Origin of the sequence: Pseudomonas parafulva (assembly GCF_002021815.1) — a bacterium.
In the GTDB taxonomy this organism is placed as follows: domain Bacteria; phylum Pseudomonadota; class Gammaproteobacteria; order Pseudomonadales; family Pseudomonadaceae; genus Aquipseudomonas; species Aquipseudomonas parafulva_B.
This window is the reverse complement of record NZ_CP019952.1, coordinates 4,164,893-4,222,563: the sequence shown is the minus strand read 5'-3', so window position 1 is coordinate 4,222,563 and position 57,671 is coordinate 4,164,893. Positions and strand designations below refer to the sequence as shown.

Sequence of the window (57,671 nt, the reverse complement as noted above, 5' to 3'; positions counted from 1 at the left end):
GTACGTGCACCTCGTCGCGCAGCACGTTCTCGCTGCCACCACGCTTCTCCTCGAGTTTGAGGATGATGAAGCCGTTGGGGATGCGAATGGGCTGGGTGATCTCACCCACCGGCATGCTGCTCAGCATCTTGGCAAAGTCTGGGGGCAGTTGACCGGCTTTGCGCCAGCCCATCTCGCCGCCCTCGAGCGCGTTCTCGCTGGCCGAGTTGGCGATTGCCATCTGACCGAAGTCCGCGCCTTGCTTGAGCTGCTGGTAGACATCGCCCACTTTGCGCGCAGCCTTCTGGATGTCGCTGGAGTTGGCCGCTTCCGGCGTTGGGATCAGGATGTTGGCCAGACGGTATTCTTCGGACATCTGCATCTTGCCCATGTCCGAATTCAGGAAGTTCTTAACTTCCTGCTCCGACACCTGGATGCGCTCTGCCACCCGGCGTTGGCGCACGCGGCTGATGATCATCTCGCGCTTGACCTGCTCGCGAGCATCGTCGAACGACAGGCCGTCATGGGCCAGCGCCGCGCGGAACTGGTCGATGGACATGCCGTTGCGCTGGGCAATGGTGCCGATCGCCTGGTTCAGCTCCTCATCAGTGATGCGGATGCCCGAGCGCTCGCCGATCTGCAACTGCAGGTTTTCGACGATCAGGCGTTCCAGCACCTGCTGCTGCAGGGCGCCGCTTGGCGGCACGCTGCCGCCGCGCTTGGCGATGGTCTGCTGAACTTCACGCACGCGCTGGTCCAATTGGCTTTGCATGACCACGTCGTTGTCGACGATGGCCACCACCCGGTCAAGCGGTTGCACCGCGGCATGCACCGCGCCACTCAGCAAAGCGACGCCCAGCAGCACTGGGCGCAGTCGATCAATAAGCTTGTTCTTCACGTTCACGGTAACCTTGAATGCCTTGGCCGAGGAAGGATTCGACCTTGTTGCCAACGACGCCGCCGAGGCCCTTGAGAACGACCTGCAGGAATACGCCATGGTCGCCTTTTTCGTTCTGCGGCAGTGCCTGGCTGTAGTCGTCGAAGTCGAGCCAGTAACGGTTGATCAAGCGCAGCTTCCAGCAGCAGTTGTCGTATTCGAAACCGCCCATGGCTTCCAGGGTGCGGTTGCGGTTGTAGTCATGCTGCCAGCGAGCGATGACGCTCCACTGCGGGACGATCGGCCAGATGACCGAGAAGTCGTGCTGCTGGATCTTGTAGTAGTCCTTGATGTAGTTCGGGCTACCTGGGGTGCCGTAGTCGCCACCGTCCACTTTCCAGCGACCCGTGCTGGAATCGAAGGCGACCGTGTCGTTCCGGTAGCGATAGCCCAGGTTGACGATCTTGTTCGGATTGGCCTCAGGCTGGTAGTGGAACATGGCGCTGGCCGAGCGAGTGCTGTGGCTGTCCTGGTCCCAGTTGAAATCCGAATTGAAGCGCCAATCGCGGTTGAAGTAGTAGTTGTACACCAACGCGTAAGGCGAAGTGTCGGACTGGGCATAGCTGCGGTTCTTGTAATCGATACCCGGCAGCTGAACCTTGCGGTCCTTGAAGTAGTACGCTTGGCCGATGCTGAAATTCTGACGCTCGAAGCCGTCGTCTTCGATCCAGCGAGTGGTGACACCCAGCGAGAGCTTGTTCTCGTCGCCAATGCGGTCCGAACCGCTGAAACGGTTGTCGCGGAACAGCGAGTCGTAGCTGAACAGGGTTTCGCTGGTATCGAACAGCGGAATGTCTTTCTGATCCTTGTAGGGGACATAGAGGTAGAACAGGCGCGGCTCGAGTGTTTGCTTGTAGTTCGTACCGAACAGTGAAGTGTTGCGATCGAAATACAGGCCGCTGTCTACGCTGAAGATCGGGACGTCGCGGCTTTGGCTGCTCTTGAAGTCACCTTCGAGCGCAATGCGGCTCGGGTCTTCGATAAGGTTGCGTTTGCCTTCGCTGTCTAGATCCAAGTCGTACTTGGTGTATGCATACTTGAGCTTGGGGGTGAGGTAACCGTAGCTGGCCGTCATCGGCAGGCTGATGGACGGTGCCACGTTCAAGCGCGTGCCGTTGGCGCGCGCTACGCCAAAGATATTCTGATCCAGACGGCGGCCAGGGAACCCTGCAGACAGATCTGGGTTGCCATCCTTGTCGCGGACGAAGTCGCTCTTAAGGTCACGATCGAAACGTACCGCTTCGGTTTCGTAGCCCATGGTCAAGCCGCCCGGTTGGTACGGCAGCACACCGTTGAGGGTGATCTGCGGCAGACGGTCGTAAGGCGTGATCTGCGAGATGGTCGCCGCCTCGTAGGCATGCACGTTCAACCGCGCGGTGTAGCTGTCGCCGCGGTAGGTCAGGGCACCCTGCTGGTCGAGGAAGTCCTTGTTCTCGACGCCAATCTGGTCCGACTCCAGGTCCTGGAAGTAGAACGGGTCGCTGATGTCGGTGTAGTTCACCTCGGTCATCAGGCGCTCGTTCAGGCCACCCTTGTGCTGCCAGTTGACCATGTAGCGCTGGTCTTTGTAGTCGGTCTGGTCCTTGCGCTCGTCGCTCTTGTCGTTGAGGTAGGCGCCGCCGAACTGGCCTTCGCTCGAAGGCGTCAGGTAGCGGAACTCGCCTTCCATCAACAGGCCACGCTTGGTCATGTAGCGCGGGTACAAGGTGGCGTCGTAGTTGGGCGCCAGGTTGAAGTAGTACGGGGTCACCAGCATGAAGCCGGTGTCGCTGCTGGTGCTGAACGACGGCGGCAGGAAGCCGGACTGGCGGCGGTCGTCGATCGGGAAGTAGATGTACGGTGTGTAGAACACCGGGAAATCCTTGACCCGCAGCGTGACGTTTGTGGCGGTGCCGAACCCGGTGGCCGGGTTGAGGGTGATGTTGTTGCCCTTGAGCTGCCAGGCGTTGCTGCCCGGTTCGCAGGTGGTGTACGTACCGTCCTTGAGGCGGATGATGGCGTTCTCACCGCGCTTGGCGTACAGGGCACTGCCGCGAATGTGCGACTTGTGCATCACGTATTCGGCGTTGTCGACCTGGGCTTCGCCGGTGTCGAGCTGGATCTGCGCCTGGTCACCGACGACCAGCGAGCCGTTGTCGCGGATCTTGACGTTGCCCTTGAGCTCGCCACGGTTCTCGGCCTGGTACAGGTTGGCCTCGTCGGCCTGGGCCTGCATGCTGCCCTGGCGCATGACCACGTCACCGGCCAGGGTCGCAATCTGCTGCTCCTGCTGGTACTTGGATACCTTGGCATTGATGTAGGTCGGCGACTCGTCCTTGGGCGTGGTGTCAGCCATGCCGGGGCGTAGCGGCTCGACATAGGCACCGCCGCAGTACGGGCCGGTTTCGGCCAGTTGCGCGGCGGTCAGCTTGTCACGCGGGACCCAGTCCAGGTGGCTGTAGTCCTCGCTGCGCGACTTCAGCCCACGGCCCTTGGCCTCGGTGACCAGCACCGGCCGGTCGGCCTCGGCTTCGCCGGCCGCTTCGGTGCCGGTACCGCCAGCAGCGGCGGCACCCTCGTGCACCGGGCGCGGTGGCAGGTTGGTGACGGCGGTTTTGGGCTTGCAGTCCCAACCACCGGAGGCGGACACTTGGCAGTCGAATTGTTCGGCTGCCAAGACGTGCGACATGGCCAGAGGTTGCAGGGCCAGCAGACTGCCGGTGACGAGCAACGGAAACTTTCTACGAAACGCGGGGGATTTCAATGCCATCTTATTAGTCCGGGCTTCCTGCGTGCCATCTGCCCGCGTGTGGGGCCGCACGCCTCTCGATGGTCTGAAAAAGATGCTGGATAATAAAGCATGACCCGCTTGACGGCTAGGGCCGTCGGAGACCCTTGTAATGCCTGAACACGATGTACGCCTGCAGCAACTGTCCGCGTGGCTCGACCAGCAACTCCAAGACCTTTTCCTGCGCCAGGCCTGGGGCCCGGTGCCGGCCGGCAGCCTGACGCCTGCCAGCAGCGACGCGAGCTTTCGCCGCTATTTTCGCTGGGAGGGCGCAGGGCACAGTTTCGTGATCATGGATGCACCGCCGCCACAGGAAGATTGCCGACCGTTCGTCGCCATCGATCACCTGCTGGCCAGTGGCGGTGTGCATGTGCCCGTGATTCATGCCCAGGACCTTGAACGCGGTTTCCTGTTACTGGGCGATCTGGGCCGCCACACCTACCTGGACGTCATCGACACCGACAACGCCGATGCTCTGTTCGCCGATGCCATTGATGCCTTGCTGGCCCTGCAGGCGCTGCCCATGGACGCACCGTTGCCCCGCTATGACGAGGCACTGCTGCGCCGGGAGGTGGAACTGTTCCCCCAGTGGTACGTGAAGCATGCGCTTGGCCTGGCGTTCGACGAGGCCCAGGCGGCAGCGTGGCAGCGGTCCAGCCAGTTGCTGATCGACAGCGCCCTGGCCCAGCCGCAGGTGCTGGTACACCGCGACTACATGCCGCGCAACCTGATGCAGAGCGCCCCTAACCCCGGCGTGCTGGATTTCCAGGATGCCGTTTACGGCCCGGTCACCTACGACATTACCTGCCTGTTCAAGGATGCGTTCCTCAGTTGGCCGCAAGCGAGGGTCGAAGGTTGGCTGCACGATTACTGGCATAAGGCCAAGGCCGCAGGTGTTCCGGTGCAGGGCACGTTCGAAGCCTTCCAGCGTGCCAGCGACCTGATGGGCGTACAGCGCCATCTCAAGGTGATCGGCATCTTCGCCCGCATCTGCCACCGTGACGGCAAACCCCGTTATCTGGCCGACGTACCGCGCTTCTTCACCTATATAGAAGAAGTGATCGGCCGGCGGCCAGAGCTTGCCGAGCTGGGCGAGCTGATTGCTGGCCTGCAAGCGGGAGCGCGTGCATGAAGGCGATGATTCTGGCAGCAGGCAAAGGCGAGCGTATGCGCCCGCTGACCCTGCATACGCCCAAGCCGCTGATACCGCTGGCGGGGCGCCCGCTGATCGAATACCACCTGATGGCCCTTGCCGCGGCAGGGGTCACCGACGTCGTGATCAACCACGCCTGGCTGGGTGAGCAGATCGAGGACCACTTGGGCGATGGCAGCCGTTACGGCTTGCGTATTGCCTATTCCCCGGAAGGCGAACCGCTGGAGACCGGAGGCGGTATCTTCAAGGCCTTGCCTTTGCTGGGAGATGCGCCGTTCCTGTTGATCAACGGTGACATCTGGACCGATTACGATTTCTCGCGTTTGCAGGCGCCGCTGCAAGGGCAGGCCCACCTGGTGCTGGTGAACAACCCCGAGCATCACGGCCAAGGCGACTTTCGCCTGGTCGGTACCCAAGTGGTCGATGGGGACGGTGCAGCCGGTACGTTGACCTTCAGCGGTATTTCGGTGCTGCATCCGGCGTTGTTCGAAGGCTGCAAACCTGGCGCCTTCAAGTTGGCGCCCTTGCTGCGCCAGGCCATGGCCAGCGGCCAGGTGAGCGGTGAGCATTTTGCCGGGCACTGGGTCGACGTGGGCACCGCCGCGCGCCTGGCCGAGGCCGAGCGTCTGCTGGGCGAGCACCGCTGAGATGTGGTGGCCAGGCACGTTGATCGGGGCTGGGGCAGGGTTTGCCATCGCCAGCATTCCTGGTGCCCTGCTCGGTGCGCTGGCGGGGCAGATGATGGACCGTCACCTGCGCCTGCAAGGCTGGGACGATGTGCGCGAGCGTTTGGGCGGGCGTCCGGCGCCAAGGGACGAAGAGTTGCTGTTCGTGCTGCTGGGGCGGCTGGCCAAGAGCGATGGGCGTGTGGTCGAGCAGCATATCCAGCAGGCTCGGCAGGAAATGGCCCGGCTGAACCTGGATGAAGCGGCCAGGTTGCGGGCGATCGATGCCTTCAATCGGGGCAAGGGTGGCAAGGAGCGGTTGGGCAGCTATCTGCGCCGGATCCGCCAGCAGCCCCATGGGGCGGAAGGCACCTTGCGCGCCAGCTGGCGCATGGTCTGGGCCGACGGCAAGATGGGCAACAAGGAGCGGGAGCTGCTGCTGGACTGGGGGCACAAATTGGGCATGAGCCGGCGCCAGGTGCAGGCCATGTCCCAGGAGTACGAACCTCGTCGAACGGCAGGCATGGCAGGGGTCGGCATGACCTATGCGGCCGCGATGCGCCTGCTTGGCGTGGACACCGACACCGAGGGCGCGCTTGTCAAACAGGCTTATCGGCGACTGGTCAGTCGTCATCACCCGGACAAGCTGGCCGGCACCGGCGCCAGCGAGGCGCAGCTACGCGAAGCCACCGAGCGAACCCGCGAACTGCACCAGGCTTACGCGCTGATCCGTAAGCGCCGCGATTTCTAGCCGGGACCGAGCGCCGGCAGAGATCCTGCCCTGCCCGCACAATCAGGGCTGCATCCAGCCCCGCACGCGACGAAACAACTGTTCCTGGTCGGCGGCCTGATTGCCCGGCATGGCGATCAGGGACAGCTGGCGGTATTGACTGTCTTTCTGCCGCTTGCTGGCCTGCAGGCGCTGCATGGCAGCGTTGCGATCAGCACTGCGGGTCACGTAGTAGATGTCGGCCGTGGGCACTTTCAGGGTGGGCGTCAGGCTCTCCAGGTCATGCTCGACACGCGCCGGTGTCTGGGCGGCAACCATGACCAGTTTCTGCACCTCTGGCGGCTGCTTTTCGCTCAGGTAACGGGCTGCCCAGTAGGCGCCACTGCCATGGCCGATCAGCACGATGCTGCGGGCATTGTGTTGCTGAGCGAACGCGACGGCGGCGTCCAGGCGGGCGAAAATGCGCTCGGCATCGGCGGGGTCGGCCTGCTGGCTGGCAGCTTCGGCATCGGTCCCTTGTGCCGCTTCGGGCTCGGCAGCGGTGGCTTGCGCCACGTTGGCGTTGGCGTCGGCAGGTTCGTCCTTGGCAGGCGCCGTTTGCCCATCAGCCTGAGCAGGCGCCGTGGCAGGCTTGGCCTCCACACGCGCCAATGGGCTGTCGAGCAGCAGGTCAGGCAGGCTTACGCTCAGGCTGTGCCATCCCACATCCGGGAATTTCTGGCGTAGGGGCCCCACGGCGTTGGGCCAGTCGGCCGTTTCGCCGGCCCCTGGCACGATGATCACCGCGCCCTGCGGGTCGCTGTCGTTGGCGGGTTTCCACAACGCCAGGAAGCTGTCGGCACCGGCTTGCAGGGCCTGCTGTTCGGCCTTGGGCACGCGGCGTTCGAGTGCCTGGGCGTCCTCCTGGCTGCGCTCGATCAGGGGAGGGCGCGAGGGCGTAGCTTCTGCTGCAGGCGGTGTCTCGGGCGGGGTAGCCGGTGCGTCGTCAGCCCGCGCTGCCACAGGAAGGAGCGAGACCAGGCAGCACATTGCCAGCGTCGTGCGATAGAGTGTGAACATGTCTCAACCCAAAGCCAGAATGATACCGGCAGCGTAATGGTATTTGCCCGTTACGGCCACGGTCGATGGCCGCCCCTGTGTGGACGAACGTGTAGATGAAGCGAGTGCATCGCCTGTTGATGATCGGCTGCCTGTGGCTGCCGCTGATGGTCATGGCAAGGCCTGAGACGTTGCCTGGCGTCACACTGGAGCCGACGCAGCAACAATGGCTCGAGACCCATCGCAGCTTGCGCGTGGGGTTGGTATTGCAAGCCCCCTATGCCCAGTTCGACCGCCGCCTGCAGCAGCTGTACGGGGCTAACGTGGAGCTGGTGAGCAGCTTGGCCAAAGCGCTGCATCTGGACCTCACGTGGCGCCATTATCCAGACCAGGCCAATCTCGAAAGGGCCTTGCAAGCAGGGGAGATCGACTTCGCGCCAGGTTTGACCCAGACGCCGGCCACCTTGCGCCTATGGTTATTCAGCGACCCCTACATGCGCGTGCCGCAGTTGATCGTGGGCCCCCGCAACGCGGCGCTGGGCGTTGAGCTGGAAAAACTGGACGCCGCCCAGCGCGTGGCCGTGCGCATGCCCGGGGTTCTGGCCAATTACCTGCGCGCCAACTACGGCAACCTGAACCTGCAGGGCGTACCGAACGACCGTGAGGCCCTGCAACTGGTGGTCGGAGGGCAGGCCAGCTACGCCGTCATGGACGAGGCCCAACTCAGTCGTCTGTCCCGTGAAAGCGAGTTCAGCGAACTGGCGGTGGTGGGGGATATCGGCCTGCCGCAGCTGCTGCGCATGGGTTCTCGGCCAGACTGGCCACTGTTGGCCGAGGTGCTGGAGCGTGGTTTGCAGGCACTGCCAGCCAAAGAACTGGAACAGCTGCATCAGCGCTGGTTGCAGCCCAGGTATCCCAGGATCAGCGAGTCGCCGGGGTTCTGGCAAAACCTGGCCTTGTTACTGGGGCTGTTGCTGATCTGCGCGTTGATCACCCTGGTATGGCAGCGCCGCCAGCAGAGCCAGCTGGAGCGCAGCCTGTTGGCCACCCGTGAGCGACTGGTAGAGCGGCATGCGCGCGATGAAGCCTCGCGCCTGAGCCAGTTCGCCATCGACCAGAGCACCGTGGGTATTCTCTGGGTCAACTGGGACAGCCATGTGCGCTATGCCAACCCGGCTGCCGAGCGCATGCTGGGTTATGGCGAAGGCGCCTTGCTGGAAAAGCCGTTGGGGGACTTCGAGCCCTCGTTGAGCATGGAACGCTGGCTGGACCTGTGGAAAGGTGCGCGTTCAGGCGACAGCGGTGTGGGGCAGTTCGAAACCCGATGCCTGCGCGCTGACGGTCGTCTGCTGCCGGTGGAGCTGTCTTTGAGTTTCCTGCGGTTTCGCGATGCGGAATACCTGGTGGTGTACCTGGCCGATGTGACCGAGCGCCATCGCGCCACGGCTGCCTTGCGCGAAAGCGAGGCACGGCTGAAGGGAATCGCTGGCAACGTACCAGGGCTGGTGTTTCGCCTGGAACGAGACCCCGCTGAGGGTGGACTTGAATTTCCTTATGTCAGCGAGGGAAGTGAAGCATTGGTGGGCTATACGCCTGGCGAGATCCAGCACCCACAGATGGGGTTGCGCAACCTGGTACATCCCGACGACCGCGCCGATTATCACCGGGTGCAAGACCTGGCGCTGGCCAATGAGCAGGACTGGGCCTGGCAGGGGCGCATCCTTACGCGTCAGGGCGAGCAGCGCTGGGCCGATATCAAGGCCAGCACCCGGCGCCTGGGCAACGGCCAGCTGGTCTGGGACGGGGTGGTCTGGGACATCACCCAGGGCAAACGCGCCGAGCGGGCCCTGGCCCGTTCCCAAGAGCAGCTGCGCGAACTCTCGGCGCACCTTGAAAGCGTGCGCGAGGAGGAAAAAGCCCGAATCGCCCGCGAGGTGCACGATGAGCTGGGCCAGATGCTGACCGTACTCAAGCTTGAAGTATCCATGTGCGAACTGGCCTTTGCCGAACTGGACCCCGGCCTCAATGAGCGGCTGACCACCATGAAGCGTCTGATCAGCCAGTTGTTTCAGCTGGTACGCGATGTCGCCACGGCGCTGCGCCCGCCCATTCTGGATGCCGGGATTGCCTCGGCCATCGAGTGGCAAGCCCGGCGCTTCGAGGCGCGCACCCAGATTCCTTGCCTGGTACAGGTTCCTGATCATCTGCCGGCGTTGAGCGACGCCCGGGCAACGGGCCTTTTCCGTATCCTTCAGGAAGCACTCACCAATGTGATGCGCCACGCCCAGGCGCACAGCGTGGAAATCGAGCTGGTGCGCGAGGCCGGGCAGTTGCGCATGACGGTCAGTGACGACGGGCAGGGTTTCTGCCCAGACCAGCCGCGCCCCAGCTCGTTTGGCCTGGTCGGGATGCGCGAGCGGGTATTGATGATGGGCGGCAGCATGGTGCTGCACAGTGAGCCCGGCGACGGCACGCGCTTGAGCGTCGCCATTGCCCTGGAGCAGGAGGAGCGAACGTGATTCGAGTGCTGGTGGCCGAGGACCACACCATTGTCCGGGAAGGGATCAAGCAGTTGATCGGGCTGGCCAAGGACATGCAGGTGGTAGGGGAAGCCGCAAACGGCGAGCAGTTGCTCGACAGCCTGCGGCACACCCGGTGCGACGTGGTGCTGCTGGATATTTCGATGCCGGGCGTGAGTGGACTGGAAGCGATCCCGCGCATCCGTGCCCTGCACGATGCGCCTGCGATCCTGATGCTGTCGATGCATGACGAGGCGCAGATGGCAGCCCGCGCCCTGAAGGCCGGGGCGGCCGGATACGCGACCAAGGACAGCGACCCGGCATTATTGCTGGCGGCGATACGCCGGGTAGCCGGTGGTGGGCGTTACATCGATCCGGCGCTGGCAGACCGCATGGTGTTCGAAGTGGGCCTGACCGAATCCAGGCCTTTGCACACCTTGCTGTCGGAACGGGAGTTTTCGGTGTTCGAACGCCTGGCCCAGGGCGCCAACGTCAATGACATCGCCCAGCAACTGGCGTTGTCGAGCAAGACCATCAGCACTCACAAGGCGCGCCTGATGCAGAAGCTGAAAGTGAATTCGCTGGCCGAGCTGGTCAAGTATGCGATGGAGCACAAGCTGATCTGATTGCGACATTCACGGCCGCGCCATCGCTGCAGTGATCCGGTGCGTAGATGAAGGCTGCCAGCCTGTATCTTCCGCCGCCCGCAGCGCCGCTGCCTGCATAGGCGCGGTCTTGCGCTCAAGGGCTGGCGGTCAAGCGCCTGGACCTGTGTGGGCCTGTGTTCTGAAAGCGCCATGCTTGTAGGGCGTTCCCTACAACAAATCTTCCATCCGGACGATGGCATTCTCTCTGGGCGCCCGATTTGCGGGGGGATGCGGCTCTTCTACGCTTTACCCCACGCAGTCATCCAACAATAAGGTGCAGGCATGAGCGAGGCGAAGTCGAACGCTGCCACCGGCGAAACGCTGGTCAGCTTCCGTGGTGTGCAGAAGAGCTACGACGGCGAGTCGCTGATCGTCAAGAACCTCAACCTCGACATCCGCAAGGGCGAGTTCCTCACCCTGCTGGGGCCTTCCGGGTCCGGCAAGACCACCAGCCTGATGATGCTCGCTGGCTTCGAGACCCCCACCGCTGGGGAAATCCAGCTGGCCGGTCGCTCCATCAACAACGTACCCCCGCACAAGCGCGATATCGGCATGGTGTTCCAGAACTACGCCTTGTTCCCGCACATGACCGTGGCCGAGAACCTCGCGTTTCCCCTGACCGTGCGCAACCTGAGCAAGACCGATATCAGCGAGCGGGTCAAACGGGTATTGAACATGGTTCAGCTCGACAGCTTCGCCAAGCGCTACCCGGGCCAATTGTCCGGTGGGCAGCAACAGCGCGTGGCCTTGGCGCGGGCGTTGGTGTTCGAGCCGCAACTGGTGTTGATGGACGAGCCACTGGGCGCGCTGGACAAGCAACTGCGTGAACACATGCAGATGGAGATCAAGCACATCCACCAGCGCCTGGGCGTGACCGTGGTGTACGTGACCCACGATCAGGGCGAAGCGCTGACCATGTCCGATCGGGTGGCGGTGTTCCATCAGGGGGAGATTCAGCAGATCGCCGATCCACGCACCCTGTATGAAGCACCCAGCAATACGTTCGTCGCCAACTTCATCGGTGAGAACAACCGGCTCAACGGCACCTTGCTCACCCATGACGGTAACCGCTGCCAGGTGCAGTTGGCGCGCGGCGAGCGGGTCGAGGCCTTGGCTGTAAACGTGGGCCGGCCAGGCGAAGCGGTGACCCTGTCGATCCGTCCGGAGCGGGTACGGCTCAACGGCCACAGCGAGCACTGCGCCAACCGCTTTTCCGGCCGCGTGGCCGAGTTCATCTACCTGGGCGACCACGTGCGCGTTCGTCTGGAGGTGTGTGGCAAGGCCGACTTCTTCGTCAAGCAGCCCATCGCCGAACTCGACCCGGCCCTGGCCGTGGGCGATGTGGTGCCACTGGGTTGGGAAGTAGAACACGCCCGTGCACTGGATCCGATCACCGAAGCCCATTGATGGTTTGCAGCACCAACCCTGAACTGTGGAGAGAATAATAAATGCGCAAGCAGTTGAAACTGACCGCCCTGGCCCTTGGGCTGTTCGCCGCTGGCCAGAGCATGGCTGCGGACCTGACCGTGGTGTCGTTCGGCGGCGCCAACAAGGCCGCCCAGGTGAAGGCGTTTTACGAGCCGTGGGAAAAGGCCGGCAAGGGCAAGATCGTCGCCGGTGAGTACAACGGTGAAATGGCCAAGGTCAAGGCCATGGTCGACACCAAGAGTGTCTCCTGGAACCTGGTCGAGGTGGAATCACCCGAACTGGCCCGAGGCTGCGACGAGGGCATGTTCGAAGAGCTCGACCCTGCGCTGTTCGGCAACGAGGCCGACTACGTGCCAGGTGCGATCCAGCCTTGTGGTGTCGGCTTCTTCGTCTGGTCGACGGTGCTGGCCTACAACGCCGACAAGCTCAAGACCGCCCCGAGCAGCTGGGCCGATTTCTGGGACACCGAGAAATTCCCAGGCAAGCGCGGCCTGCGCAAAGGCGCCAAGTACACCCTGGAATTCGCCTTGATGGCCGATGGTGTGGCGCCCAAGGACGTGTACAAGGTGCTGGGTACCAAAGAAGGCGTGGACCGCGCCTTCAAGAAGCTCGACCAGCTCAAACCGAGCATCCAGTGGTGGGAAGCCGGCGCCCAGCCGCCGCAGTACCTGGCCTCGGGCGACGTGGTCATGAGTTCGGCGTACAACGGGCGCATCGCTGCCGTGCAGAAGGAGAGCAACCTGAAGGTGGTGTGGAACGGCGGCATCTATGACTTCGACGCCTGGGCGATTCCCAAGGGCGCCAAGAACAGCGACGAGGCGAAGAAATTCATCGCCTTCAGCGTGCAGCCTGAACAGCAGAAGGTGTATTCCGAAAACATCGCCTATGGCCCGGCCAACAGCAAGGCGGTCGACCTGCTGTCCGAAGAGGTCAAGAAAGACATGCCGACCACGCCTGAGAACATCGCCAATCAGGTGCAGATCGACGTGGCCTTCTGGGCGGACAACAGCGAGCAGCTGGAGCAACGTTTCAACGCCTGGGCGGCGAAGAAGTAAACGTCCAGTGCAAGGGGCCGCGCGGCGGCCCCTCTTTCAGTGTGTATCGTGGAGTTCGCCATGGCCATTGCAGTGCCCCTCAACGAAGGCGCCGGTCCTAATCTCAAACAGCGCCTTAAACACGCCGAGCGGGTCAACCGCTGGAAGGCCCAGGCGCTGATCGCGCCCCTGGCGCTGTTTCTGCTGCTGGTGTTCCTGGTGCCGATCGCAGCCTTGTTGTACAAGAGCGTCGGTAACCCGGAAGTGGTCGCCGGCTTGCCGCGCACGGTCGATATCATCACCCAGTGGGATGGCAAGGGCCTGCCGGGCGAGGACGTCTACAAGGCGCTGAGCCAGGACTTGGCCGAATCGCGCAAGAACCAGACCCTGGGTGACCTGTCCAAGCGCTTGAACATGGAGCTGGCCGGCTACCGCAGCCTGTTGGCCAAGACCGCACGGGCGCTGCCCTTCAAGGCCGAGCCTGTCTCCTACAAGGACGGCTTGCAGGCGCTGGACGAGCGCTGGGGCGACCCCGCCTATTGGCAGGCGATTCGCCGCAATACCAGTACCCTTACACCTTTCTACCTGTTGGCGTCGCTGGACCACCGTATCGACGACCTGGGCCAACTGGCCAAGGCCACGCCGGACCAGGCCATCTACCTGGATATTTTCACCCGCACCCTGTGGATGGGCGTGGTGATCACCGCCATTTGCCTGGTGCTGGCCTATCCGCTGGCTTACCTGCTGGCCAACCTGCCGACACGCCAGAGCAACCTGTTGATGATCCTGGTTCTGCTGCCGTTCTGGACCTCGATCCTGGTAAGGGTGGCCGCGTGGATCGTGCTGCTGCAGTCCGGCGGGTTGATCAACAGTGCGCTGATGGCCATGGGCATCATCGATCAGCCGCTGGAGCTGGTCTTCAACCGCACCGGCGTGTACATCTCGATGGTGCACATCCTGCTGCCCTTCATGATCCTGCCGTTGTACAGCGTGATGAAAGGTATTTCCCCGAGCTACATGCGCGCTGCCATTTCCCTGGGCTGCCATCCGTTCGCCAGCTTCTGGCGAGTGTACTTCCCGCAGACCTATGCCGGGGTAGGTGCCGGGTGCTTGCTGGTATTCATTCTGGCCATCGGCTACTACATCACGCCTGCGTTGCTGGGCAGCCCGAACGACCAGATGGTCAGTTATTTCGTGGCGTTCTACACCAACACCAGCATCAACTGGGGCATGGCCACCGCGCTGGGCGGTCTGCTGCTGCTGGCCACCGTGCTGCTGTACCTGATCTATAGCTGGCTGGTCGGCGCCAGCCGCCTGCGCCTGAGCTGAGGAGCCTTGTCATGCTGAGCCCTTACATGTCGCCCATCGAGCGGGTCTGGTTCTACAGCCTGCGTATTCTCTGTGGCCTGATATTGCTGTTTCTGATCCTGCCGGTGCTGGTGATCGTGCCCCTGTCGTTCAACAGCGGCAGCTTCCTGGTCTACCCGCTGCAAGGCTTCTCCTTGCAGTGGTACCAGGACTTCTTCGGCTCGGCCGAATGGATGCGGGCCTTGAAGAACAGCATCATCGTCGCCCCGGCGGCGACCGTGCTGGCCATGGTCTTCGGAACGCTGGCGGCCATCGGGCTGACCCGCGGTGATTTCCCCGGCAAGTCCCTGGTAATGGCTTTGGTGATATCACCGATGGTGGTGCCGGTGGTGATCATCGGCGTGGCCAGCTACCTGTTCTTCGCGCCCCTGGGCCTTGGCAACAGCTTTACCTCGCTGATTCTGGTGCACGCGGTGTTGGGTGTGCCGTTCGTGATCATCACCGTGTCGGCGACGCTGCAAGGCTTCAACTACAACCTGGTGCGCGCGGCTGCCAGCCTGGGTGCTTCGCCGCTGCTGGCGTTCCGCAAGGTGACTTTGCCGTTGATCGCGCCCGGCGTGATTTCCGGGGCGTTGTTTGCCTTCGCCACATCCTTCGACGAGGTGGTGGTGACCTTGTTTCTGGCCGGACCAGAGCAGGCGACCCTGCCACGGCAGATGTTCAGTGGCATTCGCGAGAACCTGAGCCCGACCATTGCGGCTGCGGCGACCCTGCTGATCGGTTTTTCGGTGGTGCTGCTGCTGACCCTGGAATGGCTACGGGGGCGCAGCGAGAAACTGCGCACCCAGCAGCCGGCCTGACAGCGCTGTCTGCGCTGGCTTGTCAGCCCGTGTGGCGACAGACAAGCCAGCGCTTGTTGCAGCCGCTGCTCGACATGCGTTGATACCAATCAGCCTTCACCGCTTTGCCTGAGTTACAATGCGCGCCACCGTGATTCTGCCCAACAGGTGCGCCATGCAGCCCTACGCTATTGCCCCCTCCATTCTTTCCGCCGACTTCGCCCGCCTGGGCCAGGAGGTCGACAATGTCCTGGCCGCAGGCGCCGATATCGTCCACTTCGACGTGATGGACAACCACTACGTCCCCAACCTGACCATCGGCCCCATGGTCTGCAGCGCGCTGCGCAAGTACGGCGTGACCGCGCCGATCGACGTGCACCTGATGGTCAGCCCCGTGGACCGCATCATCGGCGACTTCATCGAGGCCGGCGCTACCTACATCACCTTCCACCCGGAAGCGACCCAGCACATCGACCGTTCGTTGCAACTGATCAAGGACGGCGGCTGCAAGGCCGGCCTGGTGTTCAACCCGGCCACCAGCCTGGACGTCCTGAAATACGTGATGGACAAGGTCGACATGGTGCTGCTGATGAGCGTCAACCCAGGCTTCGGTGGCCAGAAATTCATTCCGGGCACGCTCGACAAGCTGCGTGAGGCGCGCGCGCTGATCGACGCCAGTGGCCGCGACATTCGTCTGGAAATCGACGGTGGTGTGAACGTGAAGAACATCCGTGAGATCGCCGCCGCCGGTGCCGATACCTTCGTGGCCGGGTCGGCGATCTTCAACGCCCCCGACTACCAGCAGGTCATCGCCCAGATGCGCAGCGAACTGGCACAGGCGCGCCCATGAGCGGCTTCGAGCAGCTGTTCCCAGGAGCGCTGCCCAGGCTGGTGATGTTCGACCTGGATGGCACCTTGGTCGACTCCGTCCCGGACCTGGCCGCAGCGGTGGACCGCATGCTGCTCGAACTCGGCCGACCCGCCGCTGGCCTCGATGCCGTGCGCCAGTGGGTGGGCAATGGCGCGCAGGTGCTGGTACGCCGTGCTCTGGCGGGTGATATCGATCACGCCGGGGTGGACGATGCCCTGGCCGAACAGGCCTTGGCGCTGTTCATGGACGCCTACGCCGAAAGTCACGACCTGACAGTCGTGTACCCAGGCGTGCAGGACACCTTGCGCTGGCTGCGCAAGCGCGGTGTGGAAATGGCCTTGATCACCAACAAGCCGGAGCGCTTCGTGGGGCCTTTGCTGGACCAGATGAAGCTGGGCAGCTATTTCCGCTGGATCATCGGCGGAGACACCCTGGCTCAGAAGAAGCCGGACCCAGCGGCGTTGCTGTTCGTGATGCAGATGGCCGGCGTGACCCCGCAGCAAGCGTTGTTCGTCGGCGATTCGCGCAGCGACGTGTTGGCAGCCAAGGCAGCTGGCGTGCAATGCGTCGGGCTGACCTATGGCTACAACCACGGGCGGCCCATCGAAGAGGAATCGCCCAGCCTTGTGATCGATGACCTGCGGGCTTTGTTGCCCGGTTGCGTAGACCCTGCCACTGGGATAACGTTGGCGGACCTTCAAGCCTCAGACCAAAAAGGGTCAAACGTGGCGGTTACCGGCAAATTCTGGATGAAAGTCATCAAGGCCCTGGCCCGATGGCGTTGGCGCGCCTGACGCCTGCCTGCCGGCGTGTGCCGGCCCATCCGTTTGCCCGAACCAATGCTGTTTGCCACGAGGCTACTCATGATCCGCGAAGAATTCCTGCGCCTGGCCGCTGCCGGCTATAACCGCATCCCCCTGGCCTGCGAAACCCTGGCCGACTTCGATACGCCCCTGTCGATCTACCTGAAACTGGCTGACCAGCCCAATTCCTACCTGCTCGAATCGGTGCAGGGCGGCGAGAAATGGGGGCGGTACTCGATGATTGGTCTGCCGTCGCGGACCGTGCTGCGTGTGCATGGCTACCACGTGTCCATCCTGCAGGACGGCGTCGAGGTCGAAAGCCATAACGTCGAGGACCCCCTGGCGTTCGTCGAAACCTTCAAGCAGCGCTACAACGTGGCCGACGTTCCGGGCCTGCCGCGCTTCAACGGTGGACTGGTCGGCTATTTCGGGTATGACTGCGTGCGTTACGTTGAAAAACGTTTGGGCGCGAGCCCCAACCCGGACCCTCTCGGGGTGCCGGACATCCTGCTGATGGTCTCCGATGCCGTGGTGGTGTTCGACAACCTCGCTGGCAAGATGCACGCCATCGTGCTGGTTGACCCTGCCCAGGAACAGGCCTATGAGCAAGGCCAGGCGCGCCTGCAAAGCCTGCTCGAAACGCTGCGCCAACCCATCACGCCACGCCGCGGGCTTGATCTGAGCGGGCCTCAGGCAGCCGAGCCTGCATTCCGGTCGAGCTACACGCGTGACGATTATGAGCATGCCGTCGGCCGTATCAAGGAATACATCCTGGCCGGTGACTGCATGCAGGTGGTGCCGTCGCAGCGCATGTCCATCGACTTCAAGGCAGCACCCATCGACCTCTACCGCGCCTTGCGTTGCTTCAACCCGACGCCGTACATGTATTTCTTCAACTTTGGGGACTTTCATGTCGTCGGCAGCTCGCCCGAAGTGCTGGTGCGGGTCGAGGACAACCTGGTCACGGTGCGACCCATCGCCGGTACACGCCCACGCGGTGCGACGGAGGAGGCCGATCGCGCGCTGGAAGACGACTTGCTGTCGGACGACAAGGAAATTGCAGAGCACCTGATGCTGATCGACCTGGGGCGTAACGACGTCGGCCGCGTATCGTCCACAGGCAGTGTGCGCCTGACCGAGAAGATGGTGATCGAGCGTTATTCCAATGTCATGCACATCGTTTCCAACGTCACCGGCCAGTTGCGCGAAGGGTTGACGGCGATGGATGCACTGCGGGCCATCCTGCCTGCCGGTACGTTGTCCGGGGCGCCCAAGATCCGTGCGATGGAGATCATCGATGAGCTGGAACCGGTCAAGCGCGGGGTTTATGGCGGTGCAGTGGGGTACTTCGCCTGGAACGGCAACATGGATACGGCGATCGCCATCCGTACGGCTGTGATCAAGGATGGAGAGCTGCACGTACAGGCCGGCGGTGGCATTGTTGCCGATTCTGTGCCAGCGCTGGAGTGGGAAGAAACCATCAACAAGCGTCGGGCCATGTTCCGTGCGGTGGCGTTGGCCGAACAGACCACTTCTCGGTAGGTGGCGGTTGCCTGAGCGGTGACGCAGTCCAAGCCCCTGTATGAGCGTAATGCTGTTCACTTAAGATCGTTGGGGCCGTTTCACGGCCCATCGCGGCACGAGGCCGCTCCTACACTGACCTGTAGGAGCGGTCTTGTGCCGCGATGGGCCGCGAAGCGGCCCCGTTGATTTCAGGCTGGCCCTTTGCTAGAAATCCACGCTAACGGCAAGGCTCATACCTTGTTGCTTGAGCTCATCGCTCTTGCGCCAGTTGTAGCCGGCACGCACATTCACCCCTGCCACCACTTCATGGCTGACCCCAAGGCTCGCTCGGGTCAAGTTGCTATGGGGGGTATAGCCGTCGAGCGTGAAATCATTGGCTGGCAAAGCGGTGAAGTTCAGGCGTACGTCCTGCTGGTCATGCTCGAACTCGTGCTCCTGAGCCACCTCGGCAAATACTCGGGTAGCAGGCAATACCTGCACGCTACCCAGCAGGCCCAGGCCCAGCCGTCGTGACGTGCGCTCCTGGTCATCGAACCCCAGCGCCGTCGCGCGACCGCTCCTTTCGTCATAGCCATCGATCTTGACCCTGGCATAGTCAGCGCTCAGGAATGGCGCCAGCTGCCAGCGGGCACTTTCCGGCGCCAGGTTATAGCCCAGTCGGCCAGACACGGCCCATGTTTCGCCCTGGGTATCGCCTTTTTCACTGCGCTCGCTCACCCCCAGCGCGAAGGTGCGTTTCAGATCGTCATAATCCAGGTGCCCGACGGTCAATGCCGCATCTGCCCACCAGCGGTGCTGGCGGTACTGCGCAAAGACACTGGCCAGGTAGCTGTCGAGTGTGTAGTCCGAATCATGGCTGCCCACTTCCAGCTTCTGCCGGTACACGCCGCCAGCCAGCCCCAGCCGCCAGGCATCGTCGACCCGGTAGCTACCGCCGACAGTCAGGTTGTAACCGTGGCCGTCACCGTTGGCGGCGCTGCGTTGCCCGCCGAAGTCCAGGTCTTGCGCACCAGCGGCGATGAAAGGCTGCCACTGACCGACCGCTTGCCAAGGGGCCTGCCATTGGTTGCGCAGTTCATCCTGATGAGCGCTGACGCTGGCGTGGGCCATTTCGGGAAGCAGGGTAAGCTCCCAAGGGGCGGCCAGAACGGAGTAGGCGTAATCGGCGATCAGTTGCTGGCCAGCAATGGTCGGGTGCACGGGGTCGTTGAACAATAGCTTCGTGGGGTCTGGCGTGATGCCGTTGACGCCATACACGGGGTTGCCGACGCAGCTTTCGCTGCTATAGCACGTACCGACCAGGTTCTGGTCGCTGGCCAGTCCGAACTGAGCGGGGTGGGCCAGGGCCTCGCTCAGCAACAGTGGGACATTCAGGGGGATGACCTGAGCGTCGATTTGCCTGAGTTGGCTGACCAGTGCCTGGTTAAAGGCACCGGACAGCAACGACAGGGAATTTTGCTGCGCCGTACCGCTGAAGTTGGGCGTCTGGCCAAGATCAGGCAACAGCCAAACCATGATGTAACGGGCACCACCCTGTTGCAGGGCCTGAGCACTGGCGGCCAGGCGTGCACCGGCAGCCACGGCGTCGGCTGGGCTGTTGACCAAACCCTGCAGGAAGTCGTTGCCGCCGCCTGTCACGTAATAAAGTGCATTGGGATCGGCGCGAAGGCCCGTAGCCAGATAGCCAGGCTTTTCCCGAAGCACCAGGCCCGCGCCTAGGCGCCCCGGTGGGATGACCGTGCTGGAGGTGGTGGTGATGGAGTCCAGGATCTGCTTGGTGGTATAGCCGCCAACCGCCCAGTTGTTGCCATCGGGCAGGCCCAGCGCCGCATTGACCGGCGATGTGGAAGGCCCAAGCGCATTGGCGCCCAGGCCCAGGCGAGCGCCCAGGATCATCGGCGACACAGGTGCATAGCTGCCATCGGCATTGCGGTTGGTGAAGCGAAGGCCTGCGAACTGGCCGGCGTCGCTCAGGCTATCACCGAATACGATCAATGAAGCGTACGGGTCAGCAGATGCAAATGCCTGGCCGCAGGCCAATGCCAGTGAGGCGGCGGTGACGCGCAATAACGGTACGTTGAGCATCGAGAAACATCCTTTTCTTTGTTTTTATCAGGACAACTCCATCGACCTTAGCAAAACGCCGCGCAATGCACCTGATGCCATTCGTTTCCCAGTGTTTACGGGCATATTGCGCCCGCCGCCCCGGTAGGCTACTGTGCCGAGACGTATGAGCGAGACCTACCCTGTGTTGATCGTCAGCAAACTCTTGATGCGCGTTATCAAGGCCCACGCCCGTTGGCGTTGGCGCGCCTGACTTTATCCTCTGCCGGTCCGTCCGGCCCGCCCCTGTTTGCCTTCCTGTCTCAACGTCTTTAGCGGCAAAGTTGCGCCTGCGACAGGTACAGGAAGGTTCGAATCATGAAGTCAGTAGGTTCAAGAGGTTTCATCCGATGTTACTGATGATCGACAATTACGACTCATTCACTTACAACGTCGTCCAGTACCTGGGCGAGTTAGGGGCTGATGTGCGGGTCATTCGCAATGACGAAATGACCATTGCCCAGATCGAAGCCCTGGCGCCGGAGCGCATCGTCGTTTCGCCTGGGCCCTGTACGCCGAGCGAAGCCGGTGTGTCCATCGAAGCCATTCTTCATTTTGCCGGTAAACTGCCGATTCTGGGCGTGTGCCTGGGCCATCAGTCCATCGGCCAAGCGTTCGGTGGCGATGTCGTGCGTGCACGCCAGGTGATGCACGGTAAGACGAGCCCCGTCCACCATCGCGACCTTGGCGTATTCAGCGGCCTGAACAATCCGGTGACCGTGACCCGCTACCATTCGCTGGTGATCAAGCGCCAGACGCTGCCGGAGTGTCTGGAAGTGACGGCCTGGACCGCACACGAAGATGGCTCGGTCGACGAGATCATGGGTGTACGGCACAAGACGTTGAATATCGAGGGCGTGCAATTTCACCCCGAGTCGATACTCACCGAGCAGGGCCATGAACTGTTCGCCAATTTCCTCCAGCAGACTGGCGGCCACCGCTAAGGAACGAATATGGATATCAAGAGCGCGCTGGGTCGCATCGTCGGCCATCTGGACCTTTCCACCGATGAAATGCGCGGCGTGATGCGCCAGATCATGACCGGCCAATGCAGTGAAGCGCAGATTGGCGCATTTCTGATGGGCATGCGCATGAAAAGTGAAAGCATCGACGAAATCGTTGGCGCGGTGTCGGTCATGCGGGAGTTGGCTGATAAGGTCGAGCTGAACACCCTTGATGGGGTGGTCGACATCGTGGGTACCGGGGGCGATGGTGCCAATATCTTCAACGTGTCTACCGCATCCGCTTTTGTACTGGCCGCTGCCGGCTGTACCGTCGCCAAACATGGGAACCGGGCGGTGTCCGGCAAAAGTGGCAGCGCAGACCTGCTCGAAGCGGCTGGCATCTACCTGAACCTGACGCCCGTTCAGGTGGCCCGCTGCATCGACAGCCTGGGTATCGGCTTCATGTTCGCCCAGAGTCACCACAGCGCCATGAAACATGCCGCTGGGCCGCGTCGCGATCTAGGGCTCAGGACCTTGTTCAACATGCTTGGCCCGCTTACGAATCCGGCCGGTGTGAAGCATCAGGTGGTTGGGGTGTTCACCCAGGCGCTCTGCCGTCCTCTGGCCGAGGTGCTGCACCGCCTGGGCAGCAAGCATGTGCTGGTGGTGCATTCCAAGGATGGGCTGGACGAATTCAGCCTGGCAGCGCCCACCTTCGTGGCTGAATTGAAAAATGGCGAGATTGCCGAGTACTGGGTTGAACCGGAAGACTTGGGCATGAAGAGCCAGAGCCTTCATGGCCTGGCGGTCGAGGACCCGCAAGCGTCCCTGGCGCTGATTCGTGATGCGCTGGGTCGACGCAAGACCGAGAACGGCCAGAAGGCCGCCGAGATGATCGTGCTCAATGCCGGTGCAGCCCTATATGCCGCAGATCACGCCATGAGCCTGAAGGCCGGCGTTGAACTTGCCCACGACGTGCTGCACACCGGGTTGGCCTGGGAGAAACTGCAGGAGCTGGGTGCGTTTACGGCCGTATTCAAGGTGGAGAATGAAGCATGAGCGTGCCAACGGTGCTGGAAAAGATCATCGCCCGCAAGTTCGAGGAAGTGGCCGAGCGCAGTGCTCGCGTAAGCCTTGCCGAACTTGAGCAGTTGGCCAAGGCGGCCGACGCGCCCCGTGGTTTCGCCAACGCCATGCTGCGTCAGGCCGAGCGCAAGCAGCCAGCGGTGATCGCTGAAATCAAGAAGGCCTCCCCTAGCAAAGGTGTGATCCGGGAGCATTTCGTCCCTGCAGACATTGCCGTGAGCTACGAGAAAGGCGGCGCAACTTGCCTGTCGGTGTTAACGGATGTCGATTATTTTCAGGGGGCGGACGACTACCTCAAAGAGGCGCGAGCAGCCGTGTCGCTGCCGGTGATCCGCAAGGACTTCATGGTCGACCCTTATCAAATCGTCGAGGCCCGTGCTCTGGGCGCAGATTGCGTGCTGCTGATCGTGTCGGCGCTCGACGATGTGAAAATGGCCGAGCTGGCGGCCACGGCCAAGTCGGTCGGGCTCGATGTGCTGGTGGAGGTGCACGATGGTGCTGAGCTTGAGCGCGCACTCAAGACGCTGGACACGCCATTGGTGGGGGTCAACAACCGTAACCTTCATACCTTCGAAGTGAACCTGGAGGCCACGCTGGACCTGCTGCCACGTATCCCCGCGGATCGGCTCGCCATTACCGAGAGCGGCATCCTCAATCAGGCCGATGTGCAGCTGATGAAGATCAACCGCGTCTATTCATTCCTGGTGGGTGAGGCATTCATGCGGGCTGAGAACCCGGGGCTCGAGCTCCAGCGCTTGTTCTTCCCTGATCAAGTGAAAAAGACCATTCAGCAACTGGACTGAATGAACCAAGCCGGCCATGTTGCCGGCTTTTTCATGGTTGCCATCTGGCTCAGGGGCGCTTTCGCCCTGATGCCTGTCGTGCAGAGGCTGTGACGCTAACGGTAGTGGCCACAGGCTGCGTAACTCAATCGAAGGTGAATCAATGACTGACCAGCCCCTGGCCCTTACCGTCGAGCAAGGGCTGCTTGCCGAACAGGACCTGCTGGCCGCCGTTTGCCGGGGCGAGCGCGATAACGGTGTGTTGTTCTGGCGCCCCACTGACCAGGCGCTAGTGATGCCTCGCAGGATGAGCCGGCTGGAGCACTTTGAAGCGGCGAGTGCGCAATTGGCTGGCGCTGGCTGGCCAGTGCTGCTGCGCGAAACCGGCGGCGAACCTGTACCGCAGTCCCATTCGACGGTAAATATCGCCCTGGTCTATGCGGCCCCGCGCAGTGAGGGCGATCAAGGGCGTATCGAAAAAGCCTACCAGCGCTTGTGCCTGCCCCTGTGCGAGGTGCTGCAGGAGTGGGGAGGTGTCGCCTCGGTGGGCGAGATCGAGGGTGCATTCTGCGATGGCCGGTACAACGTCAACCTCAATGGCCGCAAGTTGGTGGGGACCGCCCAGCGCTGGCGCCAGGCCGCCGCAGGCAAAGGCCCGGTGGTGCTGGTGCATGGGGCATTGCTGCTGGATAACGACCGGGAGGCAATGGTAGCTGCCGTCAACCACTTCAATATGTGCTGCAACCTTGAACAGCGATGCCGCGCCGATGCACACATCGCCTTGCATGAAGTAGCACCGGCGGCACCGTGGTTCGCACGGCTATCCCAAGCGTACGCGCAGGTGCTGGCTGAGGTGCCCCTCAGCTAGCGCGTGCCATGTACCACCATGGTCTTGCCCTTGACCTGGACCAGGCTGCGTTCTTCCAGGTCCTTCAGGACGCGACCGACCATCTCCCGTGAACAACCGACGATTCGCCCGATTTCCTGGCGGGTGATCTTGATCTGCATGCCGTCTGGATGGGTCATGGCGTCGGGCTGCTTGCACAAGTCGAGCAAGCACCGCGCAACTCGGCCGGTGACATCGAAGAAGGCCAGGTCCCCAACCTTGCGGGTAGTGTCGCGCAGGCGCTGGGCCATCTGGCTGCTGACGGCGTAGAGCATGTCCGGCTCGTGTCGTACCAGTTCGCGGAACTTGTCGTAGCTGATTTCCGCCACTTCGCACTCAGTCTTGGCCCGAACCCAGGCGCTACGATGCTGCTGCGCCTCAACCGGTTCGAACAGCCCTAGCTCACCGAAGAAGTCACCGCTGTTGAGGTAGGCGATGATCATTTCATGGCCATTTTCGTCTTCGATGAGGATGGTGACCGACCCCTTGATGATGAACGACAATGTCTGCGCGCGTTCACCTGCACTGATGATGTTGCTCTTGGCGCTGTAGCGCCGGCGTTGGCAGTGCACCAGCAATTTGTCGATGTTCTTGATCTTTGGGGGTAGGGCAGAGGCTGCCATCGCGAAATCCTGTTCTGTGCAGTCCATGGGCGTCCATGGCTGTTGGCTGGAAAAACGCCATTCGATTGGCGCCAGCTTATCAGACACTACAAAATGTTTCGGCATTAAAGCGCCTCCTTACATACTTTTCCCACAGCGGCACAACGACTAAGCTGACACCCTTTTTGCGAATTCGGGAGTTCGGGTGATGAAGGCACGTATCCAGTGGGCCGGTGAGGCAATGTTCCTTGGCGAGTCCGGCAGCGGCCACGTTGTGGTGATGGATGGCCCACCCGAGGCCGGCGGCCGCAACCTGGGCGTCAGGCCGATGGAAATGCTGTTGCTGGGCCTGGGCGGGTGCAGCAGTTTCGATGTGGTCAGCATCCTGAAAAAGTCGCGCCAGGCGGTGGAGAGCTGCGAAGCGTTTCTCGAGGCCGAGCGGGCAGGCGAGGATCCAAAGGTATTTACCAAGATCCACATGAATTTCGTGGTAAAGGGCCGCGGGTTGAAAGAGGCCCAGGTCAAGCGTGCCGTCGAGCTTTCGGCCGAAAAATACTGCTCGGCGTCGATCATGCTTGAGCGTGCCGGGGTTGAAATCACCCATGGCTACGAGATCGTGGAACTGGGTTGAGCAACGGGTGCGAGCTGCGCGGCGCGTGCCGGCGGCGCTTAATGGCGCAGTGCTGGCAGTGTCGCGTATAGCCAGCCTGGTAGTGCGCTTCTGACCGACTGGCTCAACGCCTCCCGGTGTTTTTGGTAAAGCAGGCCCAGCCCTATGACGCCCAGGCCGATCAAGCTGACCAACACCGGGAACAGCAGGGATTGGGCAAATACGTCATACGCCAGGTACCCCAGGTAGGCGGTAACGCCAAGTGCCCCGAACACCATGAAGACGGGCCGGCGCAGCAACACTGCCACCCCCATGAGCACAAGGTTTATCAGGCAGTAGGTGGCTTTCCCCCATTCACTGCCGCTGTCGAGCATCGTCAACCCACCCCAGAAGGCTGCAAGGCCGGCCAGATAGCCCCAGTGGGCATAGTCTTGCCGCGTCCTGCCATCGACTACCAGAAACACCAGCAAGGTCGCCAACCCGAACCACAGAGATACCACTCGGCGTTGTTCCCAACTAAATGGCGCGCCGAATACCCACTCGGTAAGGTCCATCGACATGAACCACAGGGCAACGGCAATGGGCATGACGATAAATGGGTAGGGGACAAGGCGGAGCATCGCCACACCTGCAACAACGGTGGCGGCCTCCATGGCCAGCCAACCGCCCTGTACATGGGTGTAGTACTGGTGGTAATCGGCTCGCACGTCATCGAGCGGCCACCAACCGAGCAACCGCTCCAGCGCGAAGACCGCCAGTGGCACGATACTGACCGCGGCTGCGGCCAGTACGCCGGCCGCAATGGGTTGCTTGCGCTTTTGAAGAATGAGTGCGGCTAGGGTCAGCAACCCGATGTAGGCACTGGCCACGGCCAGCAACGCGGTGTCGCCGATGCGTAGCCATGCCTCGTTGAGCAGCCAGCCCATGGCCCCGATGACCAGCAGCGCGCCTAAATAGAACGCGCTGTGGGCCAGTTGAAGGCTGCCTGTCGCCACTTGACGCTGGCTGAGAAAGGCTTGCAAGGCCTGGTCCTGGCCTGGCTGGAGAATCCCCGCCTCGACCGCTCGCGCCAGGTCCTTGGCATCGAAACGTGTTGCCATGGCGAGCCTTCAGATGCGATAGGTGCTCTTGGTCATGACCTTGGCCAGCAGGCTCATGCCAAAACGCACAGGCGCAGGGAAGCGGTAGCCACCGGCTTGCAGTGCCGTATCGGCGTGCTGTTCTTCGTCGACGCGCATCTGCTCGAGGATGGCTCGGGATTTTTCATCTTCAGTAGGGATCTGTACCAGGTGCTCGTCCAGGTGCTTGCAGACTTGGTGCTCCGTCGCTGCCACGAAGCCCAGGCTCACCTTGTCGCTCACCAGCCCGGCAAAAGCGCCGATGCCGAATGACATACCGTAGAACAGCGGGTTCAGGACGCTGGGGTGGCTGTTGAGTTGACGGATGCGTTGTTCGCACCAGGCCAGATGATCGATTTCCTCTTCCGCAGCGCGCTCCATGGCCTTGCGCACTGACGGCAGTTTGGCCGTCAAGGCCTGGCCTTGATAAAGCGCCTGGGCGCAGACTTCACCGGTGTGGTTTATGCGCATCAGCCCTGCCACGTGACGTGCCTGCCGATCTTCGAGTTCGACGGCGGGCTTGACGATGGCCGGGGACGGACGAGAGGGTTGGCCGCTGAACGGCAGCAAGGTGCGCATGGCGGTGTCGGCCTGCAGCAACAAGCGGTCGAGCGGGGAATAGTGACGTTCGGTAGCCATCGGGCACCTCCGCAAGAATGTGCCCGACAGTCTAACCCAATCGCGCTCGAGTCGCTTGCGGTGGATCAGCCCGGTGGCCAGTTCATCTGGCGTTGGCCGAGCACGTGCATGTGAATGTGGTAGACCGTCTGCCCACCTTGTTCATTGCAGTTCATGACCACGCGAAAGCCTTCCTCGCAGCCCAGTTCCCTGGCCAGACGCTGGGCCGTGAACAGAATGTGCCCAGCCAGGCCCTTGTCTTCTTCGGTCAGGTCGTTGAGGGTGCGGATGTGCTTTTTCGGAATGACCAGAAAATGCACCGGGGCCTGGGGGGCGATGTCGTGAAATGCCAGAACCTGGTCATCTTCGTAGATGATCTTCGCCGGGATCTCCCGGTTAATGATCTTGAGGAATAAATCGTCCACAGCACTTGCTCCATGGTGAGGGTCCGGGCCGAGTGTACTCAGGCCGAAGCCGCTCGCCCAGCGACTATTCCATACCGACTGGACAATAACGCCGGTGAATCACACCTGCCAGCTTGCGCACCAACCCGTTCGGCAGCAGGCGCGGGGCGAACGCCAGCCAGCGATTGCGTCGCCCCGGCAGAATCAAGGCGCGGTTGCGGGCGAGCGCGCGAACGGTGTACAGCGCCACTTCCTCGGGGCTGAGGCAGCGGCTTTTGCCTTCGAGCCGGGCGATGTGGCGCCGTGGAGAACGCACCGGCCCCGGGCACAGCACGCAGACCTTGATGCCTGTGGGTTTGAGCTCTTCGCGCAGGGCCTGGGAAAAATTCATCACGTATGCCTTGCTGGCGGCATAGGTGGCCATCCATGGCCCGGGGGCCACGCCGGCCAGCCCGGCAACGTTGAGGATCTGGCCGCCGCCCTGTACCGCCATCAGATTGCCGATGGCATGACACAAGCGGCTCAGTGCCAGCACGTTGACTTCGAGCAGGTCCTGTTCGTCGGCCCATTCATGGGCCAGGAATGGGCCGTAGGTGCGCTGACCGGCGCAGTTGACCAGCAAATCGATGCGCCGCTCGCCTTCTTCCAGCTCGAGGACGAACCCTGACAGCCTAAGCGGTTGGCTCAGATCGCACGCACGCAACAGCACTTCGACGCCGAAACGCTGGGCAAGCTCGATGGCGACCGGCTCCAGGGTTTCACGGTGGCGTGCGACCAGGATCAGGTTGCGCCCGCGCCGTGCCAGGGCCTCCGCCAGGGCCAGGCCCAAGCCGGTGGAAGCGCCGGTGATCATGGCGTAACGGGTCATGCAGGGCTCCTGGGGCCGAAGAGGGCATCTAGTGTACAGCTTGGCGGTGGCGGATGCTGCGTTTTGCTGGGCCGCCCAAGCCTGGGAGTGCGCCGCTGCGTGGGCTGTCAGTGGCGCTTACGACGATCGGCGAGTAGCTTTGCACCGTCCTGGCAGCCCCAGTGCTGGGCACCATTCTCAGAACGGTTTGACCACCACCAGGATAACGACCGCCAGCAGGATCAGAACAGGTACCTCGTTGAACCAGCGATAGTAGACATGGCTGCGGGTGTTGGTGCCGGCGGCGAAGCGTTTGCGCTGGGCCCCGCACACATGGTGGTAGCCGGTCAGCAGAAGCACCAGTGTCAGCTTGGCGTGCAGCCAGCCCTGGCTCAGCCACCCCGGTGTGAGGTAGAGCATCCAGGCGCCGAACACATACGTGGCGATCATCGCCGGGTTCATGATGCCTCGGTACAGCTTGCGTTCCATGGTCACGAACCGGTCCTGGCTGATGCTGTCCTGGCTCTGGGCATGGTAGACGAACAGCCGTGGCAAGTAGAACAGGCCGGCGAACCAGCATACGACGCTGACGATGTGCAGCGCTTTGATCCATAGGTAGAGCATCGGGGCATTCCTTCAGGTATTCACGGTCGTCAGATAGTAGTGCCCAGGCGCCCTCAGGGACACCTGAAGTGTTGTGACAGACGCATCACGCCCCTATCATCGTGCGTTTTCCAGACGGCTCGTTGATAAGGGGCAAGCGTTATGATCAAGGTCGGTATCGTCGGCGGCACGGGTTACACCGGCGTCGAACTGTTGCGTCTGCTGGCTCAGCACCCACAGGCCGAGGTAGCGGTCATCACCTCGCGCTCGGAAGCCGGTGTGGCGGTGGCCGACATGTATCCGAACCTGCGCGGCCATTACGACGGCCTTGCATTCAGCGTGCCTGACAGCAAGACCCTGGGCGCGTGTGATGTGGTGTTTTTTGCCACCCCCCATGGTGTCGCTCATGCCCTGGCGGGCGAACTCCTGGCGGCGGGCACCAAGGTCATCGACCTGTCGGCCGACTTCCGCCTGCAGGACGCAGTGGAGTGGGCCAAGTGGTACGGCCAGCCTCACGGCGCGCCTGATCTGCTCGACGATGCCGTGTACGGTTTGCCCGAGGTCAACCGCGACAAGATCCGCCAGGCGCGCCTGATCGCGGTTCCGGGCTGCTACCCAACCGCCACTCAACTGGGTTTCCTGCCGTTGCTCGAAGCTGGCTTGGCCGACGCATCGCGCTTGATCGCCGACTGCAAGTCCGGTGTCAGCGGTGCCGGACGGGGTGCGGCTGTCGGGTCGCTGTTCTGTGAGGCCGGTGAGAGCATGAAAGCCTACGCGGTCAAGGGGCATCGTCACCTTCCGGAAATCAGCCAGGGCCTGCGTCTAGCTGCGGGCAAGGACATTGGTCTGACCTTCGTCCCTCACCTGACGCCGATGATCCGCGGCATCCATGCCACCTTGTATGCGACTGTCGCCGACACATCGGTCGACCTCCAGACGCTTTACGAGAAGCGCTACGCCAACGAACCCTTCGTGGACGTGATGCCCGCCGGTAGCCACCCCGAAACCCGCAGCGTGCGCGGCGCCAACGTCTGCCGCATTGCTGTTCATCGTCCACAAGGGAGTGATCTGGTCGTGGTGTTGTCGGTCATCGACAACCTGGTCAAAGGCGCTTCCGGGCAGGCCGTGCAGAACATGAACATCGTGTTCGGGCTTGATGAGCGCATGGGGCTGAGCCATGCCGGCCTGTTACCGTAAGCTGACGAGGGCTTACGGCGAGCTGTGCTGATCGCGACCTGCCCGTCGCCTATTGTTGACCGATTTTCTCGGGAAAGCGGATAATGGCCGTCATCGAGTTTTATGACGGCCGTCGGCCGGGAGAATCAACATGAGCGTCGAAACCTTCACCCCTACGGTTTTGGAATTTACCCACGGTGCTGCGCTGAAGGTGAAGAACCTGGTTTCCGAAGAGGGCAATGACCGCCTGAAGCTGCGTGTATTCGTCACCGGTGGCGGTTGCTCGGGTTTCCAGTATGGCTTCACGTTCGATGAGGAAGTGGCCGACGACGATACCATCGTGGAGCGCGAGGGGGTCTCGCTGGTAGTGGACCCGATGAGCTTCCAGTACCTGGCCGGTGCCGAAGTAGATTACCAGGAGGGCCTGGAAGGCTCGCGCTTCATTATCAAGAACCCCAATGCTGCCACCACCTGTGGCTGTGGCTCTTCGTTCTCGATCTGAAGCCTTGCCTTCGTCAAAACGCCGCGCTTAAGCGCGGCGTTTTTCGTTGGGCAGGTCAATGGCTCAGGCCGGATAGATGGCGCCCAGAACACGCAGGCCTTTGGCGGCCGTAACGCTGGGACGGTTGGCAGGGATGCCCTCAAGGCAGCAATGCGCCAGCCAGGCGAACGCCATGGCCTCAACCCAATCAGGGTCTACCCCCTGTTCGGCTGTGCTGGATACCTTCACGCCAGGCAGGCCTATTGCAAGACGAGCCATCAAGGCGCCATTGTGTGCGCCACCCCCGCATACCAGAAGGGTCCTGGTGCCCTGCTGTGCGGTGTTCAGCGAATCGATGATGCTTTGGGCGCTGACTTCCAGCAGCGTTGCCTGGACGTCCTCGTCGCGGTAGGCAGGCAGCGCAGCGAGATGGCTGTCCAGCCAGCGCAGGTTGAAGACTTCACGGCCTGTACTCTTGGGCCCACTGCCGGCAAAGAATGGGTCGGCCATGAGGGAGGTCAGCAGGGCAGGTTGCACTGCCCCACACGCCGCCCAGGCGCCGTTGGCATCGTATGCCTGGCCGCGTTTGCGTTCGATCCAGGCGTCCATCAGGACATTGCCCGGTCCGCAATCGAAGCCTCGGACCGGCTTGTCTTTGGCAATCAAGCTGAGGTTGCTGAAACCGCCCACGTTCAGAATGGCCAGCGGCTGTTCGAGATGGCCGAACAGCGTTTCGTGGAACGCCGGGACGAGCGGCGCGCCCTGACCGCCGGCCGCTACGTCACGGCGACGAAAGTCGGCCACGACCGTGATACCTGACAGTTCAGCCAGGAGCGCCGGATTGCCGATCTGCACGGTGAAGCCTCGGGCAGGCTCATGGCGAATGGTCTGGCCATGGCTGCCGATAGCGCGAATGTCTTTGGGCTGCAAGGCATGGTGGTCGAGCAAATCCAGTATGCCTCGGGCTGCCAAGGCCGCCCACAGGTTTTCAGCGAGGGCGACCCGCGCTACTTCATCCGGCCCAGAAGTACACAGGTCAAGCAACGCTTGCCGCAGTTCAGTTGGCATGGGCAGATAATGGGTGGCGAGCAGTTCGATGTGCTCGCCTTGCTCGATCAGGGCGATGTCCAGCCCATCCAGGCTGGTCCCTGACATCACACCTAGGTAAAGGCCCATGGGCTCACCGTTTGTTCATGGCAAGTAGCGTGGCTTTTTCCTGGTCCATGCGTGCGATCAGCGGCTGGCTTTGCTGCAGGAAACGCTGGCGCTCGTTCTTGGCGATCGGATCGGACATCGGCACTTTCTGGCTCAGCGGGTCAACATGCACGCCGTTGACCTGGAACTCGTAGTGCAGGTGGGGACCGGTGGAAAGGCCGGTGGTCCCGATATAGCCGATGATCTGGCCCTGCTTGACCGAGCCCCCGGTCTTGATGCCCTTGGCAAAGCCTTGCATGTGACCGTACAAGGTCTTGTACCGATTGCCGTGCTGGATGATCACCGTATTGCCGTAGCCGCCGCGCCGGCCGGCCAGCTCGATACGGCCATCACCCGCGGCCTTGATGGGCGTGCCTCGCGGTGCTGCATAGTCCACCCCCTTGTGGGCGCGGATCTTGTTGAGAATCGGGTGCTTGCGCCCGGCAGAGAAGCGGGAGCTGATGCGCGCGAAATCCACGGGTGTGCGGATGAAGGCTTTGCGCAGGCTGTTGCCATCGGCCGTGTAGTAGCTGGTGTTGCCTTGCTTGTTGGTATAGCGCACTGCCGTGTAGGTCTTGCCGCGGTTGGTGAAGCGCGCCGAGAGGATATTACCGGTGCCGACCACTTTGCCGTCCATTACCTTCTGCTCATAGACCACGTCGAACTCGTCACCTTGGCGAATATCCTGGGCGAAGTCGATGTCGTAGCCCAGCACCTTGGCCATGTCCATGGTCAGGCTGTGGGACAACCCGGCGCGTTGTGCCGATGCCGAGAGCGAGCTCTTGATGACGCCATGGGCGTAGGCGGTGCGCACTACGGGTTTGCTGATTTCACGGTTGAAGGTGTAGCCCTTGGCCGTCTTGGTCAGGCGAATGGTTTCGAGGCTGCCGACCTTACTGTGCAAGCTGGCCAGCTGGCCTTGCTTGTCCAATTCGAACTGCAGGACCTGGCCATGCTTGAGCTGGCTGAACTGCTTGGCTTGCTTGCTGCTGGCAAGAATGTCGTGGACGGCATTGGCCGGCAGGCCGACCTTGGCGAACAGCGTTGACAAGGTATCTCCGCTTGCGACGGTGACTTCCCGGTGGGCAGGGTCTTTCGCGGGCTGTGCGGCGGCTTCGGCCGGCGGAGTTTGCTGTTCGGCTTTCTGGGTGGAGGCAGCCGCCTCATCGATCTGCGCAAACGGCGAGCCTTGCTCACCGGCTGCCTGCACCAGTGGCGCCGCGCGGGATTCGTCTTTCAGCTGCTCGGCTGAGGTTTCCAGCTCGAGGTTGAGGGTGGTTTTCTTGGCTTCCACGTCGCTGGATGGGAACACCAGCAATGCCAGGCTAAGCAGGGCGGCAATGCCGCTGGCGGCCAACAGGTGTGTTTTCGGATAAAGCGGAGGCGCTTTAGGCGGTTCGTTGGTCATGGGTAAGGAGACTTTGAAAAAGGTGAAATGGAATAGATGAATGACATGATGAAGATGAAATAACTGTATAAAATATAACCAAAACCATTTTCACGCAAGGGCGCGTAGACGCTGCGCACACGCCTCCAGGTCACATTCCTTTGCAAAACTTGTATTTGACGGCCGATCTTGTATGGTTGGCTCCCCCTGAATCTGAGCCTTGCGGGTTTGTCTATGAAGTCGGTTGAAGAGCAGCTGGCGCTTATTAAGCGCGGTGCGGAAGAAGTACTGGTGGAGTCCGAGCTGGTTGAAAAACTCAAGCGTGGTCAGCCCTTGCGCATCAAGGCCGGTTTCGACCCTACCGCTCCTGACCTTCATCTCGGTCACACGGTACTGATCAACAAGCTGCGCCAGTTCCAGGAGTTGGGGCATACCGTGGTGTTCCTGATCGGTGACTTCACTGGCATGATCGGCGACCCCAGTGGCAAGAGCGCCACACGCCCGCCATTGACCCGTGAGCAGGTGCTGGACAATGCCGAGACCTATAAGCAGCAGGTCTTCAAGATTCTCGACCCAGCCAGGACCGAGGTCGCGTTCAATTCCACCTGGATGGACACGCTGACACCCGCCGACTTCATCCGTCTGGCATCGCAGTACACGGTTGCCCGTATGCTGGAGCGCGACGATTTCGACAAGCGCTACACCACTAATCAACCCATCGCCATTCATGAATTCCTCTATCCGCTGGTGCAGGGCTATGACTCTGTCGCGCTCAAGGCGGATGTCGAGCTGGGCGGTACCGACCAGAAGTTCAACCTGCTGATGGGGCGTGAACTGCAGCGTGCCTACGGTCAGGAAGCTCAGAGTATCGTGACCATGCCCCTGCTTGAAGGGCTTGATGGCGTCAAGAAGATGTCCAAGTCGCTGGGTAATTATGTCGGCATCCAGGAAGCGCCTGGTGTGATGTACAGCAAGCTGGTGTCGATTCCGGACACCCTGATGTGGCGTTACTTCGAGTTGCTGAGCTTCCGTTCCATGGAGGACATCGATCAGCTTCGCGTGGATGTAGCCAATGGGGCGAACCCGCGGGACATCAAGATCCAGCTGGCGGAGGAGATCGTGGCGCGGTTCCATGGTGAGGAGGCCGCAGCCAACGCTCATCGCGCCGCTGGGAATCGTATGAAGGACGGCGAGTTGCCAGAAGACTTGCCCGAGATCGAAGTGCTTGCCGCCGAGCCGCTGCCCATTGCTGCGGTGCTCAACCGTGCCGGTCTGGTCAAGAACTCGGCGCAGGCGCGGGATCTATTGGGGAGTGGGGCTGTGAAGGTCGATGGCGCCGTAGTTGACCGTGATTTTGTGGTTGCACTGGGCGCGACCCATATCTGCCAGGCAGGTAAGAAGTCGTTCGCACGCGTCACGCTCAAGGCAGAGTAAGGCATTCGCTGCGCCTACTCTCTATAAGCGGGGGGAGGCCGAAGGGCCTCCCCCCGCTTTGCTTTTGATTTACATGAAATTAAAGGTTGACGCGGTTTCGAATCCCCTTATAATGCGCCCCACTTCCAGCGACATCGGAACGCGAAACTCCTTGAGATTCAATGAGTTAGCTAGTTCGGGTGGTGCTGTAAAGGCTACGATCGAACAGATCGACAGCGGTTGAGAAGAAGGTTGACAGCGTGTTGAAACGCTGTAGAATTCGCCTCCCGCTACGAGAGATCGAAGCGAGTCAAGTGTTTGAAGTTGAACGAGTTTCTCGAAATAAACTTCAAAATAAACGCTTGACAGGTAGTGAGGAAAGCGTAGAATGCGCGCCTCGGTTGAGACGAAACACTCTCAGCCAAACGCTCTTTAACAAATCGAATCAAGCAATTCGTGTGGGTGCTTGTGAGTACGGACTGATAGTCAGAAAGATTATCAGCATCACAAGTGGCCATGCGAGAAATCACATAGTCATTTGAGATTGCTGAGCCAAGTTTAGGGTTTCTTAAAAACCCAAGCAGTATTGAACTGAAGAGTTTGATCATGGCTCAGATTGAACGCTGGCGGCAGGCCTAACACATGCAAGTCGAGCGGATGACGGGAGCTTGCTCCTTGATTCAGCGGCGGACGGGTGAGTAATGCCTAGGAATCTGCCTGGTAGTGGGGGACAACGTTTCGAAAGGAACGCTAATACCGCATACGTCCTACGGGAGAAAGCAGGGGACCTTCGGGCCTTGCGCTATCAGATGAGCCTAGGTCGGATTAGCTTGTTGGTGAGGTAATGGCTCACCAAGGCGACGATCCGTAACTGGTCTGAGAGGATGATCAGTCACACTGGAACTGAGACACGGTCCAGACTCCTACGGGAGGCAGCAGTGGGGAATATTGGACAATGGGCGAAAGCCTGATCCAGCCATGCCGCGTGTGTGAAGAAGGTCTTCGGATTGTAAAGCACTTTAAGTTGGGAGGAAGGGTTGTAGATTAATACTCTGCAATTTTGACGTTACCGACAGAATAAGCACCGGCTAACTCTGTGCCAGCAGCCGCGGTAATACAGAGGGTGCAAGCGTTAATCGGAATTACTGGGCGTAAAGCGCGCGTAGGTGGTTTGTTAAGTTGGATGTGAAAGCCCCGGGCTCAACCTGGGAACTGCATCCAAAACTGGCAAGCTAGAGTACGGTAGAGGGTGGTGGAATTTCCTGTGTAGCGGTGAAATGCGTAGATATAGGAAGGAACACCAGTGGCGAAGGCGACCACCTGGACTGATACTGACACTGAGGTGCGAAAGCGTGGGGAGCAAACAGGATTAGATACCCTGGTAGTCCACGCCGTAAACGATGTCAACTAGCCGTTGGAATCCTTGAGATTTTAGTGGCGCAGCTAACGCATTAAGTTGACCGCCTGGGGAGTACGGCCGCAAGGTTAAAACTCAAATGAATTGACGGGGGCCCGCACAAGCGGTGGAGCATGTGGTTTAATTCGAAGCAACGCGAAGAACCTTACCAGGCCTTGACATGCAGAGAACTTTCCAGAGATGGATGGGTGCCTTCGGGAACTCTGACACAGGTGCTGCATGGCTGTCGTCAGCTCGTGTCGTGAGATGTTGGGTTAAGTCCCGTAACGAGCGCAACCCTTGTCCTTAGTTACCAGCACGTTATGGTGGGCACTCTAAGGAGACTGCCGGTGACAAACCGGAGGAAGGTGGGGATGACGTCAAGTCATCATGGCCCTTACGGCCTGGGCTACACACGTGCTACAATGGTCGGTACAGAGGGTTGCCAAGCCGCGAGGTGGAGCTAATCTCACAAAACCGATCGTAGTCCGGATCGCAGTCTGCAACTCGACTGCGTGAAGTCGGAATCGCTAGTAATCGCGAATCAGAATGTCGCGGTGAATACGTTCCCGGGCCTTGTACACACCGCCCGTCACACCATGGGAGTGGGTTGCACCAGAAGTAGCTAGTCTAACCTTCGGGAGGACGGTTACCACGGTGTGATTCATGACTGGGGTGAAGTCGTAACAAGGTAGCCGTAGGGGAACCTGCGGCTGGATCACCTCCTTAATCGACGACATCAGCCTGCTGATGAGCTCCCACACGAATTGCTTGATTCATTGTAAAAGACGATGTTGTAAAGCGACCCTGTTATAGGTCTGTAGCTCAGTTGGTTAGAGCGCACCCCTGATAAGGGTGAGGTCGGCAGTTCAAATCTGCCCAGACCTACCATTACTTGGTTCAGCCGTAGAATACGGGGCCATAGCTCAGCTGGGAGAGCGCCTGCCTTGCACGCAGGAGGTCAGCGGTTCGATCCCGCTTGGCTCCACCAATCCTTCAGGCTTCAGGTTTGCAGCACTGTTCAGAACACAGAAATGAACATTCCAGCGTGAATGTTGATTTCTGACTTTTGTCAGATCGTTCTTTAAAAATTCGGATATGTGATAGAAATAGACTGAAGACCAGTTTCACTGCTGGAATTCAGGCTAAGGTAAAATTTGTGAGTTCTGCTCGTAAGAGCGACGTGCGAATTTTCGGCGAATGTCGTCTTCACAGTATAACCAGATTGCTTGGGGTTATATGGTCAAGTGAAGAAGCGCATACGGTGGATGCCTTGGCAGTCAGAGGCGATGAAAGACGTGGTAGCCTGCGAAAAGCTTTGGGGAGTCGGCAAACAGACTGTGATCCAGAGATCTCTGAATGGGGGAACCCAGCCAGCACAAGCTGGTTATCTTGTACTGAATACATAGGTGCAAGAGGCGAACCAGGGGAACTGAAACATCTAAGTACCCTGAGGAAAAGAAATCAACCGAGATTCCCTTAGTAGTGGCGAGCGAACGGGGACCAGCCCTTAAGTTGATTTGAGATTAGTGGAACGCTCTGGAAAGTGCGGCCATAGTGGGTGATAGCCCCGTACACGAAAATCTCTTGTCAATGAAATCGAGTAGGACGGAGCACGAGAAACTTTGTCTGAATATGGGGGGACCATCCTCCAAGGCTAAATACTACTGACTGACCGATAGTGAACCAGTACCGTGAGGGAAAGGCGAAAAGAACCCCGGAGAGGGGAGTGAAATAGAACCTGAAACCGTATGCGTACAAGCAGTGGGAGCCTACTTTGTTAGGTGACTGCGTACCTTTTGTATAATGGGTCAGCGACTTATATTCAGTGGCGAGCTTAACCGAATAGGGGAGGCGTAGCGAAAGCGAGTCTTAATAGGGCGTTTAGTCGCTGGGTATAGACCCGAAACCGGGCGATCTATCCATGGGCAGGTTGAAGGTTAGGTAACACTGACTGGAGGACCGAACCGACTACCGTTGAAAAGTTAGCGGATGACCTGTGGATCGGAGTGAAAGGCTAATCAAGCTCGGAGATAGCTGGTTCTCCTCGAAAGCTATTTAGGTAGCGCCTCATGTATCACTGTAGGGGGTAGAGCACTGTTTCGGCTAGGGGGTCATCCCGACTTACCAAACCGATGCAAACTCCGAATACCTACAAGTGCCGAGCATGGGAGACACACGGCGGGTGCTAACGTCCGTCGTGAAAAGGGAAACAACCCAGACCGTCAGCTAAGGTCCCAAAGTCATGGTTAAGTGGGAAACGATGTGGGAAGGCTTAGACAGCTAGGAGGTTGGCTTAGAAGCAGCCACCCTTTAAAGAAAGCGTAATAGCTCACTAGTCGAGTCGGCCTGCGCGGAAGATGTAACGGGGCTCAAACCATGCACCGAAGCTACGGGTATCATCTTATGATGATGCGGTAGAGGAGCGTTCTGTAAGCCTGTGAAGGTGAGTTGAGAAGCTTGCTGGAGGTATCAGAAGTGCGAATGCTGACATGAGTAACGACAATGCGAGTGAAAAACTCGCACGCCGAAAGACCAAGGTTTCCTGCGCAACGTTAATCGACGCAGGGTTAGTCGGTCCCTAAGGCGAGGCTGAAAAGCGTAGTCGATGGAAAACAGGTTAATATTCCTGTACTTCCAGTTATTGCGATGGAGGGACGGAGAAGGTTAGGCCAGCCTGGCGTTGGTTGTCCAGGTTTAAGGTGGTAGGCTGAAATCTTAGGCAAATCCGGGATTTCAAGGCCGAGAGCTGATGACGAGTTGCCTTTAGGCGACGAAGTGGTTGATACCATGCTTCCAAGAAAAGCTCCTAAGCTTCAGATAACTGGGAACCGTACCCCAAACCGACACAGGTGGTTAGGTAGAGAATACCAAGGCGCTTGAGAGAACTCGGGTGAAGGAACTAGGCAAAATGGCACCGTAACTTCGGGAGAAGGTGCGCCGGCGAAGGTGAAGGGCTTGCCCCGTAAGCTTTTGCTGGTCGAAGATACCAGGCCGCTGCGACTGTTTATTAAAAACACAGCACTCTGCAAACACGAAAGTGGACGTATAGGGTGTGACGCCTGCCCGGTGCCGGAAGGTTAATTGATGGGGTTAGCGCAAGCGAAGCTCTTGATCGAAGCCCCGGTAAACGGCGGCCGTAACTATAACGGTCCTAAGGTAGCGAAATTCCTTGTCGGGTAAGTTCCGACCTGCACGAATGGCGTAACGATGGCGGCGCTGTCTCCACCCGAGACTCAGTGAAATTGAAATCGCTGTGAAGATGCAGTGTATCCGCGGCTAGACGGAAAGACCCCGTGAACCTTTACTATAGCTTTGCACTGGACTTTGAATTTGCTTGTGTAGGATAGGTGGGAGGCTTTGAAGTGGGGACGCCAGTTCTCATGGAGCCATCCTTGAAATACCACCCTGGCAACTTTGAGGTTCTAACTCAGGTCCGTTATCCGGATCGAGGACAGTGTATGGTGGGTAGTTTGACTGGGGCGGTCTCCTCCCAAAGAGTAACGGAGGAGTACGAAGGTGCGCTCAGACCGGTCGGAAATCGGTCGTAGAGTATAAAGGCAAAAGCGCGCTTGACTGCGAGACACACACGTCGAGCAGGTACGAAAGTAGGTCTTAGTGATCCGGTGGTTCTGTATGGAAGGGCCATCGCTCAACGGATAAAAGGTACTCCGGGGATAACAGGCTGATACCGCCCAAGAGTTCATATCGACGGCGGTGTTTGGCACCTCGATGTCGGCTCATCACATCCTGGGGCTGAAGCCGGTCCCAAGGGTATGGCTGTTCGCCATTTAAAGTGGTACGCGAGCTGGGTTTAGAACGTCGTGAGACAGTTCGGTCCCTATCTGCCGTGGACGTTTGAGATTTGAGAGGGGCTGCTCCTAGTACGAGAGGACCGGAGTGGACGAACCTCTGGTGTTCCGGTTGTCACGCCAGTGGCATTGCCGGGTAGCTATGTTCGGAAGAGATAACCGCTGAAAGCATCTAAGCGGGAAACTTGCCTCAAGATGAGATCTCACTGGGATCTTGAATCCCCTAAAGGGCCGTCGAAGACTACGACGTTGATAGGTTGGGTGTGTAAGCGCTGTGAGGCGTTGAGCTAACCAATACTAATTGCCCGTGAGGCTTGACCATATAACACCCAAGCAATTTGCTTCTGCAGATTGCGGTGGTGAAGATGACATGAACCGAAAGTTCGCAACACATCACAAACATCACATATCCGGATTCGCTGGGCTGTCCAACAGGACATTCTGGCTACAGAATTTCTTGACGACCATAGAGCATTGGAACCACCTGATCCCATCCCGAACTCAGTAGTGAAACGATGCATCGCCGATGGTAGTGTGGGGTTTCCCCATGTGAGAGTAGGTCATCGTCAAGATTCATTTCGCAAAACCCCTATCTGCGTATGCAGGTAGGGGTTTTGTCTTTGGGCGTCAAATAAGCCGGTCGGCATTGCACCTGTGGAAGCCCCGAGGGTTGGCGGCCTGGTATCTGAGCCGGACCGGTGCAACGTACCCCCCCAATCTCAATCGCAGGTCCTTGTCCTATGCAAGGCAATCCCCCATGGCTATCATGCCAGCCTCATTCGAAGTCGAGACGCGCATGCTGAAGTTGTTGAATCTCCTCAAGGATGGCCGATTCCATTCCGGAGAAGCTCTGGGGGCGGCTCTGGGCGTCAGTCGCAGTGCGGTGTGGAAGCAGCTGCAGCACCTGGAAAGCGAGCTAAACCTCAGTATCCATAAGGTACGTGGACGCGGCTATCAGCTAGCCTCACCGTTGGTGCTGCTGGACAATGCTGCGATCGCAGGATACGCGGAGGCGGCAGCCTGGCCCACATTCATCCATGAGTCGATCGACTCGACCAATGCTGAAGGTATGCGCTTGGCGGCGGCAGGACAGCCAGCGCCCTTCGTCGTCTTGGCGGAGCAGCAGACTGCGGGTCGCGGGAGACGCGGCCGGCAATGGATCAGCCCTTTCGCGCAAAACCTTTACTTCAGTCTGGTGCTGCGCATTGATGGCGGCATGCGCCAGCTTGAGGGCCTGAGCCTGGTCGTGGGGTTGGCGGTCATGCGCACATTGCAGGCATTCGGGGTAAGGAATGTAGGCTTGAAGTGGCCTAACGACGTGCTGGTCGATGGTCACAAGGTCACCGGCATCTTGCTCGAGTTGATCGGTGATCCGGCAGACGTATGCCATGTGGTGCTGGGCATTGGCATAAACGTAAATATGCAGGCCAATGCGCAGGTGGATCAACGATGGACATCCATGCGTCGAGAATTGGGGGCGCCTGTAGACCGCAATCATTTAGTGGCGGTGCTGAGCCACCACTTGGAGCATGAGCTGGGGCGTCACCGCCGATATGGGTTCGCGGCTTTCCAGGAAGAATGGGAGCAAGCGCATCTCTGGCAGGGGCGCAATGTCACGCTCATTGCCGGAGCCACCCAGGTACAAGGCGTAGTCGCGGGCGTGGACGGGCAGGGCGGTTTGCGCATGTGTGTAGATGGCGTGGAGAGAGTTTTCAGCGGCGGCGAGCTTAGTTTGAGGTTGAGTGATGATTCTTGAGCTCGATTGCGGTAACAGCTTCATCAAGTGGCGGGTAATTCACGTTCACGACGCAATGATCGTGGGTGGCGGAATCGTGGATTCCGACCAGACACTCATGGACCAGATCAGAGCGCTGGCATGCGTGCAGGTTACGGCTTGCCGTATCGTCAGTGTGCGCAGTGAAGAAGAAACCGACGCTTTGACGTCACTGATTGCTCAAGTGTTTGCCGTCCAGGCACAGGTCGCACGGTCAGCGCCGGAGATGGCGGGCGTGCGCAACGGCTATGAGGACTATCAGCGCCTTGGTATGGATCGTTGGCTGGCGACGCTGGGCGCATTTCACTTGGCCAAGGGCGCTTGCCTCGTCATTGATCTGGGCACTGCGGCCAAAGCGGACTTCGTGGCGGCCAATGGGGAGCATCTCGGCGGCTATATCTGTCCAGGCATGCCTCTGATGCGCAGCCAGCTGCGCACGCACACGCGGCGTATTCGCTATGACGATGCGTCTGCCGAGCGTGCACTGGTCAGCTTGGCTCCGGGTCGCTCAACGGTGGAGGCGGTCGAACGAGGCTGCGTGCTGATGCTGCAAGGCTTCGTGCGCACACAAGTTGAGCAAGCGCGTGAGATGTGGGGCGAGGATTTTGCTGTGTTCCTGACGGGAGGGGATGCCCCGCTGGTCAAGGACTCGTTGCCTGACGCGCGTGTAGTGCCCGACTTGGTCTTTGTAGGCCTGGCCATGGCCTGCCCGTTGAATTGAGGTGCCTATGCGCTGGTTGTTCTTGTTGCTCCTGATCCTCAATGGTGTGTACTACGTCTGGAATCAGCAGGAGGCACCACTTAAGGTCAAGGATGTCACGCCGCTTTCGCTTTATAAAGGCAGTCAGCAGGACATTCGCCTGTTGCGGGAAGCGGGAGTGGCGGCACCTGATCGGCGTCGCGAAGAGTGCCTCATCGTTGGAGGCGCAATGACGACCGAGGTGCTCGAGTCGCTTCGTCAGCGGCTGACAAGTCTGGACATCGCCACGGCTCCAGTCCGTGGGCAGGTCGCAGGTGCCCAGGGGCGTTGGCTCAAAGTAGAGCCTGAAAGTGAACGCTTGTTGGACCCAGCGGCCCTTGACGCGCTTTCCAATGATTTCAAAGACTTAAAACATCAAATTATTTTCTGCCAGGGTATTGCAACTGGTGAATAGCTTGATAGAATGGCGCCCGCTTCGCAGGGAACACCACTCAGGTGGTTGAATTGCAAGCCGTGTCACTGCAGCTAAGTTTCAGATTTGATTGAAAAAATTTGAAAAAGTGCTTGACACTAGGGCGGCAGATCAATAAAATGCCGGCCACATCTGGAGGGATTCCCGAGCGGCCAAAGGGGACGGACTGTAAATCCGTTGCGAGAGCTTCGAAGGTTCGAATCCTTCTCCCTCCACCAGTTTTAGCGAGAGCCGCAAGCCTCGCGGGTATAGTTTAGTGGTAGAACCTCAGCCTTCCAAGCTGATGATGCGGGTTCGATTCCCGCTACCCGCTCCAAGTTTGCTGGTTATTGCATAACGTGTTTTGCTCTTGTAGCTCAGTTGGTAGAGCACACCCTTGGTAAGGGTGAGGTCAGCGGTTCAAGTCCGCTCAAGAGCTCCATATAAACAAGGCAGATATGAAAATATCTGCCTTTGTTTTATCAGCGCAAGACTATTTCTTCTGCGGAGGATTGTATCGATGGCTAAGGAAAAGTTTGATCGTACCCTTCCCCACGTTAACGTCGGCACTATCGGCCACGTTGACCACGGTAAGACCACTCTGACCGCAGCTCTGACTCGCGTCTGCTCCGAAGTATTCGGTTCGGCAGTCGTTGAGTTCGACAAGATCGACTCGGCTCCGGAAGAAAAAGCGCGCGGTATCACCATCAACACCGCTCACGTTGAGTACAACTCGACCATTCGTCACTACGCTCACGTTGACTGCCCAGGTCACGCTGACTACGTGAAGAACATGATCACCGGTGCTGCCCAGATGGACGGCGCGATCCTGGTTTGCTCGGCCGCCGATGGTCCGATGCCACAAACCCGTGAGCACATCCTGCTGTCCCGTCAGGTAGGCGTTCCGTACATCGTGGTCTTCCTGAACAAGGCTGACCTGGTAGACGACGCTGAGCTGCTGGAACTGGTCGAGATGGAAGTTCGCGACCTGCTGTCCACCTACGACTTCCCAGGCGACGACACTCCGATCATCATCGGTTCCGCTCGTATGGCCCTGGAAGGCAAAGACGACAACGAAATGGGTACTACCGCTGTCAAGAAGCTGGTAGAAACTCTGGATGCCTACATCCCTGAGCCAGTTCGTGCCGTTGATCAGCCGTTCCTGATGCCGATCGAAGACGTATTCTCGATCTCGGGTCGTGGTACCGTTGTGACCGGTCGTATCGAGCGTGGTATCGTTCGCGTTCAAGATCCACTGGAAATCGTTGGTCTGCGTGACACCACCACCACCACCTGCACCGGTGTTGAGATGTTCCGCAAGCTGCTGGACGAAGGCCGTGCTGGCGAGAACTGCGGCGTTCTGCTGCGTGGTACCAAGCGTGACGACGTTGAGCGTGGCCAGGTTCTGGTCAAGCCAGGTTCGGTCAAGCCGCACACCAAGTTCACCGCAGAAGTCTACGTTCTGTCGAAAGAAGAAGGCGGTCGTCACACTCCGTTCTTCAAAGGCTACCGTCCTCAGTTCTACTTCCGTACCACTGACGTGACCGGTAACTGCGAACTGCCGGAAGGCGTTGAAATGGTAATGCCAGGTGACAACATTCAGATGACTGTTACCCTGATCAAGACCATCGCAATGGAAGACGGTCTGCGCTTCGCTATCCGTGAAGGCGGTCGTACCGTCGGCGCCGGCGTCGTAGCCAAAATTATTGAATAAGTAGTTGATTTACTTGATTGGGCCGGTATAATAGCCGGCCTGATACAGCGTTACAGGTCAGTAGCTCAATTGGCAGAGCGACGGTCTCCAAAACCGTAGGTTGGGGGTTCGATTCCCTCCTGACCTGCCATTTCACCTCGGTGTGATGGCTTTCTTCTTACAGGATCCTCCTCGATGACCCCCAAAACTGAAGCCCAAGAATCGCGTTTTGATCTGTTCAAGTGGCTGGCTGTAGTGGCTTTGGTGGTTGTTGGTGTAGTGGGTAATCAGTATTACTCTGCTGCTCCAATTCTGTACCGCGTACTCGCACTTCTTGCTCTGGCTGCTGTTGCTGGCTTTGTTGCCTTGCAGACCGCGAAGGGTAAGTCGTTCTTTACGCTGGCCAAGGAAGCGCGTACCGAGATTCGTAAAGTCGTATGGCCGACCCGCCAAGAAACCACCCAGACCACGCTGATTGTTGTGGCTGTCGTGCTGGTTATGGCTCTGCTGCTGTGGGGGCTCGATTCCCTGCTCGGCTGGGCGGTCTCCTTGATCGTAGGCTAAAGGTGCCCCGTGGCTAAGCGTTGGTATGTTGTGCATGCTTACTCGGGTTACGAGAAGCATGTGATGCGCTCCTTGATCGAGCGCGTCAAGCTGGCTGGCATGGAAGACGGTTTCGGCGAGATCCTGGTTCCGACCGAAGAAGTCGTTGAAATGCGTAACGGCCAGAAGCGCAAGAGTGAACGCAAGTTCTTCCCGGGCTACGTGTTGGTCCAGATGGAAATGAACGAAGGGACTTGGCACTTGGTCAAGGATACCCCGCGCGTGATGGGCTTTATCGGTGGTACAGCGGACAAGCCCGCACCCATCACTGATAAAGAAGCTGAGGCAATCCTGCGTCGCGTCGCCGACGGCAGTGACAAGCCGAAGCCCAAGACTCTGTTCGAGCCTGGTGAAGTGGTTCGAGTCATTGATGGTCCGTTCGCAGACTTCAATGGTAGTGTCGAAGAGGTTAACTACGAAAAGAGCCGCCTGCAGGTTGCAGTGCTTATTTTCGGTCGCTCTACGCCCGTGGAGCTCGAGTTCAGCCAGGTCGAAAAGGTCTAGGCGGACGAAGCATCCCATACCCCGCAGCCCTGTGTGCTGCGGGGTTTTGTCGTCACTGGGATAAAACGCAAGTCATCCGGGGAGCCAATAGGCGTTCGTACCCGATATTGGAGTAGCTCATGGCTAAGAAGATTCAGGCTTACATCAAGCTGCAAGTTAAGGCCGGCCAGGCCAACCCAAGCCCACCCGTTGGTCCAGCACTGGGCCAACATGGTGTGAACATCATGGAATTCTGCAAGGCCTTCAACGCCCGTACCCAGGGTCAAGAAGCCGGCCTGCCGACTCCAGTGATCATCACTGTATACAGCGACCGTAGCTTCACCTTCGAGACCAAGAGCACTCCTGCCTCGGTTCTGCTGAAGAAAGCTGCTGGCCTGACCAGTGGTTCGGCTCGCCCGAACACCGTTAAAGTCGGTACCGTTACCCGCGCTCAGCTGGAAGAAATCGCCAAGGCTAAACAAGCCGACCTGACTTCTGCTGACCTGGACGCAGCTGTACGCACCATCGCTGGCTCTGCCCGCAGCATGGGCTTGAACGTGGAGGGTGTGTAATGGCTAAGCTGACCAAGCGCCAAAAGGCAATCGCCGAAAAAATCGAAGCAGGCAAGGCCTATAACTTCGAAGAAGCGGCAACTCTGCTGGCTTCGCTGCCGGCTGCCAAGTTCGTCGAATCGTACGACATCGCGGTAAACCTCGGTGTTGACCCACGTAAATCCGACCAGGTTGTTCGTAGCGCTACCGTGCTGCCACACGGCACTGGCAAGACTGTACGTGTTGCTGTCTTCACCCAGGGTCCAGCTGCTGAAGCCGCTCTGGCTGCCGGCGCTGACCGCGTAGGTATGGACGATCTGGCTGCTGAAATGAAAGGCGGCGACCTGAACTATGACGTTGTCATCGCATCGCCTGATGCCATGCGTGTCGTAGGTCAGCTGGGTCAGGTTCTGGGCCCACGTGGCCTGATGCCTAACCCGAAGGTTGGTACCGTAACCCCAGACGTAGCCACTGCCGTGAAAAACGCCAAGGCTGGTCAGGTTCGCTACCGTACCGACAAGAACGGTATCATTCACACTTCCGTAGGCAAAATCGGCTTCGAAGCCGGCAAGCTGAAGGAAAACGTTGAAGCGCTGATCGCTGACCTCAAGCGTATCAAGCCAGCTTCTTCGAAAGGTATCTACGTCAAGCGCGTTACCCTGAGCACCACCATGGGCCCAGGTCTGGTCATCGACCAGAGCTCGCTGGACGTGTAAGAACATGGTGGTGTGACCTGTCACGCCACCAGCAAAAATTGGGGTCCCTGCCTGGCGGGGGCTATCCAAGACCGTAGGCGGCGCAAGCCTTAAAACACCAGCCCACGCAGATGGTGCTCCCGATTCGTTACCGAATCAGACACCAAAACGACATCCGGCTTCGGCCAGATGAAACGGTAAAAACCAGGAGTAAACCCGTGGCAATTAAACTCGAAGACAAGAAGGCCATCGTCGCTGAAGTCAACGAGGCTGCCAAAGTCGCTCTGTCCGCTGTCGTGGCCGATGCCCGTGGTGTGACTGTAAGCGCAATGACCGGACTCCGTAAAGAGGCCCGCGAAGCTGGCGTATACGTGCGTGTCGTACGTAACACCCTGCTCAAGCGCGCTGTTGAAGGCACCGAATTTTCGATCCTCAACGATGCGTTCAAAGGCCCGACCCTGATTGCTTTCTCCAACGAACACCCGGGCGCTGCTGCCCGTCTGTTCAAAGAGTTCGCCAAGGGTCAGGACAAGTTCGAGATCAAGGCAGCTGCGTTTGACGGCAATTTCATTGCAGCGAACCAGATCGACGTGTTGGCTACCCTGCCGACCCGCGACGAAGCTATTGCGAAACTGATGAGCGTGATCCAAGGCGCTACCAGCAAGCTGGCTCGTACTCTGGCAGCCATTCGCGACCAGAAAGAAGCTACCGCTGCCTAAGGCAAGCGAAACTCTTTCAAAATCATTCGTTTAATTTGATGGCTGCGTAGGCTGTCACCCCAATACAGGATTTAAGTCATGTCCCTGACTAACGAGCAAATCATCGAAGCAATCGGCCAGAAAACCGTTCTGGAAGTTGTTGAGCTGATCAAAGCTATGGAAGAAACCTTCGGCGTTACCGCTGCTGTTGCCGCTGCTGGCCCAGCTGCTGCTGCTGCCGTTGTTGAAGAGCAGACCGAGTTCAACGTTGTTCTGGTTGAAGCTGGCGACAAGAAAGTGAACGTGATCAAGGCCGTTCGCGAACTGACCGGTCTGGGCCTGAAAGAAGCCAAAGAGAAAGTCGATGGCGCTCCTCAGGTTGTAGCTGAAGGCGTTTCGAAAGAAGCCGCTGAAGACGCTAAGAAGAAGCTGGAAGAAGCAGGCGCTAAAGTCGAGCTGAAGTAATCTCGACCTTGCGACGCCAGTCCGAGCGTTGAGCAAAGGGCTGATGGCTGGTGGCTTATGCCACCGGCCTTTTTCCGTTATTGGCGGTCGGTCAGGCCGGCCCCGATAACAAGCTGCAAGACACCCATGTGGGTGGCGCAAACCAAGGGTTTGCACGATTTTCTGGCTGCTCCCGCCGGGAGAAGCCAAACAAGCAGGTGACCAAGCTGGGGAACGCTGATGGCTTACTCATACACTGAGAAAAAACGTATCCGCAAGGACTTTAGCAAGTTGCCGGACGTGATGGATGTGCCTTACCTCCTGGCCATCCAGCTGGATTCGTATCGCGAATTCCTGCAAGCGGGAGCATCCAAGGATCAGTTCCGCGACGTCGGTCTGCATGCGGCCTTCAAATCGGTATTCCCGATCATCAGCTACTCCGGCAATGCTGCCTTGGAGTACGTAGGCTATCGCCTGGGCGAACCCGCCTTCGATGTGAAGGAATGTGTCCTGCGTGGCGTGACCTTCGCGGTCCCACTGCGGGTCAAGGTGCGCCTGATCATCTTCGACAAGGAATCGTCGAACAAAGCGATCAAGGACATCAAAGAGCAAGAAGTCTACATGGGTGAAATCCCCCTGATGACTGAGAACGGTACCTTCGTAATCAACGGTACCGAGCGTGTGATCGTTTCCCAGCTGCACCGCTCGCCGGGTGTATTCTTCGACCACGACCGTGGCAAGACTCACAGCTCGGGCAAGCTGCTGTACTCCGCTCGCATCATTCCATACCGCGGCTCTTGGTTGGACTTCGAGTTCGATCCTAAGGACTGCGTATTCGTGCGTATCGACCGTCGCCGCAAACTGCCGGCTTCGGTCCTGCTGCGCGCGCTGGGCTACAGCACTGAAGAAGTGCTGAACACCTTCTACACCACCAACGTGTTCCATGTTTCCGGCGAGAACCTCAGCCTTGAACTGGTGCCACAGCGTCTGCGTGGTGAAGTCGCGGTCATGGACATCCATGACGAGAATGGCAAGGTCATCGTCGAGCAAGGCCGCCGCATCACTGCGCGCCATATCAATCAGCTCGAAAAAGCCGGTGTCAAACAGCTCGACGTGCCAATGGAATACGTCCTGGGCCGTACGACTGCCAAGGCCATCGTGCACCCTGCAACCGGCGAGATCATTGCCGAGTGCAACACCGAGCTGACGACCGAACTGCTGGTCAAAGTCGCCAAGGCACAGGTTGTCCGTATCGAGACCCTGTACACCAACGACATCGATTGCGGTCCGTTCATCTCCGATACCTTGAAGATAGACACCACCAGCAACCAATTGGAAGCTCTGGTCGAAATCTATCGCATGATGCGTCCAGGTGAGCCGCCGACCAAGGATGCTGCCGAAACCCTGTTCAACAACCTGTTCTTCAGCGCCGAGCGTTACGACCTGTCCGCCGTCGGCCGCATGAAGTTCAACCGTCGTATCGGTCGCACCGAAATCGAAGGTTCGGGCGTGCTGAGCAAGGAAGATATCGTCGAGGTTCTGAAGACTCTCGTCGATATCCGTAACGGCAAAGGCATCGTCGACGACATCGACCACCTGGGTAACCGTCGCGTACGTTGCGTTGGTGAAATGGCCGAGAACCAGTTCCGTGTAGGCCTGGTGCGTGTCGAGCGCGCGGTCAAGGAACGTCTGTCGATGGCTGAAAGCGAAGGCCTGATGCCTCAGGACCTGATCAACGCCAAGCCGGTAGCGGCGGCGGTGAAAGAGTTCTTCGGTTCCAGCCAGCTTTCGCAGTTCATGGACCAGAACAACCCGCTCTCCGAGATCACCCACAAGCGCCGTGTTTCCGCACTCGGCCCTGGCGGTCTGACCCGTGAGCGTGCTGGCTTCGAGGTGCGTGACGTACACCCGACCCACTACGGCCGCGTGTGCCCGATCGAAACCCCTGAAGGTCCGAACATCGGTCTGATCAACTCCCTGGCTGCGTATGCTCGCACCAACCAGTACGGCTTCCTGGAAAGCCCGTACCGTGTGGTGAAGGAAGGCGTTGTCAGCGACGACATCGTATTCCTGTCTGCCATCGAAGAGGCCGATCACGTGATCGCCCAGGCTTCGGCCGCGATGAACGACAAGAAGCAGCTGATCGATGAGCTGGTCGCTGTGCGCCACCTGAACGAATTCACCGTCAAGGCGCCGGAAGACGTCACCCTGATGGACGTTTCGCCCAAGCAGGTAGTTTCGGTCGCTGCGTCGCTGATCCCATTCCTGGAGCACGACGACGCCAACCGTGCACTGATGGGCTCGAACATGCAGCGTCAGGCTGTACCAACCCTGCGTGCCGACAAGCCGCTGGTAGGTACCGGCATGGAGCGCAACGTTGCCCGTGACTCCGGTGTCTGCGTGGTTGCTCGCCGCGGTGGCGTGATCGACTCGGTCGACGCCAGCCGTATCGTGGTCCGTGTAGCGGATGACGAAGTGGAAACCGGCGAGGCAGGTGTAGATATCTACAACCTGACCAAGTACACCCGTTCGAACCAGAACACCTGCATCAACCAGCGTCCGCTGGTGAGCAAGGGTGACATGGTACAGCGCGGCGATATCATGGCCGATGGCCCGTCCACCGACATGGGTGAGCTGGCGCTGGGTCAGAACATGCGCATCGCGTTCATGGCATGGAACGGCTTCAACTTCGAAGACTCCATCTGCCTCTCCGAGCGCGTCGTTCAGGAGGATCGCTTCACCACGATCCACATCCAGGAACTGACCTGTGTGGCCCGTGACACCAAGCTTGGCCCAGAAGAGATCACTGCAGACATCCCGAACGTGGGTGAGGCTGCGCTGAACAAGCTGGACGAAGCCGGTATCGTTTACGTCGGTGCTGAAGTTGGCGCTGGCGATATTCTGGTCGGCAAGGTAACGCCAAAAGGCGAAACCCAGCTCACCCCTGAAGAAAAACTGCTGCGCGCGATCTTTGGCGAAAAAGCCAGCGACGTTAAGGACACTTCCCTGCGCGTACCGACCGGTACCAAGGGTACTGTCATCGACGTTCAGGTCTTCACCCGTGATGGCGTCGAGCGTGACAGCCGTGCGCTGGCCATCGAGAAGATGCAGCTCGACGAGATCCGCAAGGACCTCAACGAGGAATTCCGCATCGTCGAAGGCGCAACCTTCGAGCGTCTGCGCTCTGCGTTGGATGGTCAGGTGGTCGACGGTGGTGCAGGCCTGAAGAAAGGCACTGTCATCACTGATGAAGTCCTCGCCGGTCTGGAGCACGGTCAGTGGTTCAAGCTGCGCATGGCCGAAGATGCACTGAACGAGCAGCTGGAAAAGGCTCAGCAGTACATCGTCGACCGTCGCCGACTGCTGGACGACAAGTTCGAAGACAAGAAGCGCAAGCTGCAACAGGGCGATGACCTGGCACCAGGCGTTCTGAAGATCGTCAAGGTCTACCTGGCAATCCGCCGTCGCATCCAGCCGGGTGACAAGATGGCCGGTCGTCACGGTAACAAAGGTGTTGTCTCGGTGATCATGCCGGTCGAAGACATGCCGCATGACGCCAACGGCACGCCGGTCGATGTCGTACTGAACCCGCTGGGTGTACCTTCGCGTATGAACGTGGGTCAGATTCTGGAAACCCACCTGGGCCTCGCGGCCAAGGGTCTGGGTGAAAAGATCGATCGCATGATCGAGGAGCAGCGCAAAGCCGCAGAGCTGCGCGTGTTCCTGACCGAGGTCTACAACGAGATCGGTGGTCGTCAGGAAAGCCTCGACGAGTTCAGCGATGAAGAAATTCTCGCCCTGGCTCATAACCTGAAGAAAGGCGTGCCAATGGCAACGCCCGTGTTCGACGGTGCGAAAGAGAGCGAGATCAAGGCCATGCTGAAGCTGGCCGACCTGCCTGAGAGCGGCCAGATGGTGCTGTTCGATGGCCGTACCGGCAACAAGTTCGAGCGTCCTGTGACCGTTGGTTACATGTACATGCTGAAGCTGAACCACTTGGTGGACGACAAGATGCACGCGCGTTCCACTGGTTCTTACAGCCTGGTTACCCAGCAGCCGCTGGGTGGTAAGGCACAGTTCGGTGGTCAGCGTTTCGGGGAGATGGAAGTGTGGGCGCTGGAAGCATACGGCGCGGCATACACCCTGCAAGAAATGCTCACAGTGAAGTCGGACGACGTGAACGGCCGTACCAAGATGTACAAGAACATCGTGGATGGCGATCACCGTATGGAGCCGGGCATGCCCGAGTCCTTCAACGTGTTGATCAAAGAGATCCGTTCGCTCGGTATCGATATCGATCTGGAAACCGAATAACACGTGACGTGAAGGGGAGTGGGGCAGGCAGTGCCCGCTCCCTGCTCCGCCAGGAGGAAAGGCCTTGAAAGACCTACTGAATTTGCTGAAAAACCAGGGTCAAGTCGAAGAGTTCGACGCCATCCGCATCGGTCTGGCGTCACCAGAGATGATCCGTTCGTGGTCGTTCGGTGAAGTTAAGAAGCCGGAAACCATCAACTACCGTACGTTCAAACCAGAACGTGACGGCCTGTTCTGCGCCAAGATCTTTGGCCCAGTCAAGGACTACGAGTGCCTGTGCGGTAAGTACAAGCGGCTCAAGCATCGCGGCGTTATCTGCGAGAAGTGCGGCGTTGAAGTTGCCCTCGCCAAGGTCCGTCGTGAGCGCATGGCTCACATCGAGCTGGCTTCGCCGGTCGCACACATCTGGTTCCTGAAGTCGCTGCCGTCCCGTATCGGCTTGCTGATGGACATGACCCTGCGTGATATCGAGCGCGTGCTCTACTTCGAGAGCTATGTCGTAATCGACCCAGGCATGACTACGCTTGAAAAAGGCCAGTTGCTCAACGACGAGCAGTACTTCGAAGCGCTGGAAGAGTTCGGTGACGATTTCGACGCCCGCATGGGTGCCGAGGCTGTCCGCGAGCTGCTGCACGCTATCGACCTGGAGCACGAGATCGGCCGCCTGCGTGAAGAGATTCCGCAGACCAACTCGGAAACCAAGATCAAGAAGCTGTCCAAGCGCCTGAAGCTCATGGAAGCCTTCCAGGGCTCCGGCAACCTGCCTGAGTGGATGGTCCTGACCGTCCTGCCAGTGCTGCCGCCGGACCTGCGCCCGCTGGTACCGTTGGATGGCGGCCGCTTCGCGACCTCCGACCTGAACGACCTGTACCGTCGGGTGATCAACCGTAACAACCGTCTCAAGCGCCTGCTGGATCTGTCGGCGCCGGACATCATCGTGCGCAACGAAAAGCGCATGCTGCAGGAAGCGGTCGACGCCCTGCTGGACAACGGCCGTCGTGGTCGCGCCATCACTGGTTCGAACAAGCGTCCGCTGAAGTCCCTGGCCGACATGATCAAAGGTAAGCAAGGTCGCTTCCGTCAGAACTTGCTCGGTAAGCGTGTGGACTACTCCGGCCGTTCGGTAATTACCGTAGGCCCGACCCTGCGTCTGCACCAGTGCGGTCTGCCGAAGAAGATGGCCCTCGAGCTGTTCAAGCCGTTCATTTTCGGCAAGCTGGAAATGCGTGGTCTGGCGACCACCATCAAGGCTGCCAAAAAGATGGTCGAGCGCGAACTGCCAGAGGTGTGGGACGTTCTCGCCGAAGTGATTCGCGAACACCCCGTGCTGCTCAACCGTGCACCGACCCTGCACCGTCTGGGTATCCAGGCCTTTGAGCCGGTACTGATCGAAGGTAAGGCCATCCAGCTGCACCCGCTGGTCTGCGCCGCGTACAACGCCGACTTCGACGGTGACCAGATGGCCGTTCACGTGCCGCTGACGCTGGAAGCCCAGCTCGAAGCGCGTGCACTGATGATGTCGACCAACAACATCCTGTCGCCAGCCAACGGTGAGCCAATCATCGTTCCGTCGCAGGACGTCGTGTTGGGTCTGTATTACATGACCCGTGAGGCCATCAACGCCAAGGGCGAGGGTCGTGTGTTTGCCGACCTGCAGGAAGTCGACCGCGTATTCCGCGCCGGCGAAGCTGCCCTGCACGCGAAAATCAAGGTTCGTATCAACGAGACCGTGAAAGAACGTGATGGCAGCGTCACCAAGAACACCCGTATCGTCGACACCACTGTTGGCCGTGCGCTGCTGTTCCAGGTTGTACCTGCTGGCCTGCCTTACGATGTCGTCAACCAGCCAATGAAGAAAAAGGCGATCTCCAAGCTGATCAACCAGTGCTACCGCGTGGTTGGTCTGAAAGAGACCGTCATCTTCGCTGACCAGCTGATGTATACCGGTTTCGCCTACTCGACCATTTCCGGTGTTTCCATCGGTGTGAACGACTTCGTCATCCCGGATGAGAAGGCCCGCATCATCGGTACTGCTACCGATGAAGTGAAGGAAATCGAAAGTCAGTACGCCTCCGGCCTGGTAACCCAGGGCGAGAAGTACAACAAGGTCATCGACTTGTGGTCCAAGGCGAACGACGAAGTGTCCAAGGCGATGATGGCCAACCTCTCGAAAGAGAAGGTCATTGATCGCGAGGGCAATGAAGTCGACCAGGAATCGTTCAACTCGATGTACATGATGGCTGACTCGGGTGCGCGTGGTTCTGCAGCCCAGATCCGTCAGCTGGCCGGTATGCGTGGCCTGATGGCCAAGCCGGATGGCTCCATCATCGAGACGCCTATCACCGCGAACTTCCGTGAAGGTCTGAGCGTACTTCAGTACTTCATCTCGACTCACGGTGCTCGTAAGGGTCTGGCGGATACCGCACTGAAGACTGCTAACTCCGGTTACCTGACGCGTCGTCTGGTAGACGTGGCGCAGGACCTGGTGGTGACCGAGATCGACTGCGGTACCGACCAAGGTCTGGTCATGACCCCGCACATCGAAGGCGGCGACGTTGTCGAGCCGCTGGGTGAGCGTGTTCTGGGCCGTGTAATCGCCCGTGACGTGTTCAAGCCAGGCACCGAGGACGTCATCGTTCCTGCCGGTACGCTGGTAGACGAGAAGTGGGTCGAGTTCATCGAGCTGAACAGCATCGACGAAGTGGTCGTGCGTTCGCCGATCAGCTGCGAAACCCGCTTCGGTATCTGCGCCAAGTGTTACGGCCGTGACCTGGCGCGCGGTCATCAGGTGAACATCGGTGAAGCGGTCGGCGTCATTGCCGCCCAGTCCATCGGTGAGCCTGGTACCCAGCTGACCATGCGTACGTTCCACATCGGTGGTGCTGCAAGCCGGACCTCGGCTGCTGACAGCGTTCAGGTGAAGAATGGCGGTATGGTACGTCTGCATAACCTGAAGCAGGTTGAGCGCGCAGACGGTAACCTGGTTGCCGTATCGCGTTCGGGCGAGTTGGCCATTGCCGACGAATTCGGTCGTGAGCGTGAGCGTTACAAGCTGCCGTACGGCGCTGTGATTTCGGTCAAGGAAGGTGACAAGGTCGAAGCTGGCGCCATCGTCGCCAAGTGGGACCCGCACACCCACCCGATCGTGACCGAGCTCAAAGGTACCGTGACCTTCGTGGGCATGGAAGAAAACATCACCATCAAGCGTCAGACCGATGAGCTCACCGGCCTGACCAACATTGAAGTGCTGGACGTCAAGGATCGCCCTGCCGCAGGCAAGGAAATCCGTCCGGCCATCAAGATGGTGGATGCCTCTGGCAAGGACCTGTACCTGCCGGGTACCGATGTACCTGCCCAGTACTTCCTGCCGGCCAATGCCCTGGTTGGCGTAGCCGACGGTGCCCAGATCGGTGTCGGTGACGTTATTGCGCGTATCCCGCAAGAAACGTCCAAGACCCGTGACATCACCGGTGGTCTGCCACGTGTTGCCGACTTGTTCGAAGCGCGTCGTCCGAAGGAAGCGTCGATTCTGGCTGAAGTCAGCGGTACCATTGCCTTCGGTAAAGAGACCAAGGGCAAGCGTCGCCTGGTGATCACGCCGACCGACGGTAGCGATCCGTACGAAGAGCTGATTCCGAAGTGGCGTCACCTGAACGTCTTCGAGGGTGAGCAGGTAAACCGCGGCGAAGTTATCTCCGACGGCCCGAGCGATCCGCACGACATCCTGCGTCTATTGGGTGTCAGCGCACTCGCCAAGTACATCGTCAACGAGATTCAGGACGTTTACCGTCTGCAAGGCGTTAAGATCAACGACAAGCACATCGAGACCATCCTGCGCCAGATGCTGCGCAAGGTCGAGATTTCCGAGTCGGGCGATTCCAGCTTCATCAAGGGCGACCAGATGGAACTGACTCAGGTACTGGTAGAGAACGAGCGTCTCGCCGGCGAGGACAAGTTCATCTCCAAGTTCACCCGTGTGCTGCTGGGTATCACCAAGGCGTCGCTGTCGACCGAGTCGTTTATTTCCGCGGCTTCCTTCCAGGAAACTACACGCGTATTGACCGAAGCGGCCGTAACTGGCAAGCGCGACTACCTGCGTGGTCTGAAAGAAAACGTGGTCGTGGGTCGTTTGATCCCGGCCGGTACCGGTCTGGCTTACCACAGCGAGCGCAAGCGTCGCCGTGATGCAGACAAGCCGCTGCGTGTGAGCGCCAGTGAGGTGGAAGCCGCACTGACCGAAGCACTGAACTCCAGCGGTAACTGAGTACAGGGCAGGGCCCCGGTTGACCCCGAACGGTCGTCGGCGACATGAAATGTTGCCGATGATCGGGCGGGGAGGGCCGGGGCCTTGTCTTGACTGGGTGCAAGATCCTCTTTAGACTTTTGTACCCTTAAATTTGGTGAGGCTCCGTCTCGCCAATTTTTGGCTTTCTTGCAAGACAATAGAGTCGCAAGACAATCAGTGGAGCTAGTAGATGGCAACTATCAACCAGCTGGTACGTCAGCCGCGTAAGCGTTCGGTCGAGAAGTCCGACGTTCCTGCGCTGCAGAACTGCCCGCAACGTCGTGGCGTGTGCACCCGCGTGTACACCACTACGCCGAAAAAACCTAACTCGGCACTGCGTAAAGTATGCCGTGTGCGTCTGACCAACGGTTTCGAGGTTTCCTCGTACATCGGTGGTGAAGGCCACAACCTGCAAGAGCACAGCGTCGTCCTGATCCGTGGCGGCCGTGTAAAAGACTTGCCAGGTGTTCGTTACCACACCGTTCGCGGCTCTCTGGATACTTCGGGCGTTAAAGGCCGTAACCAGGGTCGTTCGAAGTACGGTACCAAGCGTCCGAAGTAATCGGCCGTTTGCAGACATCCATTTTTTTGAGTCGATAAGAGTAAGGTCGGGCGGGGGTCGTAGACCCAGGTCCCGGGCTAACCTGAAGACCGTTTGAGGGCTTATCATGCCAAGACGTCGTGTAGCAGCAAAACGTGAGATCCTTGACGATCCTAAGTACGGATCGCAGATTCTCGCCAAGTTCATGAACCACGTGATGGAAAGCGGCAAAAAGGCCGTAGCCGAGCGCATCGTTTATGGTGCCCTGGATACCGTCAAAGTACGCAAGAACAGCGACCCCCTGGAAATCTTCGAGAAAGCTCTCGACGCCATCGCTCCGCTGGTCGAAGTAAAGTCCCGTCGTGTCGGCGGTGCCACTTACCAGGTCCCGGTTGAAGTTCGTCCATCCCGTCGTAACGCTCTGGCCATGCGCTGGCTCGTAGACTACGCCCGCAAGCGCGGCGAGAAGTCGATGGCTCTGCGCCTGGCTGGCGAGCTGCTGGATGCTGCCGAAGGCAAGGGTGCTGCAGTCAAGAAGCGTGAAGACGTGCACCGTATGGCTGAAGCCAACAAAGCGTTCTCGCACTACCGCTTCTAATTCAAGCATCAATTACTTTGCGAGGGCTTTATGGCTCGTACTACAGCAATTAACCGCTACCGTAACATTGGTATCTGTGCCCACGTTGACGCGGGCAAGACCACCACTACCGAGCGGATCCTGTTCTACACAGGTCT

At 59.6% G+C, this 57,671-nt stretch carries 47 protein-coding genes, 6 tRNA genes and 3 rRNA genes (2 of these 56 running past the window's edge); 44 read left to right on the top strand and 12 right to left on the bottom strand.

Annotated elements, in window-relative coordinates; translation table 11 throughout:
• Positions 1-883 carry the 5' portion of a peptidylprolyl isomerase SurA gene (gene surA, locus B2J77_RS19040; protein WP_088523757.1) on the bottom strand. The gene continues 443 nt to the left of window position 1, outside the view, so only the first 883 of its 1,326 coding nucleotides appear in the window; the start codon lies at positions 881-883; its stop codon lies off the left edge, out of view.
• Positions 858-3,665 (bottom strand): LPS-assembly protein LptD, encoded by a 2,808-nt coding sequence (locus B2J77_RS19035; RefSeq protein ID WP_078479216.1) that lies wholly within the window; start codon positions 3,663-3,665, stop codon positions 858-860. The genes surA and B2J77_RS19035 overlap by 26 nt, the downstream gene beginning before the upstream one ends.
• Positions 3,666-3,795: 130 nt before the next feature.
• On the opposite strand from B2J77_RS19035, the gene B2J77_RS19030 reads away from it, so the two are divergent.
• From B2J77_RS19030 to B2J77_RS19020, 3 genes are read left to right on the top strand one after another with little or no spacing between them, the layout of a single operon-like run.
• Positions 3,796-4,815, top strand: a complete 1,020-nt coding sequence (locus B2J77_RS19030) for an aminoglycoside phosphotransferase family protein (protein WP_078479215.1) — start codon at positions 3,796-3,798, stop codon at positions 4,813-4,815.
• Complete coding sequence (murU, locus tag B2J77_RS19025; protein WP_078479214.1) at positions 4,812-5,483, top strand: N-acetylmuramate alpha-1-phosphate uridylyltransferase MurU; 672 nt, start codon at positions 4,812-4,814, stop codon at positions 5,481-5,483. The genes B2J77_RS19030 and murU overlap by 4 nt, the downstream gene beginning before the upstream one ends.
• Position 5,484: 1 nt before the next feature.
• On the top strand, positions 5,485-6,252 hold the full coding sequence (locus tag B2J77_RS19020) for a TerB family tellurite resistance protein (RefSeq protein ID WP_078479213.1): 768 nt from the start codon (positions 5,485-5,487) through the stop codon (positions 6,250-6,252).
• A 42-nt stretch (positions 6,253-6,294) separates the two neighbouring features.
• On the opposite strand, the gene B2J77_RS19015 is transcribed toward B2J77_RS19020, so the two are convergent.
• Positions 6,295-7,290, bottom strand: coding sequence for an alpha/beta hydrolase family protein (locus B2J77_RS19015; protein WP_078479212.1), 996 nt, complete (start codon positions 7,288-7,290; stop codon positions 6,295-6,297).
• Positions 7,291-7,385: 95 nt separating this feature from the next.
• Between B2J77_RS19015 and B2J77_RS19010 the strand changes: the two genes are divergently transcribed.
• The 9 genes from B2J77_RS19010 (at position 7,386) to trpE (ending at position 18,260) form a co-directional block, all read left to right on the top strand.
• Positions 7,386-9,788 (top strand): PAS domain S-box protein, encoded by a 2,403-nt coding sequence (locus tag B2J77_RS19010; RefSeq protein WP_078479211.1) that lies wholly within the window; start codon positions 7,386-7,388, stop codon positions 9,786-9,788.
• Positions 9,785-10,414, top strand: coding sequence for a response regulator transcription factor (locus B2J77_RS19005; protein ID WP_058603047.1), 630 nt, complete (start codon positions 9,785-9,787; stop codon positions 10,412-10,414). The genes B2J77_RS19010 and B2J77_RS19005 overlap by 4 nt, the downstream gene beginning before the upstream one ends.
• A gap of 303 nt (positions 10,415-10,717) precedes the next feature.
• Positions 10,718-11,842, top strand: a complete 1,125-nt coding sequence (locus B2J77_RS19000; RefSeq protein ID WP_058603048.1) for an ABC transporter ATP-binding protein — start codon at positions 10,718-10,720, stop codon at positions 11,840-11,842.
• Between the two features lie 41 nt (positions 11,843-11,883).
• Positions 11,884-12,918 (top strand): ABC transporter substrate-binding protein, encoded by a 1,035-nt coding sequence (locus tag B2J77_RS18995; protein WP_058603049.1) that lies wholly within the window; start codon positions 11,884-11,886, stop codon positions 12,916-12,918.
• Positions 12,919-12,978: 60 nt separating this feature from the next.
• Positions 12,979-14,226, top strand: a complete 1,248-nt coding sequence (locus B2J77_RS18990; protein ID WP_078479210.1) for an ABC transporter permease — start codon at positions 12,979-12,981, stop codon at positions 14,224-14,226.
• Between the two features lie 11 nt (positions 14,227-14,237).
• The gene (locus tag B2J77_RS18985; RefSeq protein WP_058603051.1) at positions 14,238-15,065 is read left to right on the top strand and encodes an ABC transporter permease; all 828 of its coding nucleotides are present in this window, start codon (positions 14,238-14,240) and stop codon (positions 15,063-15,065) included.
• A 154-nt stretch (positions 15,066-15,219) separates the two neighbouring features.
• Positions 15,220-15,894, top strand: coding sequence for a ribulose-phosphate 3-epimerase (gene rpe, locus B2J77_RS18980; RefSeq protein WP_058639616.1), 675 nt, complete (start codon positions 15,220-15,222; stop codon positions 15,892-15,894).
• Positions 15,891-16,709, top strand: coding sequence for a phosphoglycolate phosphatase (locus tag B2J77_RS18975; protein ID WP_027913641.1), 819 nt, complete (start codon positions 15,891-15,893; stop codon positions 16,707-16,709). Before rpe ends, B2J77_RS18975 begins: the two co-directional genes overlap by 4 nt.
• Positions 16,710-16,778: 69 nt before the next feature.
• The gene (gene trpE / locus B2J77_RS18970; protein ID WP_078479209.1) at positions 16,779-18,260 is read left to right on the top strand and encodes an anthranilate synthase component I; all 1,482 of its coding nucleotides are present in this window, start codon (positions 16,779-16,781) and stop codon (positions 18,258-18,260) included.
• A gap of 186 nt (positions 18,261-18,446) precedes the next feature.
• Here trpE and estP read toward each other — a convergent pair whose 3' ends face one another.
• Positions 18,447-20,327 carry an esterase EstP gene (gene estP, locus B2J77_RS18965; RefSeq protein WP_078479208.1) on the bottom strand — a complete coding sequence of 627 codons (1,881 nt, stop codon included), beginning with the start codon at positions 20,325-20,327 and terminating at the stop codon, positions 18,447-18,449.
• Positions 20,328-20,695: 368 nt separating this feature from the next.
• Here estP and B2J77_RS18960 point away from each other — a divergent pair, with 368 nt between their 5' ends.
• From B2J77_RS18960 to B2J77_RS18945, 4 genes are all read left to right on the top strand, one after another.
• The gene (locus B2J77_RS18960) at positions 20,696-21,289 is read left to right on the top strand and encodes an aminodeoxychorismate/anthranilate synthase component II (protein WP_058639595.1); all 594 of its coding nucleotides are present in this window, start codon (positions 20,696-20,698) and stop codon (positions 21,287-21,289) included.
• A 9-nt stretch (positions 21,290-21,298) separates the two neighbouring features.
• Positions 21,299-22,348 (top strand): anthranilate phosphoribosyltransferase, encoded by a 1,050-nt coding sequence (gene trpD / locus B2J77_RS18955; RefSeq protein WP_058639594.1) that lies wholly within the window; start codon positions 21,299-21,301, stop codon positions 22,346-22,348.
• Positions 22,345-23,178, top strand: coding sequence for an indole-3-glycerol phosphate synthase TrpC (trpC, locus tag B2J77_RS18950; RefSeq protein WP_058639593.1), 834 nt, complete (start codon positions 22,345-22,347; stop codon positions 23,176-23,178). Before trpD ends, trpC begins: the two co-directional genes overlap by 4 nt.
• A 142-nt stretch (positions 23,179-23,320) precedes the next feature.
• Entirely contained in the window at positions 23,321-24,025 is a 705-nt protein-coding gene (locus B2J77_RS18945) for a lipoate--protein ligase family protein (RefSeq protein ID WP_058639592.1), read from the top strand.
• Here the strand turns inward: B2J77_RS18945 and crp are convergent.
• Positions 24,022-24,666 (bottom strand): cAMP-activated global transcriptional regulator CRP, encoded by a 645-nt coding sequence (gene crp, locus B2J77_RS18940; protein ID WP_023532600.1) that lies wholly within the window; start codon positions 24,664-24,666, stop codon positions 24,022-24,024. The genes B2J77_RS18945 and crp overlap by 4 nt on opposite strands.
• Positions 24,667-24,853: 187 nt before the next feature.
• Between crp and B2J77_RS18935 the strand changes: the two genes are divergently transcribed.
• Positions 24,854-25,276 carry an OsmC family protein gene (locus B2J77_RS18935; protein ID WP_023532673.1) on the top strand — a complete coding sequence of 141 codons (423 nt, stop codon included), beginning with the start codon at positions 24,854-24,856 and terminating at the stop codon, positions 25,274-25,276.
• 38 nt (positions 25,277-25,314) lie between these two features.
• Here the strand turns inward: B2J77_RS18935 and B2J77_RS18930 are convergent, their stop codons facing one another.
• From B2J77_RS18930 to hemJ, 5 genes are all read right to left on the bottom strand, one after another.
• The gene (locus tag B2J77_RS18930; protein ID WP_078479207.1) at positions 25,315-26,355 is read right to left on the bottom strand and encodes a DUF2157 domain-containing protein; all 1,041 of its coding nucleotides are present in this window, start codon (positions 26,353-26,355) and stop codon (positions 25,315-25,317) included.
• Between the two features lie 9 nt (positions 26,356-26,364).
• Entirely contained in the window at positions 26,365-27,012 is a 648-nt protein-coding gene (gene coq7 / locus B2J77_RS18925) for a 2-polyprenyl-3-methyl-6-methoxy-1,4-benzoquinone monooxygenase (protein WP_058639589.1), read from the bottom strand.
• Between the two features lie 65 nt (positions 27,013-27,077).
• Complete coding sequence (locus B2J77_RS18920; RefSeq protein ID WP_058603062.1) at positions 27,078-27,416, bottom strand: histidine triad nucleotide-binding protein; 339 nt, start codon at positions 27,414-27,416, stop codon at positions 27,078-27,080.
• 64 nt (positions 27,417-27,480) lie between these two features.
• Entirely contained in the window at positions 27,481-28,263 is a 783-nt protein-coding gene (locus tag B2J77_RS18915; protein ID WP_078479206.1) for an SDR family NAD(P)-dependent oxidoreductase, read from the bottom strand.
• A 177-nt stretch (positions 28,264-28,440) separates the two neighbouring features.
• On the bottom strand, positions 28,441-28,866 hold the full coding sequence (gene hemJ / locus B2J77_RS18910; protein ID WP_023532455.1) for a protoporphyrinogen oxidase HemJ: 426 nt from the start codon (positions 28,864-28,866) through the stop codon (positions 28,441-28,443).
• Positions 28,867-29,007: 141 nt separating this feature from the next.
• Here hemJ and argC point away from each other — a divergent pair, with 141 nt between their 5' ends.
• Both argC and erpA read left to right on the top strand, forming a co-directional pair.
• On the top strand, positions 29,008-30,042 hold the full coding sequence (argC, locus tag B2J77_RS18905) for an N-acetyl-gamma-glutamyl-phosphate reductase (RefSeq protein WP_058639586.1): 1,035 nt from the start codon (positions 29,008-29,010) through the stop codon (positions 30,040-30,042).
• Positions 30,043-30,172: 130 nt separating this feature from the next.
• On the top strand, positions 30,173-30,523 hold the full coding sequence (gene erpA, locus B2J77_RS18900; protein ID WP_023532751.1) for an iron-sulfur cluster insertion protein ErpA: 351 nt from the start codon (positions 30,173-30,175) through the stop codon (positions 30,521-30,523).
• Between the two features lie 63 nt (positions 30,524-30,586).
• Here the strand turns inward: erpA and B2J77_RS18895 are convergent, their stop codons facing one another.
• A complete protein-coding gene (locus tag B2J77_RS18895; protein WP_078479205.1) occupies positions 30,587-31,678 on the bottom strand; it encodes an anhydro-N-acetylmuramic acid kinase in 1,092 nt (363 codons plus the stop codon).
• 4 nt (positions 31,679-31,682) lie between these two features.
• Positions 31,683-33,104, bottom strand: a complete 1,422-nt coding sequence (locus B2J77_RS18890; protein WP_058639584.1) for a peptidoglycan DD-metalloendopeptidase family protein — start codon at positions 33,102-33,104, stop codon at positions 31,683-31,685.
• Between the two features lie 213 nt (positions 33,105-33,317).
• Here B2J77_RS18890 and tyrS point away from each other — a divergent pair, with 213 nt between their 5' ends.
• The 25 genes from tyrS to fusA all read left to right on the top strand — a co-directional run.
• Positions 33,318-34,517 (top strand): tyrosine--tRNA ligase, encoded by a 1,200-nt coding sequence (gene tyrS, locus B2J77_RS18885; RefSeq protein WP_058639583.1) that lies wholly within the window; start codon positions 33,318-33,320, stop codon positions 34,515-34,517.
• 567 nt (positions 34,518-35,084) lie between these two features.
• A 16S ribosomal RNA gene (locus B2J77_RS18880) occupies positions 35,085-36,621 on the top strand.
• Positions 36,622-36,706: 85 nt separating this feature from the next.
• Positions 36,707-36,783: transfer RNA gene (locus B2J77_RS18875), tRNA-Ile, on the top strand.
• A gap of 24 nt (positions 36,784-36,807) precedes the next feature.
• Positions 36,808-36,883 (top strand) — tRNA-Ala (locus B2J77_RS18870).
• A gap of 250 nt (positions 36,884-37,133) precedes the next feature.
• Positions 37,134-40,026, top strand: a 23S ribosomal RNA gene (locus B2J77_RS18865).
• A gap of 134 nt (positions 40,027-40,160) precedes the next feature.
• Positions 40,161-40,276 (top strand): 5S ribosomal RNA (gene rrf / locus B2J77_RS18860).
• The 16S, 23S and 5S rRNA genes sit together here with 2 tRNA genes alongside, the layout of an rRNA operon.
• A 224-nt stretch (positions 40,277-40,500) precedes the next feature.
• Positions 40,501-41,460: a bifunctional biotin--[acetyl-CoA-carboxylase] ligase/biotin operon repressor BirA gene (gene birA, locus B2J77_RS18855; RefSeq protein WP_078479460.1), complete on the top strand. Its 960-nt coding sequence runs from the start codon at positions 40,501-40,503 to the stop codon at positions 41,458-41,460.
• On the top strand, positions 41,450-42,199 hold the full coding sequence (locus B2J77_RS18850; RefSeq protein ID WP_058606176.1) for a pantothenate kinase: 750 nt from the start codon (positions 41,450-41,452) through the stop codon (positions 42,197-42,199). The genes birA and B2J77_RS18850 overlap by 11 nt, the downstream gene beginning before the upstream one ends.
• A 7-nt stretch (positions 42,200-42,206) precedes the next feature.
• Positions 42,207-42,632, top strand: coding sequence for a hypothetical protein (locus B2J77_RS18845; protein ID WP_078479204.1), 426 nt, complete (start codon positions 42,207-42,209; stop codon positions 42,630-42,632).
• A gap of 152 nt (positions 42,633-42,784) precedes the next feature.
• Positions 42,785-42,868 (top strand) — tRNA-Tyr (locus tag B2J77_RS18840).
• 24 nt (positions 42,869-42,892) lie between these two features.
• Positions 42,893-42,966, top strand: a tRNA-Gly gene (locus B2J77_RS18835).
• A 29-nt stretch (positions 42,967-42,995) separates the two neighbouring features.
• Positions 42,996-43,071: transfer RNA gene (locus B2J77_RS18830), tRNA-Thr, on the top strand.
• A gap of 78 nt (positions 43,072-43,149) precedes the next feature.
• A complete protein-coding gene (tuf, locus tag B2J77_RS18825; protein WP_078479202.1) occupies positions 43,150-44,343 on the top strand; it encodes an elongation factor Tu in 1,194 nt (397 codons plus the stop codon).
• Between the two features lie 54 nt (positions 44,344-44,397).
• Positions 44,398-44,473 (top strand) — tRNA-Trp (locus tag B2J77_RS18820).
• A 44-nt stretch (positions 44,474-44,517) separates the two neighbouring features.
• Positions 44,518-44,886, top strand: coding sequence for a preprotein translocase subunit SecE (gene secE, locus B2J77_RS18815; protein ID WP_027915747.1), 369 nt, complete (start codon positions 44,518-44,520; stop codon positions 44,884-44,886).
• Between the two features lie 9 nt (positions 44,887-44,895).
• Entirely contained in the window at positions 44,896-45,429 is a 534-nt protein-coding gene (nusG, locus tag B2J77_RS18810) for a transcription termination/antitermination protein NusG (RefSeq protein ID WP_003255501.1), read from the top strand.
• A gap of 119 nt (positions 45,430-45,548) precedes the next feature.
• The gene (gene rplK, locus B2J77_RS18805) at positions 45,549-45,980 is read left to right on the top strand and encodes a 50S ribosomal protein L11 (protein WP_027915748.1); all 432 of its coding nucleotides are present in this window, start codon (positions 45,549-45,551) and stop codon (positions 45,978-45,980) included.
• Positions 45,980-46,675 (top strand): 50S ribosomal protein L1, encoded by a 696-nt coding sequence (gene rplA / locus B2J77_RS18800; RefSeq protein ID WP_027915749.1) that lies wholly within the window; start codon positions 45,980-45,982, stop codon positions 46,673-46,675. Before rplK ends, rplA begins: the two co-directional genes overlap by 1 nt.
• Positions 46,676-46,872: 197 nt before the next feature.
• Positions 46,873-47,373, top strand: coding sequence for a 50S ribosomal protein L10 (gene rplJ, locus B2J77_RS18795; RefSeq protein ID WP_016715872.1), 501 nt, complete (start codon positions 46,873-46,875; stop codon positions 47,371-47,373).
• 78 nt (positions 47,374-47,451) lie between these two features.
• A complete protein-coding gene (rplL, locus tag B2J77_RS18790; protein WP_003255496.1) occupies positions 47,452-47,817 on the top strand; it encodes a 50S ribosomal protein L7/L12 in 366 nt (121 codons plus the stop codon).
• Between the two features lie 219 nt (positions 47,818-48,036).
• A complete protein-coding gene (gene rpoB, locus B2J77_RS18785; RefSeq protein ID WP_058639905.1) occupies positions 48,037-52,110 on the top strand; it encodes a DNA-directed RNA polymerase subunit beta in 4,074 nt (1,357 codons plus the stop codon).
• A 64-nt stretch (positions 52,111-52,174) separates the two neighbouring features.
• A complete protein-coding gene (rpoC, locus tag B2J77_RS18780) occupies positions 52,175-56,374 on the top strand; it encodes a DNA-directed RNA polymerase subunit beta' (RefSeq protein WP_058606002.1) in 4,200 nt (1,399 codons plus the stop codon).
• A gap of 211 nt (positions 56,375-56,585) precedes the next feature.
• Positions 56,586-56,957, top strand: a complete 372-nt coding sequence (gene rpsL, locus B2J77_RS18775; protein WP_003255492.1) for a 30S ribosomal protein S12 — start codon at positions 56,586-56,588, stop codon at positions 56,955-56,957.
• 106 nt (positions 56,958-57,063) lie between these two features.
• The gene (gene rpsG, locus B2J77_RS18770; RefSeq protein ID WP_078479203.1) at positions 57,064-57,534 is read left to right on the top strand and encodes a 30S ribosomal protein S7; all 471 of its coding nucleotides are present in this window, start codon (positions 57,064-57,066) and stop codon (positions 57,532-57,534) included.
• Between the two features lie 30 nt (positions 57,535-57,564).
• A protein-coding gene (gene fusA, locus B2J77_RS18765; protein WP_058606003.1) for an elongation factor G crosses the window boundary here: on the top strand, positions 57,565-57,671 show its beginning. It continues 2,038 nt past the right edge of the window; only the first 107 of its 2,145 coding nucleotides appear in the window; its start codon is at positions 57,565-57,567; its stop codon lies off the right edge, out of view.

Excerpts from the sequence above, each read along its gene's own strand:
- B2J77_RS18895 (WP_078479205.1), bottom strand. The coding sequence starts at position 31,678 with ATGGGCCTTTACCTAGGTGTGATGTCAGGGACCAGCCTGGATGGGCTG.
- hemJ (WP_023532455.1), bottom strand. The coding sequence starts at position 28,866 with ATGCTCTACCTATGGATCAAAGCGCTGCACATCGTCAGCGTCGTATGC.
- B2J77_RS18985 (WP_058603051.1), top strand. The coding sequence starts at position 14,238 with ATGCTGAGCCCTTACATGTCGCCCATCGAGCGGGTCTGGTTCTACAGC.
- argC (WP_058639586.1), top strand. The coding sequence starts at position 29,008 with ATGATCAAGGTCGGTATCGTCGGCGGCACGGGTTACACCGGCGTCGAA.
- B2J77_RS19035 (WP_078479216.1), bottom strand. The coding sequence starts at position 3,665 with ATGGCATTGAAATCCCCCGCGTTTCGTAGAAAGTTTCCGTTGCTCGTC.
- B2J77_RS18995 (WP_058603049.1), top strand. The coding sequence starts at position 11,884 with ATGCGCAAGCAGTTGAAACTGACCGCCCTGGCCCTTGGGCTGTTCGCC.
- B2J77_RS18890 (WP_058639584.1), bottom strand. The coding sequence starts at position 33,104 with ATGACCAACGAACCGCCTAAAGCGCCTCCGCTTTATCCGAAAACACAC.
- B2J77_RS19020 (WP_078479213.1), top strand. The coding sequence starts at position 5,485 with ATGTGGTGGCCAGGCACGTTGATCGGGGCTGGGGCAGGGTTTGCCATC.
- tuf (WP_078479202.1), top strand. The coding sequence starts at position 43,150 with ATGGCTAAGGAAAAGTTTGATCGTACCCTTCCCCACGTTAACGTCGGC.
- secE (WP_027915747.1), top strand. The coding sequence starts at position 44,518 with ATGACCCCCAAAACTGAAGCCCAAGAATCGCGTTTTGATCTGTTCAAG.
- rpsL (WP_003255492.1), top strand. The coding sequence starts at position 56,586 with ATGGCAACTATCAACCAGCTGGTACGTCAGCCGCGTAAGCGTTCGGTC.
- rpoB (WP_058639905.1), top strand. The coding sequence starts at position 48,037 with ATGGCTTACTCATACACTGAGAAAAAACGTATCCGCAAGGACTTTAGC.
- B2J77_RS18850 (WP_058606176.1), top strand. The coding sequence starts at position 41,450 with ATGATTCTTGAGCTCGATTGCGGTAACAGCTTCATCAAGTGGCGGGTA.
- B2J77_RS19000 (WP_058603048.1), top strand. The coding sequence starts at position 10,718 with ATGAGCGAGGCGAAGTCGAACGCTGCCACCGGCGAAACGCTGGTCAGC.
- birA (WP_078479460.1), top strand. The coding sequence starts at position 40,501 with ATGCTGAAGTTGTTGAATCTCCTCAAGGATGGCCGATTCCATTCCGGA.
- B2J77_RS19030 (WP_078479215.1), top strand. The coding sequence starts at position 3,796 with ATGCCTGAACACGATGTACGCCTGCAGCAACTGTCCGCGTGGCTCGAC.
- B2J77_RS18845 (WP_078479204.1), top strand. The coding sequence starts at position 42,207 with ATGCGCTGGTTGTTCTTGTTGCTCCTGATCCTCAATGGTGTGTACTAC.
- B2J77_RS18960 (WP_058639595.1), top strand. The coding sequence starts at position 20,696 with ATGTTACTGATGATCGACAATTACGACTCATTCACTTACAACGTCGTC.
- B2J77_RS18935 (WP_023532673.1), top strand. The coding sequence starts at position 24,854 with ATGAAGGCACGTATCCAGTGGGCCGGTGAGGCAATGTTCCTTGGCGAG.
- rpsG (WP_078479203.1), top strand. The coding sequence starts at position 57,064 with ATGCCAAGACGTCGTGTAGCAGCAAAACGTGAGATCCTTGACGATCCT.
- B2J77_RS18945 (WP_058639592.1), top strand. The coding sequence starts at position 23,321 with ATGACTGACCAGCCCCTGGCCCTTACCGTCGAGCAAGGGCTGCTTGCC.
- tyrS (WP_058639583.1), top strand. The coding sequence starts at position 33,318 with ATGAAGTCGGTTGAAGAGCAGCTGGCGCTTATTAAGCGCGGTGCGGAA.
- B2J77_RS19010 (WP_078479211.1), top strand. The coding sequence starts at position 7,386 with ATGAAGCGAGTGCATCGCCTGTTGATGATCGGCTGCCTGTGGCTGCCG.
- rplK (WP_027915748.1), top strand. The coding sequence starts at position 45,549 with ATGGCTAAGAAGATTCAGGCTTACATCAAGCTGCAAGTTAAGGCCGGC.
- murU (WP_078479214.1), top strand. The coding sequence starts at position 4,812 with ATGAAGGCGATGATTCTGGCAGCAGGCAAAGGCGAGCGTATGCGCCCG.
- estP (WP_078479208.1), bottom strand. The coding sequence starts at position 20,327 with ATGCTCAACGTACCGTTATTGCGCGTCACCGCCGCCTCACTGGCATTG.
- rpe (WP_058639616.1), top strand. The coding sequence starts at position 15,220 with ATGCAGCCCTACGCTATTGCCCCCTCCATTCTTTCCGCCGACTTCGCC.
- trpE (WP_078479209.1), top strand. The coding sequence starts at position 16,779 with ATGATCCGCGAAGAATTCCTGCGCCTGGCCGCTGCCGGCTATAACCGC.
- B2J77_RS18990 (WP_078479210.1), top strand. The coding sequence starts at position 12,979 with ATGGCCATTGCAGTGCCCCTCAACGAAGGCGCCGGTCCTAATCTCAAA.
- rplA (WP_027915749.1), top strand. The coding sequence starts at position 45,980 with ATGGCTAAGCTGACCAAGCGCCAAAAGGCAATCGCCGAAAAAATCGAA.
- coq7 (WP_058639589.1), bottom strand. The coding sequence starts at position 27,012 with ATGGCTACCGAACGTCACTATTCCCCGCTCGACCGCTTGTTGCTGCAG.
- B2J77_RS18915 (WP_078479206.1), bottom strand. The coding sequence starts at position 28,263 with ATGACCCGTTACGCCATGATCACCGGCGCTTCCACCGGCTTGGGCCTG.
- B2J77_RS19015 (WP_078479212.1), bottom strand. The coding sequence starts at position 7,290 with ATGTTCACACTCTATCGCACGACGCTGGCAATGTGCTGCCTGGTCTCG.
- rplL (WP_003255496.1), top strand. The coding sequence starts at position 47,452 with ATGTCCCTGACTAACGAGCAAATCATCGAAGCAATCGGCCAGAAAACC.
- crp (WP_023532600.1), bottom strand. The coding sequence starts at position 24,666 with ATGGCAGCCTCTGCCCTACCCCCAAAGATCAAGAACATCGACAAATTG.
- B2J77_RS18930 (WP_078479207.1), bottom strand. The coding sequence starts at position 26,355 with ATGGCAACACGTTTCGATGCCAAGGACCTGGCGCGAGCGGTCGAGGCG.
- trpD (WP_058639594.1), top strand. The coding sequence starts at position 21,299 with ATGGATATCAAGAGCGCGCTGGGTCGCATCGTCGGCCATCTGGACCTT.
- trpC (WP_058639593.1), top strand. The coding sequence starts at position 22,345 with ATGAGCGTGCCAACGGTGCTGGAAAAGATCATCGCCCGCAAGTTCGAG.
- erpA (WP_023532751.1), top strand. The coding sequence starts at position 30,173 with ATGAGCGTCGAAACCTTCACCCCTACGGTTTTGGAATTTACCCACGGT.
- B2J77_RS18975 (WP_027913641.1), top strand. The coding sequence starts at position 15,891 with ATGAGCGGCTTCGAGCAGCTGTTCCCAGGAGCGCTGCCCAGGCTGGTG.